This is a genomic window from Halorientalis sp. IM1011, from assembly GCF_001989615.1.
Classification (GTDB): domain Archaea; phylum Halobacteriota; class Halobacteria; order Halobacteriales; family Haloarculaceae; genus Halorientalis.
In genome coordinates this window covers 1,277,461-1,335,008 of record NZ_CP019067.1, presented here as the reverse complement: position 1 = coordinate 1,335,008, position 57,548 = coordinate 1,277,461, and the positions used below count along the sequence as shown (strand labels likewise).

Annotated in this window: 53 protein-coding genes and 1 tRNA gene (2 of these 54 only partly in view); 35 read left to right on the top strand and 19 right to left on the bottom strand. The window is 64.1% G+C overall.

The genetic code is table 11. From position 1 onward, the window contains the following. The 3 genes in view from BV210_RS06675 to BV210_RS06665 are tightly spaced (at most 6 nt apart) and all read left to right on the top strand, a layout consistent with a single transcriptional unit that may run on beyond the window. Positions 1-689, top strand: the 3' end of a protein-coding gene (locus tag BV210_RS06675; protein WP_077205882.1) for a DNA-directed RNA polymerase subunit A'. 2,230 nt of this gene lie to the left of the window's left edge; the window shows 689 of its 2,919 coding nt (coding positions 2,231-2,919); its start codon lies off the left edge, out of view; it ends in the stop codon at positions 687-689. A 3-nt stretch (positions 690-692) separates the two neighbouring features. Beyond that, positions 693-1,937 (top strand): DNA-directed RNA polymerase subunit A'', encoded by a 1,245-nt coding sequence (gene rpoA2 / locus BV210_RS06670; protein WP_077205881.1) that lies wholly within the window; start codon positions 693-695, stop codon positions 1,935-1,937. Positions 1,938-1,943: 6 nt separating this feature from the next. Beyond that, a complete protein-coding gene (locus BV210_RS06665) occupies positions 1,944-2,369 on the top strand; it encodes a NusA-like transcription termination signal-binding factor (RefSeq protein WP_077205880.1) in 426 nt (141 codons plus the stop codon). Positions 2,370-2,386: 17 nt separating this feature from the next. Here BV210_RS06665 and BV210_RS06660 read toward each other — a convergent pair whose 3' ends face one another. Continuing rightward, complete coding sequence (locus tag BV210_RS06660; protein ID WP_077205879.1) at positions 2,387-4,240, bottom strand: bacterio-opsin activator domain-containing protein; 1,854 nt, start codon at positions 4,238-4,240, stop codon at positions 2,387-2,389. A 289-nt stretch (positions 4,241-4,529) separates the two neighbouring features. On the opposite strand from BV210_RS06660, the gene BV210_RS06655 reads away from it, so the two are divergent. The 12 genes from BV210_RS06655 (at position 4,530) to BV210_RS06600 (ending at position 19,375) form a co-directional block, all read left to right on the top strand. Further along, positions 4,530-5,573 carry a 4Fe-4S dicluster domain-containing protein gene (locus BV210_RS06655; RefSeq protein ID WP_371340833.1) on the top strand — a complete coding sequence of 348 codons (1,044 nt, stop codon included), beginning with the start codon at positions 4,530-4,532 and terminating at the stop codon, positions 5,571-5,573. 5 nt (positions 5,574-5,578) lie between these two features. Continuing rightward, the gene (gene nrfD / locus BV210_RS06650; RefSeq protein WP_077205878.1) at positions 5,579-6,841 is read left to right on the top strand and encodes an NrfD/PsrC family molybdoenzyme membrane anchor subunit; all 1,263 of its coding nucleotides are present in this window, start codon (positions 5,579-5,581) and stop codon (positions 6,839-6,841) included. Next, positions 6,841-10,113 carry a molybdopterin-dependent oxidoreductase gene (locus tag BV210_RS06645; RefSeq protein WP_077205877.1) on the top strand — a complete coding sequence of 1,091 codons (3,273 nt, stop codon included), beginning with the start codon at positions 6,841-6,843 and terminating at the stop codon, positions 10,111-10,113. The genes nrfD and BV210_RS06645 overlap by 1 nt, the downstream gene beginning before the upstream one ends. Positions 10,114-10,118: 5 nt before the next feature. Beyond that, positions 10,119-10,850, top strand: a complete 732-nt coding sequence (locus BV210_RS06640; protein ID WP_077205876.1) for a molecular chaperone — start codon at positions 10,119-10,121, stop codon at positions 10,848-10,850. Between the two features lie 165 nt (positions 10,851-11,015). Beyond that, positions 11,016-11,444: a 30S ribosomal protein S12 gene (locus tag BV210_RS06635; RefSeq protein WP_077205875.1), complete on the top strand. Its 429-nt coding sequence runs from the start codon at positions 11,016-11,018 to the stop codon at positions 11,442-11,444. A gap of 2 nt (positions 11,445-11,446) precedes the next feature. Continuing rightward, positions 11,447-12,061 (top strand): 30S ribosomal protein S7, encoded by a 615-nt coding sequence (locus BV210_RS06630; RefSeq protein ID WP_371340826.1) that lies wholly within the window; start codon positions 11,447-11,449, stop codon positions 12,059-12,061. Between the two features lie 337 nt (positions 12,062-12,398). Beyond that, on the top strand, positions 12,399-14,312 hold the full coding sequence (locus BV210_RS06625; protein ID WP_077205873.1) for a carboxypeptidase regulatory-like domain-containing protein: 1,914 nt from the start codon (positions 12,399-12,401) through the stop codon (positions 14,310-14,312). A gap of 464 nt (positions 14,313-14,776) precedes the next feature. Further along, the gene (locus BV210_RS06620) at positions 14,777-15,502 is read left to right on the top strand and encodes a DUF6230 family protein (RefSeq protein ID WP_157525910.1); all 726 of its coding nucleotides are present in this window, start codon (positions 14,777-14,779) and stop codon (positions 15,500-15,502) included. A gap of 83 nt (positions 15,503-15,585) precedes the next feature. Continuing rightward, on the top strand, positions 15,586-16,077 hold the full coding sequence (locus BV210_RS06615) for a DUF6114 domain-containing protein (RefSeq protein WP_077205871.1): 492 nt from the start codon (positions 15,586-15,588) through the stop codon (positions 16,075-16,077). A 246-nt stretch (positions 16,078-16,323) separates the two neighbouring features. Next, positions 16,324-18,234: a PKD domain-containing protein gene (locus tag BV210_RS20585; protein WP_077205870.1), complete on the top strand. Its 1,911-nt coding sequence runs from the start codon at positions 16,324-16,326 to the stop codon at positions 18,232-18,234. Between the two features lie 70 nt (positions 18,235-18,304). Next, complete coding sequence (locus tag BV210_RS06605) at positions 18,305-18,964, top strand: DUF6114 domain-containing protein (RefSeq protein WP_157525908.1); 660 nt, start codon at positions 18,305-18,307, stop codon at positions 18,962-18,964. Positions 18,965-18,967: 3 nt separating this feature from the next. After that, positions 18,968-19,375: a DUF6114 domain-containing protein gene (locus BV210_RS06600; protein WP_084802585.1), complete on the top strand. Its 408-nt coding sequence runs from the start codon at positions 18,968-18,970 to the stop codon at positions 19,373-19,375. Between the two features lie 6 nt (positions 19,376-19,381). Here BV210_RS06600 and BV210_RS06595 read toward each other — a convergent pair whose 3' ends face one another. Beyond that, a complete protein-coding gene (locus BV210_RS06595) occupies positions 19,382-20,134 on the bottom strand; it encodes a DUF5781 family protein (protein ID WP_077205868.1) in 753 nt (250 codons plus the stop codon). 133 nt (positions 20,135-20,267) lie between these two features. Between BV210_RS06595 and BV210_RS06590 the strand changes: the two genes are divergently transcribed. The 9 genes from BV210_RS06590 (at position 20,268) to BV210_RS06550 (ending at position 29,700) form a co-directional block, all read left to right on the top strand. Beyond that, positions 20,268-22,454 carry an elongation factor EF-2 gene (locus tag BV210_RS06590; RefSeq protein WP_077205867.1) on the top strand — a complete coding sequence of 729 codons (2,187 nt, stop codon included), beginning with the start codon at positions 20,268-20,270 and terminating at the stop codon, positions 22,452-22,454. A gap of 193 nt (positions 22,455-22,647) precedes the next feature. Then, positions 22,648-22,875, top strand: coding sequence for a hypothetical protein (locus BV210_RS06585; RefSeq protein ID WP_077205866.1), 228 nt, complete (start codon positions 22,648-22,650; stop codon positions 22,873-22,875). A 141-nt stretch (positions 22,876-23,016) separates the two neighbouring features. Then, the gene (locus tag BV210_RS06580; protein ID WP_077205865.1) at positions 23,017-23,496 is read left to right on the top strand and encodes a hypothetical protein; all 480 of its coding nucleotides are present in this window, start codon (positions 23,017-23,019) and stop codon (positions 23,494-23,496) included. A gap of 422 nt (positions 23,497-23,918) precedes the next feature. Beyond that, on the top strand, positions 23,919-24,455 hold the full coding sequence (locus BV210_RS06575; protein WP_077205864.1) for an amino acid-binding protein: 537 nt from the start codon (positions 23,919-23,921) through the stop codon (positions 24,453-24,455). Beyond that, positions 24,452-25,405, top strand: a complete 954-nt coding sequence (locus BV210_RS06570; protein WP_077205863.1) for a homoserine dehydrogenase — start codon at positions 24,452-24,454, stop codon at positions 25,403-25,405. Before BV210_RS06575 ends, BV210_RS06570 begins: the two co-directional genes overlap by 4 nt. Positions 25,406-25,566: 161 nt before the next feature. Next, on the top strand, positions 25,567-26,835 hold the full coding sequence (gene tuf, locus BV210_RS06565) for a translation elongation factor EF-1 subunit alpha (RefSeq protein ID WP_077205862.1): 1,269 nt from the start codon (positions 25,567-25,569) through the stop codon (positions 26,833-26,835). A 3-nt stretch (positions 26,836-26,838) separates the two neighbouring features. Beyond that, complete coding sequence (gene rpsJ / locus BV210_RS06560; RefSeq protein ID WP_077205861.1) at positions 26,839-27,147, top strand: 30S ribosomal protein S10; 309 nt, start codon at positions 26,839-26,841, stop codon at positions 27,145-27,147. Positions 27,148-27,258: 111 nt separating this feature from the next. Continuing rightward, positions 27,259-27,330 (top strand) — tRNA-Ala (locus BV210_RS06555). Between the two features lie 714 nt (positions 27,331-28,044). Next, complete coding sequence (locus tag BV210_RS06550) at positions 28,045-29,700, top strand: DUF2254 family protein (RefSeq protein WP_077205860.1); 1,656 nt, start codon at positions 28,045-28,047, stop codon at positions 29,698-29,700. Between the two features lie 5 nt (positions 29,701-29,705). On the opposite strand, the gene BV210_RS19790 is transcribed toward BV210_RS06550, so the two are convergent. The 4 genes from BV210_RS19790 to BV210_RS20220 all read right to left on the bottom strand — a co-directional run bounded on the left by BV210_RS19790 (position 29,706) and on the right by BV210_RS20220 (position 33,041). After that, complete coding sequence (locus BV210_RS19790; protein ID WP_157525904.1) at positions 29,706-30,485, bottom strand: hypothetical protein; 780 nt, start codon at positions 30,483-30,485, stop codon at positions 29,706-29,708. Beyond that, the gene (locus tag BV210_RS19785) at positions 30,482-31,423 is read right to left on the bottom strand and encodes a hypothetical protein (protein ID WP_157525892.1); all 942 of its coding nucleotides are present in this window, start codon (positions 31,421-31,423) and stop codon (positions 30,482-30,484) included. The genes BV210_RS19790 and BV210_RS19785 overlap by 4 nt, the downstream gene beginning before the upstream one ends. Continuing rightward, a complete protein-coding gene (locus BV210_RS06540) occupies positions 31,423-32,646 on the bottom strand; it encodes a hypothetical protein (protein ID WP_157525890.1) in 1,224 nt (407 codons plus the stop codon). The genes BV210_RS19785 and BV210_RS06540 overlap by 1 nt, the downstream gene beginning before the upstream one ends. 98 nt (positions 32,647-32,744) lie before the next feature. After that, a complete protein-coding gene (locus BV210_RS20220; protein ID WP_077205857.1) occupies positions 32,745-33,041 on the bottom strand; it encodes a winged helix-turn-helix domain-containing protein in 297 nt (98 codons plus the stop codon). 189 nt (positions 33,042-33,230) lie between these two features. Between BV210_RS20220 and BV210_RS06530 the strand changes: the two genes are divergently transcribed. After that, the gene (locus tag BV210_RS06530; protein ID WP_084802584.1) at positions 33,231-34,649 is read left to right on the top strand and encodes a cytochrome P450; all 1,419 of its coding nucleotides are present in this window, start codon (positions 33,231-33,233) and stop codon (positions 34,647-34,649) included. Here the strand turns inward: BV210_RS06530 and BV210_RS06525 are convergent, their stop codons facing one another. Genes BV210_RS06525 through BV210_RS06515 form a run of 3 tightly spaced genes read right to left on the bottom strand, consistent with a single transcriptional unit; the run spans position 34,650 to position 36,811 of the window. Further along, positions 34,650-34,961: a hypothetical protein gene (locus BV210_RS06525; protein WP_077205856.1), complete on the bottom strand. Its 312-nt coding sequence runs from the start codon at positions 34,959-34,961 to the stop codon at positions 34,650-34,652. A gap of 54 nt (positions 34,962-35,015) precedes the next feature. Further along, positions 35,016-35,882 carry an ABC transporter permease gene (locus BV210_RS06520; RefSeq protein ID WP_084802583.1) on the bottom strand — a complete coding sequence of 289 codons (867 nt, stop codon included), beginning with the start codon at positions 35,880-35,882 and terminating at the stop codon, positions 35,016-35,018. Further along, positions 35,879-36,811, bottom strand: coding sequence for an ABC transporter ATP-binding protein (locus BV210_RS06515; RefSeq protein WP_077205855.1), 933 nt, complete (start codon positions 36,809-36,811; stop codon positions 35,879-35,881). Before BV210_RS06515 ends, BV210_RS06520 begins: the two co-directional genes overlap by 4 nt. A gap of 330 nt (positions 36,812-37,141) precedes the next feature. On the opposite strand from BV210_RS06515, the gene BV210_RS06510 reads away from it, so the two are divergent. From BV210_RS06510 to BV210_RS06500, 3 genes are read left to right on the top strand one after another with little or no spacing between them, the layout of a single operon-like run. After that, the gene (locus BV210_RS06510; RefSeq protein WP_157525888.1) at positions 37,142-37,804 is read left to right on the top strand and encodes a hypothetical protein; all 663 of its coding nucleotides are present in this window, start codon (positions 37,142-37,144) and stop codon (positions 37,802-37,804) included. Then, complete coding sequence (locus tag BV210_RS06505) at positions 37,794-39,038, top strand: DUF3488 domain-containing protein (RefSeq protein WP_077205853.1); 1,245 nt, start codon at positions 37,794-37,796, stop codon at positions 39,036-39,038. Before BV210_RS06510 ends, BV210_RS06505 begins: the two co-directional genes overlap by 11 nt. Next, on the top strand, positions 39,038-39,496 hold the full coding sequence (locus tag BV210_RS06500) for a DUF6114 domain-containing protein (RefSeq protein WP_077205852.1): 459 nt from the start codon (positions 39,038-39,040) through the stop codon (positions 39,494-39,496). The genes BV210_RS06505 and BV210_RS06500 overlap by 1 nt, the downstream gene beginning before the upstream one ends. A 1-nt stretch (position 39,497) precedes the next feature. Here the strand turns inward: BV210_RS06500 and sepF are convergent, their stop codons facing one another. After that, positions 39,498-39,851, bottom strand: a complete 354-nt coding sequence (sepF, locus tag BV210_RS06495) for a cell division protein SepF (RefSeq protein WP_077205851.1) — start codon at positions 39,849-39,851, stop codon at positions 39,498-39,500. Positions 39,852-39,995: 144 nt separating this feature from the next. Next, a complete protein-coding gene (locus tag BV210_RS06490; RefSeq protein WP_077205850.1) occupies positions 39,996-40,490 on the bottom strand; it encodes an RNA-binding protein in 495 nt (164 codons plus the stop codon). A gap of 208 nt (positions 40,491-40,698) precedes the next feature. Between BV210_RS06490 and BV210_RS06485 the strand changes: the two genes are divergently transcribed. The 3 genes from BV210_RS06485 to BV210_RS06475 all read left to right on the top strand — a co-directional run bounded on the left by BV210_RS06485 (position 40,699) and on the right by BV210_RS06475 (position 42,618). Further along, on the top strand, positions 40,699-40,899 hold the full coding sequence (locus tag BV210_RS06485; protein WP_077205849.1) for a hypothetical protein: 201 nt from the start codon (positions 40,699-40,701) through the stop codon (positions 40,897-40,899). A gap of 66 nt (positions 40,900-40,965) precedes the next feature. Next, positions 40,966-41,268, top strand: a complete 303-nt coding sequence (locus BV210_RS06480) for a hypothetical protein (RefSeq protein ID WP_077205848.1) — start codon at positions 40,966-40,968, stop codon at positions 41,266-41,268. Positions 41,269-41,313: 45 nt separating this feature from the next. After that, positions 41,314-42,618 carry a ribonuclease R family protein gene (locus BV210_RS06475; RefSeq protein WP_077205847.1) on the top strand — a complete coding sequence of 435 codons (1,305 nt, stop codon included), beginning with the start codon at positions 41,314-41,316 and terminating at the stop codon, positions 42,616-42,618. Here BV210_RS06475 and BV210_RS06470 read toward each other — a convergent pair. Beyond that, the gene (locus BV210_RS06470) at positions 42,615-43,484 is read right to left on the bottom strand and encodes a UbiA family prenyltransferase (RefSeq protein ID WP_077205846.1); all 870 of its coding nucleotides are present in this window, start codon (positions 43,482-43,484) and stop codon (positions 42,615-42,617) included. The genes BV210_RS06475 and BV210_RS06470 overlap by 4 nt on opposite strands. Before the next feature lie 175 nt (positions 43,485-43,659). Between BV210_RS06470 and BV210_RS06465 the strand changes: the two genes are divergently transcribed. Continuing rightward, positions 43,660-44,514: a methyltransferase domain-containing protein gene (locus BV210_RS06465; protein ID WP_077205845.1), complete on the top strand. Its 855-nt coding sequence runs from the start codon at positions 43,660-43,662 to the stop codon at positions 44,512-44,514. Positions 44,515-44,520: 6 nt separating this feature from the next. Here the strand turns inward: BV210_RS06465 and BV210_RS06460 are convergent, their stop codons facing one another. Further along, on the bottom strand, positions 44,521-44,913 hold the full coding sequence (locus BV210_RS06460; RefSeq protein WP_077205844.1) for a DUF5611 family protein: 393 nt from the start codon (positions 44,911-44,913) through the stop codon (positions 44,521-44,523). A gap of 26 nt (positions 44,914-44,939) precedes the next feature. Continuing rightward, entirely contained in the window at positions 44,940-45,893 is a 954-nt protein-coding gene (locus BV210_RS06455; RefSeq protein ID WP_077205843.1) for a hypothetical protein, read from the bottom strand. A 174-nt stretch (positions 45,894-46,067) separates the two neighbouring features. Here BV210_RS06455 and BV210_RS06450 point away from each other — a divergent pair, with 174 nt between their 5' ends. Continuing rightward, complete coding sequence (locus BV210_RS06450) at positions 46,068-46,361, top strand: DUF6432 family protein (protein ID WP_077205842.1); 294 nt, start codon at positions 46,068-46,070, stop codon at positions 46,359-46,361. Between the two features lie 42 nt (positions 46,362-46,403). Continuing rightward, positions 46,404-47,492 carry an aminomethyltransferase family protein gene (locus tag BV210_RS06445; protein ID WP_077205841.1) on the top strand — a complete coding sequence of 363 codons (1,089 nt, stop codon included), beginning with the start codon at positions 46,404-46,406 and terminating at the stop codon, positions 47,490-47,492. On the opposite strand, the gene BV210_RS06440 is transcribed toward BV210_RS06445, so the two are convergent. After that, positions 47,493-48,572: a geranylgeranyl reductase family protein gene (locus BV210_RS06440; protein ID WP_077205840.1), complete on the bottom strand. Its 1,080-nt coding sequence runs from the start codon at positions 48,570-48,572 to the stop codon at positions 47,493-47,495. Positions 48,573-49,161: 589 nt separating this feature from the next. After that, the gene (gene uvrA, locus BV210_RS06435; protein ID WP_077205839.1) at positions 49,162-52,161 is read right to left on the bottom strand and encodes an excinuclease ABC subunit UvrA; all 3,000 of its coding nucleotides are present in this window, start codon (positions 52,159-52,161) and stop codon (positions 49,162-49,164) included. A gap of 239 nt (positions 52,162-52,400) precedes the next feature. On the opposite strand from uvrA, the gene BV210_RS06430 reads away from it, so the two are divergent. Further along, on the top strand, positions 52,401-53,342 hold the full coding sequence (locus BV210_RS06430; protein ID WP_077205838.1) for a MinD/ParA family protein: 942 nt from the start codon (positions 52,401-52,403) through the stop codon (positions 53,340-53,342). On the opposite strand, the gene BV210_RS06425 is transcribed toward BV210_RS06430, so the two are convergent. The 3 genes in view from BV210_RS06425 to BV210_RS06415 are tightly spaced (at most 53 nt apart) and all read right to left on the bottom strand, a layout consistent with a single transcriptional unit that may run on beyond the window. Continuing rightward, positions 53,329-53,994, bottom strand: coding sequence for a hypothetical protein (locus BV210_RS06425; RefSeq protein WP_077205837.1), 666 nt, complete (start codon positions 53,992-53,994; stop codon positions 53,329-53,331). The genes BV210_RS06430 and BV210_RS06425 overlap by 14 nt on opposite strands. Before the next feature lie 41 nt (positions 53,995-54,035). Continuing rightward, positions 54,036-54,773, bottom strand: a complete 738-nt coding sequence (locus BV210_RS06420; RefSeq protein WP_077205836.1) for an SDR family NAD(P)-dependent oxidoreductase — start codon at positions 54,771-54,773, stop codon at positions 54,036-54,038. A gap of 53 nt (positions 54,774-54,826) precedes the next feature. After that, positions 54,827-57,548 carry the 3' portion of an MMPL family transporter gene (locus BV210_RS06415; RefSeq protein ID WP_077205835.1) on the bottom strand. Its footprint extends 32 nt past the window's final position, so only the last 2,722 of its 2,754 coding nucleotides appear in the window; the start codon falls outside the window, past its right edge; its stop codon occupies positions 54,827-54,829.

The window sequence follows — 57,548 nt, the reverse complement described above, 5'->3', positions numbered from 1 at the left end:
TGCCCGGCCGCACCGTCGACGAGACCCTGGAGATGAAGATCATGCAGACGCTGGGGAAGGCCCGTGACAGTGCGGGTGACATCGCCGAAGAGCACTTCGACGACGACAACCCCGCCGTGGTCATGGCCGAGTCCGGTGCGCGTGGGTCGATGCTGAACCTGACCCAGATGGCCGGCTGTGTCGGCCAGCAGGCGGTCCGTGGCGAGCGGATCAACCGTGGCTACGAGGACCGCACCCTCAGCCACTACAAGCCCGACGACCTCTCGGCGGAGGCCCACGGCTTCGTGGAACACTCTTACCGGGGCGGCCTGAACCCGCGGGAGTTCTTCTTCCACGCGATGGGTGGCCGCGAGGGGCTGGTCGACACGGCCGTTCGTACCTCGAAGTCCGGTTACCTCCAGCGTCGGCTCATCAACGCCCTCTCCGAGCTAGAGACCCAGTACGACGGCACCGTCCGGGACACCTCGGATACCATCGTCCAGTTCGAGTTCGGCGAGGACGGCACGAGTCCGGTGAAGGTGTCCTCCTCCGAGGACAACGACATCGACGTCGACCGGATCGCAGACCGCGTGCTCGACACCGAATTCGACAGCGACGAGGCCAAACAGGAGTTCCTCGGCAAGGAGCGCTCGCCGACGAACCTCTCGGAACACGCCGACGACTGGTGGATGGCCCAGAGTGACGACTAAACCATGAGTGAAAACTACGACCCACAGCAGAAGTTCGACGGCGTCGACGACGACATCGAGGCCGTCGTCGAGGACACGGAACTGCCCCGACGGCTGAAGACGAAGGTCTACGAGACGGTCGACGAACGCGGTGACGTCACCGTCGAGGCGGCCGACCAGATCGCCAAGGCCGTCGAGAGCCGCTACATGGACACGCGCGTCGACCCGCTCGATCCCGTCGGGACCGTCTCGGCCCAGTCCATCGGTGAGCCCGGGACGCAGATGACGATGAACACGTTCCACTACGCGGGCGTCGCGGAGATCGACGTGACACAGGGCCTGCCCCGGCTCATCGAGCTGGTGGACGCCCGGAAGGAACCGGACACGCCGATGATGACGGTCCACCTCGAAGACGAGTTCGCGGAGAACCGCGAGCGCGCCCACGAGGTCGTCTGGAAGATCGAGGCCACGCGCATCCTCGCGCTGGGTGACATCTCGACGGACGTGGCCGACATGCTCGTCCGCGTCGACCTCAACCCGGACACGCTCCAGGAGCGCTGGCCGACGGTGGACAACCTCGCGGAGATCGTCGGCGAGATCTCCGAGACCATCGAGTCCAAACTGGGCGTCGACGTGGTCCAGCTCGACGAGACGGTCATCGAGTTCGGTCCCGACGAGCCCAGCTATCGGGAGCTCCTCCAGCTGGTGGAGGACCTGCGGGAAATCGTCTTCAAGGGGATCGAGGACATCGACCGCGTCGTCATCCGCCGTGAAGAGACCGAGGAGAGCGAGGACGGCGAGTTCGTCCTCTACACGGAGGGCTCGGAACTGGGCAACGTCCTCGGGATCGAGGGCGTCGACGCCAGCCGGACGACCTGTAACAACATCCACGAGATCCACCGGAACCTCGGGATCGAGGCCGCCCGGGAGTCGATCATCGAGGAGACGATGAACACGCTCGAAGAGCAGGGGCTCGACGACGTGAACATCCGCCACCTCATGCTGGTCGCGGACATCATGACCAACGACGGCACGATCGAGTCCATCGGCCGCCACGGCATCTCCGGCTCGAAGGACTCCGTGCTCGCGCGGGCGGCGTTCGAGGTGACGGTCAACCACCTGCTCGACGCGGCGATCCACGGCGAGGTCGACGACCTCAACGGCGTCACGGAGAACGTCATCGTCGGCAAGCCGATCAAGCTCGGGACGGGCGACGTGAACCTCCGGATGGGGTCGGAACCGGCCCGCGACGGCGAAGGAGCCGACTGACCCCCGATGACCATCTCGCTCTCGGACCGTGAACGCCAGTTTCTCGCCCGTTTCGAGGACGAGATCGGCGTCACCGTCCGGGACTGCGTGGTCGACGAGGACTACGACCGCGTCCTCTTCGTCGTCGAAGCCGGGGAGATGGCCGAGGCCATCGGTCCGGGTGGGCACAACGTCGAGCGCATCGAGGAGGATCTGGGCTGGAGCGTCGAGTTGATCGAGGACGCCGACACCGCCGAGACGTTCGTGGCCAACGCGCTCGCGCCGGCGGCGGTGTACAACGTCACGATCAGCGAGAACGACGATACCGTGGCCTACGCCGAAGTCGACCACGACGACACCGGCGTCGCCATCGGCAGGGACGGGAAAAACATCGAGGCCGCCCGGCGGCTGGCGAAACGCCACTTCGACGTGGACGACATCCAGCTGACCTAGTCGTCCGGCCACCGGTGTCAGGCGGGTGTCCGTATCTCCGTCCGGTCGAACAGTTCGTCGAACACTTTTCGTTCTGCTGCCCGGAGATGCTGGTGGAACGTCGACTGGTTGATATCCATCGTCGCGGCTACGTCCTCGCCGCTGCTGTCACGCGGCCACGCGAAGAAGCCGCTGTCGTAAGCCGTCCGGAGCGCCTCTTGCTGGCGGTCCGTGAGTGACGCAGTGATCGACTCGCGGAGTGTCTCCCCGGGGTCCTGTGGCTGCTCGCGTTCCCGGCGTGCGGTCAGGTCGATCCCCGGGTGGTGGCGCTGGAGTGCGTCGACGAGGGCGCGTGGGTCCGCGTGGCTGGGCAGTTCGACACGGAGTCGGCAGTCGTCGGCCGAGAGCGAGAACGAGCGGATGGCGGCACCGCCGTGATCGGTGAGCGTCGAGACGATGGCGGTCTCGTCGACGACGAAGCGGACGACACAGCCGTCGTCGTGGGCTCGCAGCACCTCACCGTCGGTGATCCGGTCGGTCGACGCGACGTGGGCCGTCACGTCGTCGGCGGTCGCACCGGTGATGCTGAAGTACTCGACGAGTTCGTCCCCGTCGGGCGAGACACGCTGGAGTTCCAGATCACAGGCCAGCGACCGCGCCAGTTCGACCAGCGGATCGTCGGTGTCGCTGACCCGGAACTCGAGTTCGGTCACGTCGTCGCTCACCAGTGCCTGCCTGCTCGCGGTCGCGTTGAGTGCGTAGCCGATCGTCCTGCCGAGTTCCGCCAGCACGTCCGTGTCGACGGCTTCCAGGGTATCCGCGTCCGTGGCGTGGACGACGAGGACGCCGTACGAGACGCCCCGGTGGACGAGCGGGATGGCGGCCAGTGCCGTTCGCTCGCAGTCGGGACACCAGTCGGCGTCGCTCCCTGCCGTCGTGACGGCGGTCCCCTCGTGGTGTGCCCGGTCGATCGGGGTCGCGTCCGGGGTTTCGGTGAACGCGTCGGCGAGGGCTCTGACGCGGGTGGCGTCGGCGCCCTCCCAGTCCCGGACTTCGAGGCTGTCGTTGACCATGTTCACCGAGCCGATCCAGGCGAACGAGAACGGCGGTGAGGCGAACGTCTCACAGACTGCGCGTTCGATCTCCTCGCGGGTGGTCGCCTCCACGAGGCGGCGGGTAACGTCGCGTAACACCTCGTTCGTGTTGTTCAGGAGGACCAACTCGGCGTTTTGCTCACAGATCTGGAGTTCGCGACGCTTGCGGTCGGTCACGTCGGTGTCGACGGCGACGTAGCGCTCGATGTCGCCCTCGTCGTCGCTGATCGGCGCGATGGTCATGTCGACCCAGCACTGTTCGCCGTCCTTTCGCTCGTTGACGATCTCGCCGTCCCAGACGTTGCCCGCGGTGATCTCGCCCCACATCTCCGCGTAGAAGTCCGCGTCGTGTTCGCCGGACTTCCAGAGCCGCGGGTTCTCGCCGACGACCTCCGCGGGAGTGTACCCGGTCACGTCCTCGATGGCCGGGTTGGCGTAGGTGATCGTCCCGTCGGGGTCGGTCAGGAAGATCGCGTGCCCGGCGTGTTCGACGGCCTTCCGGAAACTGCGCAATCGCTCGTTGGCCCGCTGGAGGGAGGTCGTGACCCGGTCTTCCTCTTCGACGTACTGCGAGAGGTAAAACACCGTCAGCACGGCGAGGCCGCTCACGACCAGGCCCGGCAGCTCTTCGAGTCCGGTCCGGGTCGTCTGGGCCGTCCAGAGCTGTCGGGTCGTCATCAACGCGAGCATCGCCGTCAGGAAGGCGAAGCGACGGTCCCGGCTCCGGTAGAGCAAGACCAGCGAGTAAGAGGTCCCGAACAGCCGCAGGAGGATCGAGACCGCGAGAACGGCGTTCACCGCGACTCACCCCCATCAGTGGGATCGGCGCGTGTCGTCGCGACGTGGAACATATTCGGGGATAGGTCGATCCGACACAAAAACCACGCTCGTATTCCGAGTGCGTGGGATTCGGCCGGTTCGGGGGCCCAGACCCGGGACCAAACTATATTGGTGTCCCCGTTACCCGGGGAATCGCGTCCGCGGACACCACCAAACAGTATGGGTTGCATCCTCTCCCGGCTACCCCGTGTAGGTCACACTGTATGACGCCGAACCAGCCCAGCCACGACGCGTGGCCGCGACGGAGGTGGTGTCGATGAGTTCCAACGACGCGATGCCGGGCGTCCCGGACACGCCCGACCGGGCCCAGCTCGACGCCATGGTCGACGACGAGCAGGCCGACCCCCGCGCAGAACTCGAGGAGGTCGACTTCTCGACGGAGCTGGGCGTGGCGATGGCCGAAGACGCCAAGGCGGTCTCGCGCGGCGAGATATCGAGCGAGGAGTACTGGCAGCGCTACGACGACCTCGCGGCCGAGGAGTTCGGTGAAGTCTACCGCGAGACGCCGAATCCCGCCGTCGATCATGGTGCCGACCAGACCATCGAGGACGACGTGGCCGAGTCGCTCTCCTGTACCGTCGGCTCGATGGCCTCGATCGCCGAGAGCCTCGAGGAACCGACCGACGGAGACGACGAGGGCGACGGTGACGACGAGGACGATCACCGCTGGGGCATGGTGATCGACCTCCAGAAGTGCGTCGGCTGTGACTCCTGTTCGGTCGCGTGCAAGGCCGAGAACCGCACGCCACCGGGCGTCTCCTACAACGTCGTCATGGAGGAAGAACACGGGGAGTTCCCGAACGTCCAGCGGACGAACGTGCCCCGGCCCTGCATGCAGTGTGAGAACCCGCCCTGCGTGCAGGTCTGTCCGGTGAGCGCGACCTACAAGATGGACAACGGGGTCGTCAACATCGACTACGATCGCTGTATCGGCTGCCGGTACTGCATGATCGCGTGTCCCTACGGCGCACGCTACTTCGACTTCGGCGAGAACTACGACGACGAGGTCGATGAAGCCGGCGAGATTACCAGCCCCGAGTACGGCGTCGACCGCGGCGAGCGCGAACCGAAGAAGTCGCCGGTCGGCAACGTCCGGAAGTGTCACTTCTGTCATCACCGGCTGAACCGCGGCGAGGAACCGGCCTGCGTCGAGACCTGCGTGGGCGACGCCCGCAACATGGGCGATCTGGACGACCCCGACAGCGAGGTCGCTCAGATGGCCGAGTCCACGCGTGCGATGCAGTTGAAAGAAGACGAGGGCACCGACCCGAACGTCTACTACCTGGAGTGATCACCATGGCAACTGATAGCAAACAATTCGACTTCGGATTCCGGAACGGCCGGCTCCGCGTGGCCTGGTACGCCCTGCTCGCCGTCTTGCTGCTGATCGGCGGGTACGCGATGTGGCTGCGCCTCCAGGGCGGTATGCGGAGTACCAACCTCACGAGCATCACGCCGTGGGGCGCGTGGGTCGCCTTCTACATCTACTTCGTCGGCCTCTCGGCGGGGGCCTTCCTCGTGAGCACGCTGGCGAACGTCTTCGGCATCGAGCGACTGCACCGCGTCGACCGCGACGCGCTGTTCGCGGCGATCATCAGCATGGCCGTCGCCCTGCTGTTCGTCTGGACCGACCTCGGCCGGATGGACCGGATGTGGCACCCCTTCGCCTGGCGACAGGTCACGTCCGCGCTCTCCTGGGAGGTCCACGCCTACGTGGCCTACATCTTCGTATTGATGACCGAACTGTACTTCTCGATGCGGTACGACCTCGCCCGCGTCGCCGAGCGCGGGTCGGGCCTGCGGGCGCGACTCGCCGGACTGCTCACGCTGGGCCGCCGACAGCTCACCGAGGAGTCCAGAACGAGAGACCGCACGTGGCTGAAGCGGGCCGGCATCCTCGGCATCCCGCTGGCCATCTTCATGGTCCACGGCGGGACCGGCGTCCTCTTCGCCGTCTCGAAGGCCCGCCCGTACTGGAACAGCGGACTCTTCCCGGTGATCTTCATCGTCTCGGCGGTCCTCTCGGGGACGGCGCTGGTGATGCTGCTGTACGTCCTGCGGACGCGACTGTTCGACGGCGAGCGGGTCGACCGGGACATCCTCGAACGCCTCGCGACCCTACTGGCCGCGTTCGTCATCGTCGACGTGGCGCTGACTGCCATCGAGGCGTTGATCGCGATCGTCAGCCTCCATCCCCACGAGGTCGAGACCTGGCGTCTCATCCTCTTCGGGGAGATGTCGTGGTCGTTCTGGTGGTTCATGGTCGGCATGGGCTGGGTGTTCCCGCTGGTCATGCTCTCGAAACGCGACTGGCGGCGCACCCCGTGGCTGATGGCGGTGGCCGGCCTCAGCGTCGTGATCGGGATCATCGCCGTCCGGTTCAACATCGTCGTCCCACCCCAGATCCGTCCCGTCATGGAGGGACTGCCCCACGGCTCGTACTTCCCCTCGGCCGTGGAGTGGGGGACCAGCATCGGGATGATCGCGGTCGGCCTGCTGCTGTACACGATCGGCGCGGAACTGCTGCCACTGACGCCACTCGACGGAGGTGATCACTGATGTCCACCGAACCTGACGACGACGAGCGTACCGACTCCGGCGGCGCATCGCTCACCAGACGCGACCTCGTGAAAGCGGTCGGGAGCGTCGGCCTCGTGGCCGGCGCGAGCGCCGCGACCGTGAACGTCGACCTCGACGACCTCTGGAGTGACGACCCCCACTACGTGGGCGAGGACTACGGCGAGTACGGCGCGAGCGACGTGATCCACACCACCTGCGGGCAGTGTAATACCTTCTGCCCGATCAAGGTCCGTATCGCCGACGACGGGGCCGACAGCGGCCAGTACAGTTCGCTCGTCCGCAAACTCGCCGGCAACCCGTACTCCTTTCTCAACACCCAGCCGTTCTCGCAGGTCCCCTACGGGAGCGACCCCGCGGACGTGGCGACGGGCGACCTCGAGGGCACCGGCGACGTCGACACCGACCGCTGGTCGCTGTCGGGCGGGCGGATCTGCCTGAAGGGCCAGGCCGGCATCCAGACGGCCTTCGACAGCTACCGGGTCCGCAAGCCGATGAAACGGGTCGGCCCCCGGGGCTCCGGCGAGTGGAAGACCGTCTCCTGGGAGCAGGCCATCACGGACATCGTCGAAGGCGACGAGGAACTCGGCCACCCCGGACTTCGCGACCTGTGGGGGTACGCTCCCCAGGAGGCGGTGATGGCCGACTGGGAGGCGGTCCAGAACGACGAGATGGACAAGGCGACTTTCGACGAGAAGTGGGGCGACGACCTGATCGACACCGACCACCCCGATCTGGGACCGAAGGCCAACCAGATCGTCGACGTGGGCGGATTCCGCCGCAACTTCATCCGGACCCGGCTCTGGCACCAGGGGCTGGGCTCGATCAACAGCGTCCACCACGCCGGGACCTGCGGGTTCTCCAGCGTCCTCGGGAACGTCCGCTCCCACGACGCCCCGAAGAAACGCCAGTACCCCGACATCGAGAACTGCGAGTACCTCCTCGTGTGGGGGACCAACCCGATGGTCGCCAACAAGGGGCCGACCTGGCTCGCCCCGAAACTGACCAACGCCATCGCGGACGGGATGCGGATGGACGTGGTCGACCCGCGGCTCTCGAAGACCGCCGAGAAGGCGGACACGTGGGTCCCGGTCGAACCCGGCGCGGACGGCGCGCTCGCGCTCGGGATGGCCCGCTGGATCATCGACCACGACCGCCACGACCGCGAGTACCTCCGCAATCCCTCGGAGAGTGCCGCCGAGACCGACGGCGAACCGACCTGGAGCGACGCGACCCACCTCGTCCTCGTCGACGAGGACGCCGGTCCGAAAGCCCGCGCGTCGGAGCTTGGGCTGGTCGCCGAGGACCACGATTTGGCCGAGGACTTCGTCGCTGTCGACGCCGACACCGGCGAGTTGGGGCCGGTCAGCGAGATCGAGACCGCCGTCCTCGACGTGTCGATGACCGTCGACGGGGCCGCCGTCGAGAGCGTCTGGAGCCAGTACCGCGACCGCGTCTTCGAGCACACCGTCGCCGAGTACGCCGAGATGGCTGGCGTCTCGGTCGACCGACTCACCGAGATCGCCGACGAGTTCACCAGTCACGGCAAGCAGGCGGCGATCATGGCCTACCGCGGCCCGGCCAAACACACCAACGGGTTCTACAACACCCGCGCCATCGCCACCCTCCAGCACCTCATCGGGAACTACGACTGGAAAGGGGGCCAGATCACGCCCTACGCCGGCTACGACACGATGTCGGGCCGCTACCAGCTCGGGCAGGTCCCCGACGGCCACTCGCCGTGGGGCATCCCGCTCCTGCGTGGCGGTGTCAACTACGAGGACACCTCACTCTTCGAGCGCGACGACGGCTACCCGGCGAAGCGGCCGTGGTTCCCCGTCGCGCCGCCACAGGCCACCCAGGAACTGTACGGGAGCGCCGCCGACGAGTACCCCTACGGCATCGAGGCGCTGTTCATCCGGCCGTACTCGAACAACCACGTGATGGCGATCGCTGGCGGCGACCAGATCCCGGACATTCTGGGCGACCCCGACACCATCCCGCTGGTCGTCGCCTCGGACACGGTGATCGGGGAGACCAGCAAGTACGCCGACTACATCCTGCCGGAGCCGACCTACCTCGAACGCTGGGAGAACTTCGGCACCTACCCGAACAAGCGACTGGCCGACGAGAAGATCAGCCAGCCCGCGGTCAGCGTCGTCCCGGACGCGCGTCCGTTCGAGGAGGTGTTGATCGACCTCTGGAAGGAACTCGACCTCCCCGGCGTCGGCGAGGGTGCGATCCCCGACAGCGACGGGGAGCTGTGGCCGCTCCACCAGGCGGAGGACTTCTACCTGAAACTCGCCGCGAACATCGCCTACTCCCGGGAGCCGGTTCCCGACGCCGGCGAAGACGAGTTGCGGGTCTTCCGCGAGAGCCACGAGAAGGGACTTGGCGACGCCTTCGACCTCGACCGCTGGAAACAGGCCGTCACGGCCGCGGAGTGGCCGAAGGTCGTCACCGTGCTCAACCGCGGCGGGCGCTTCGAGGAACCGGTCGAGGACTACGGCGACCGCTTCGCCGAGTACGGCCACGAGTACGACTACGCCGAGCGCTTCCCGGATTCGAACGCCTACGACGGCGAGAAGATGCGCTACAAACTCGGCTCGCGTGTGGACTTCTACAGCGAGGTCGTCCCGAACGGCAAACACGCCTACACCGGCGAGCGCTTCGACCCGCTCCCGCGCGTCGACGACGTGGAACACTACAGCGGCGAGGTGCAGGCGTCGGTCACGGGCGACGGCGACCCCGACCGGCCCCTGCGGCTCATCAACTGGAAGCCTCGGACCCAGGGGATGCACCGGACCACCAACAGCCCGTGGCTGCGGGAGACCCGCCCGGAGAACCCGGTGTGGATCAATCCCCGCGACGCCGAGGAACGCGGGATCGAGAACGGCGACGAGATCAGTATCGACGCCGGCCGCCGCGAGGTCGAAGGGATCGCGATGGTCACTGGCGGTATCCGTCCGGGCGTGGTCGGCGCGATGTGGGGCTGGGGCCGGAGCGGCGACGGCGCGACCGCGGAGACGATCGACGGTGCCACCCGCGGCCCGGTCGAGGCCGACGGGCACACCCCCTACCGGTTCGACGAACCGATGACCGAGGAGGCGGGGCTGGCGAAGGGCCGGGACGCCGGGTTCGCCATCAACCACCTCCAACCCCTCGACGCGGAACTGGGTGACACCGGCCTGTCGGATCTCGTCGGCGGGAGCAACGCACAGTACGACGCCTTCGTCGAGATCGAACGGCGGTGATTCCGATGGGAGGACACACCCAGGGCCGGGACGAACGGCCCGACGACACCGCGCCCCCGACGCCCGCCGCGGACGGCTCGGTCGCCCGGGCGAGAGCGAGCGTCTACGGACTGTTGGCGGCGGCCTTCGACGGCGAGGCCGAGACGCTGGCGACCGCACTCGAAGACGGGACGTTCGCCCGACTCGGGGCCGAACTCCCGGCCGAGATACCGACCGATGCGCTCACCCGCGCCGACCTCGACGCCGAGGCGCTCCGGGTCGGCTACGACAACCTGTTCGTCGTTCCGGGGCCCCACTACGTCCCGCCGTTCGCGTCGGCTCACGCCGACGACCCCAGCGAGTCCTTCGAATCGGACTCGCCGTACCACGACGAGGGTGCCGCCGGCGAGTTGCTCGGCGACCCCGCGGCGACGATGGCTCGGCTGTACGCCCAGGTCGGCTTCGAACCCGACCGAGGTGACGGGATCCCGGACCACGTCGCCGCCGAACTGGAGTTCATGTCTGCCCTCTGTTCCCGAGAGGCGACGCTTCGAGAGCGCGACGGCGACGGAAGCGAGATCGAGACACTCCGTGACCTCCAGCGGACGGTGGTGACCGAACTCGGCTGGCTCGACGCGTTCGACGATGCCGTCGCCGAGGAAGACACCGTCGAGGGGACCTTCGCCGCGCTGACTCGCCTCGCACGCACGTTCGTCGCCTGGGACGCCCGCGACGGCATCCCCTGCGACGGTGACTGACTCGTCGGCGACACCACATTCTCCGGGGTCTGTCGCACGACTGTCGCCTGTTGGGGCCAGCGTCGCGAACGGTTGGTACGGCGTCCCATCCCGTGAGACGCGGCGGGGTCGTCGCTGGTTCGAAAGAGGACGCTTAAGTAGCTCGGTTGGGTACGGACGGGTACTATGGCGAACGGCAAATACGCCGCGCGCAAGCTCCGGAAGGACCGCCAGAAGCATCGGTGGTCCGACTCGAAGTACGCGCGCCGAGAGCGGGGACTTCGGGAGAAGTCCGACCCCCTCGAGGGTGCACCTCAGGGTCGCGGTATCGTGCTCGAAAAGACAGCTGTCGAGGCCAAACAGCCCAACTCCGCGGTCCGGAAGTGTGTCCGCGTCCAGCTGATCAAGAACGGCAAACAGGTGACTGCCTTCTGTCCGGGTGACGGTGCTATCTCCTTTATCGACGAACACGACGAGGTCACCATCGCCGGGATCGGCGGCGCGAAGGGTCGCGCGATGGGCGACCTCTCCGGTGTCAACTACAAGGTCGAGAAGGTCAACGGCGTCTCGCTGATCGAACTCGTCCGCGGGAACGCCGAGAAGCCGGTCCGCTAATCATGAGCAGCGACGCACCCGAGCCGGAGTCCCCTGCCGGCACCGACGAGGAGGAGAGCGCGCCCGCGAAGCTGTTCGGGCAGTGGGAGGTCACGGACATCGAGTACTACGACCCCTCCACCGAACGTTACATCACGGTCACACCCATCGCGCACACGATGGGTCGCCACGCCGGCAAGCAGTTCAAGAAAAGCGAGATCTCCATCGTGGAGCGGCTGATCAACCGGCTGATGCAGACCGAGGAGAACACGGGCAAGAAACAGCAGGCGACCCGGATCGCCCGGGAAGCCTTCGAGATCGTCAACGAGCGGACCGACGAGAACCCGGTCCAGGTCCTCGTCCAGGCCGTCGAGAACAGCGCCCCCCGGGAGGAGACCGTCCGCCTGAAGTACGGTGGCATCTCGGTCCCGAAGGCCGTCGACGTCGCGCCCCAGCGCCGGGTCGACCAGGCGCTGAAGTTCCTCGCCGAGGGCGTCTACCAGGACTCGTTCAAGACGCCGACGGACGTCGAGGAAGCGCTGGCCAGCCAGCTCGTCGGCGCGGCTAACGACGACGTGAGCACCTACGCCGTCAACCAGAAAGAAGAGAAAGAACGCGTCGCGGCAGCCGCTCGCTAATTCTCACGCTGCGTTTTCGATTTATCTCGCATCCACTTCGATAGCCAAGGCTGTGTGTTCCCGCACGCAAATTCTATCACCTCGAACCTGTTGGTAATAAATAACCGTCCATATCCGGGGCAATCCTAAGCATGATGTCCCTGTCCAGTATCCCCGTAGTGGCAACGACGCCAGGACGACATGTGGTGTGTCACGCGCACGCGTTCGAGCGTGCAACGAGGGAACGAGAGACGACCCGCAGGTAGTGGGGCCTGCGGACGGGACGCCTCCAGTCCCGGTGTTGGGGGGTCGTGCCACGGCGCTGACAGCGGTCAGCGTGTATCAGATGGAGCAAACTATGGGATTCGACAAGGGAACGATAACTAACGGAACGGTCGTAACGATCTCCCTGCTCGCCATCGTCGGGTTACTGCTAGTGGGTGCCACACCGGCAGCCGCACTGGCTAACGAGACCACCGACGACGGGCCACCCGAGTTCGACTTCAACATCGACGACGGAGCGAACTTCGGGTTCGACGGGGACAACAGTTCAGCGGACGAACCGACCTTCGACTTCGGCGACGTCAGTGACGAATCGTCGTTCGACTTCGGCGGCATCGGCGACAACGGCGATGCGCCGGACTTCAGCGGTATCGGTGACAACGGCGATGCGCCGGACTTCGGCGGTATCGGTGACAACGGAGAAGCACCGGACTTCAGCGGTATCGGCGACAACGGCGATGCACCGGACTTCGGCGGCATCGGTGACAACGGAGAAGCACCGGACTTCGGCGGCATCGGTGGCGATGACGGCGACGACGGTGACGACGGACAGAACGGCGGTGACGGTAACGAAACCGCCCCGGCCAATTTCCAGGTCTCGGTTGACAGCACCAACTCGCCGGTGACGGAAGGCGAGACGCTGACCGTCGACGCGACGGTCGAGAACACCGGTGACGAGTCCGGGACCCAGACTGTCCAGCTCCTCATCGACGGCAGTGAAGCAGACAGTCAGGATGTCAACCTGAACGCCGGCGAGACCGGATCGGTCTCCCTCTCCTGGGCGACCACGTCCGGTGACGCCGGCGACCACACCGCCACCGTCAGTACGGAAGACGGCGACGCGTCTACCTCGGTGACGGTGAACGCACCGGACACGACGGGGACGGTCGAAGGGACCGTCTCCGACGCCAGTGGCAGTGCGATCGACGGCGCGACGGTCTCTGCTGGCAGCCAGTCTACGACCACGTCGGCCGACGGGAGTTACACCCTGACGCTCGACGCGGGCGACTACACGGTCGAGGCCAGCGCCCAGGGCTACAACACGTCCTCGCAGGATGTCACTGTGACCGCCGGCGAGACGACGACCGCCGACTTCACGCTGAGTGAGAGCGTCACGACGGGGACGGTCGAAGGGACCGTCGTCAACGTTAGCAGCGGAAACGGAATCGACGGGGCGACTGTCTCGGCTGGCAGTCAGTCCACGACCACGTCGGCCGACGGGAGCTACACCCTGACGCTCGACGCGGGCGACTACACGGTCGAGGCCACTGCCGAGGGCTACAACACGTCCTCGCAGGATGTCACTGTGACCGCCGGCGAGACGACGACGGCCAACTTCAATTTGGAATCGACCGACTCGGGAACGCCGCAGTACCAGTCGTTCACGGCCTACACCGAGAGCGGCTACCTGCAGGTCGGGACGAACGACCTGCGTTCGGAACTGCCCGACTGTCCGAACGGTGAGCCCGAGAACGAGTCCAAGGGCTGTGTGAAGTTCACGGCAGACCTGGACCCCGATACGGGCGACTACACGGTCCAACCGGAGAACTTCCACTTCCCGCCGATTCCGTTCGACGATACCACGCTGGGGACCGTCATGGCGAACAACACTGCAGCGGACACTATCACCGGGAACATCGACATCGAAAGCGGTACTGGGTCGTTCAGCGCGCCGATCAAGTCGTACCTCGAAGACCCATTGTTCGCTGACACTTGCGCTCTCGACGTCAACGTCCAGGGGACGACCGGGACGAGCGGCGACCTCACCGGTGATCCGGGTGCGCTTCAGCCGAATGGCACGGCCCGCGCGACGGTGGTCGACGGGACCTTCAGTATCCCCAAGACGACCTCGGAGGTCTGTGGCTCGTGGAACAGCACCATTAACAGCGACGTCGGCCTGCCTGCCGGATCCGGCGAGAACGAGATCGTCCAGAACCTCTACATCGTGTTCCACGAGGAACCGGTTAGCGAGGTCACGAGCGGCAACTGATCGAACCGACGGGGTTCGATCGACCAGCGATTCGTGTTCTTTTTTCGCAACTGGGCGAGCGATAGCTGTGCTCGACCGGGCGGAACGAACTGTGAACGGTACCACTCGGTAACAGAACCGATTCGTTCCGCCGACGATCGGTCCGAATACCCACGGAGTCGTGCAGTTTCAGATACGGTATCTCGGAGCGAAAGCCGCCATTTAGTATATTGGTTATAAATGACCGTCTATGTCCGGGGTAACACTCAGGGATGAGTCAGTATGTGTGTTTCAATGACGTGGTAAGCGGACGAGACGATTGGAACTCTCCCGTAACGGCGACCGTGCTCTCGTGGGGAGAATCACGGTCACCGTACTCCCGTGGTGTTGGGGCCTGACACCGGTCTGGTGTCGGGCGAGAGGGGGAGATCGACGGAACGTCGCATGCCACGCGTGCATAGCGCACGAACGAGAGTGAGAAATCAATGTACGACAAAAGCATACTCGCAAAAAGTACGGGTGCATCGCTTGGGGTGGTCGCGATCGTCGGCCTGCTCTTCGTGAGCACGGGCACGGCGTTCGCGATGCCTGTCGCAGGTATCGGTGGCTTCACGATTTCGGCTGATACGATCGAGGGCGAGGGCATGATCCTCTACCCCGGTTCGTCTGATGCCGAGAATTCCACGGACGTTTCCAGTGGAAGTAACGCCGACGTCAACAACCAGTACCCGGTTGGTGTCGTCGAGCTCGATAGCACCGAGATCGAAGGCATGCAACTGAAGAAGGTGTTCGACCTTCAGAATTACAGTGGCGGTGTCATGCCTGGGAAGGCTCGGATCGTGATCGCGGCTAGCGGCAACGTGTCGTCTGGCACGCTCATGATGAAGACGCCGCAGCTGTCCGCCGACGAAGCGGTGTTCTCCGGCATGGAGATCGACGAGAACCGGGTCGACAGTGCCCGCGACATCTCCAGCTGGCTCGAACTCCGCACCAACCAGGATCCGGAGAACCCGATCGGTGGTGTTCCGGATACCATCGCTGGTGAGCGGAACAAGAACTACACCGGTGGCGCTAACCAGACTGGCATGGTCATGAAGGACCCGTACATCCGTGCGACCTACCTGGCCACCGACACCATCACGATCCCCGGCATGCAGCTCGAGGTGCAGTACGACAACGACAACGACGGCACCTACGAGTGGGCCAGCTAACGACAGCCAGCTAACCGACCAACCGTTTTTTATACAGGGTAGCCGCGAGATTTTAGTGCGACAACGCGAAAAAGAGAGAAACAATGTCCGTTCGAGCAAAACTCTGGCATACTGTTCCGGGGCCGATCCGCCGACGCGTCGACGACCGGCGTAGCCGGTTCGATGAGTGGAAACAGGGGCGTCCGTTCCTCGGTGCACTCCTGTTGATGATCGGCGGTGCTGTGATCGGCTGGGTGCCGATCCAGTTCGCGACCGAACTCGCCATCATCGGTGGCTCGTTCACCGTCATCGGACTGGTGTTCGCCGCGATGGTCTTTCTGACCGGCGCGTTCGTCATGGCCAGACCGGAGCTATCGACGATCTTCGGCGTCATCGGGATCGCGCTCTCGATCCTCTCGCTCATCGGTGCACTCGGGGGGCTCTTCGTCGGAATGTTGATCGGTATCATCGGCGGGAACCTCTGTGTTGCCTGGCGACACCCCGATCCGGACCCGAGTACCAGTGCCGGTACCACTGGCAGTCCGGACACCGGTGCCAACGAAGACGTACAGTTCAGCTGGCAGGGCGACCAGTAAATCGAACGCGCCGACCAGACTCCGGATCCACCACTGGGGTTATTATTAATGACCGTCCATATCCGGGGTAAGGTTCAGCATGGAATCTCGTATTGATTGCATCAACACGTTGAGCGGGCGAGGGGGATGGGGACTGCCCGTGGGACGGCACACAACGAGCGATTGTTAACTATGTACAACCGGACACGCATTGCGCGGGGGGCTGGAACCGCCGTTGCGATATGGGCACTGATCGGGCTGTTAGTAATGTCGACCGGCGTCGCGTACGCGCTACCGCTGGCCGGCGTCGGCGGGTTCAACATAACGGCGTCGGAGATCACCGCGGACGATATGGTGTTGTATCCGGGCGTCGGGAACACGGACTCCGAGGAGAACTTCCCGCAGACGGTCGTGCAGCTCTCGAACACCGACATTCAGCAGTTCGGGCTGACCAAGGACCTCGATTTGGGGTCGTTTTCGGCGTTCCCGATGTCGGGGACGGTACGGGTCAAGTTCATGTCACCGGCCGGGACCGACGGCGGGGACGTGCTGGTGCGTTCCTCCGCGCTCGGTGCCGATCAGGCGGAGTTCAACGAGTTTCTGACCAACGACACGAACGCCTCGGACGCTCGCGGCCGCTGGCGGATCCGGTCGGACGGACCGGTCACGCTCCAGGGATCCGACCGTGACGGCGTCCGGATCCGGGCACATTACCTCTATGCCGACAGCATCTCCATCACGGACCTCAGATTCTTCGCCTGTTACGACAGTGATAACGACGATACGTTCGAGTGGGGGCCGTGTAGTGCCGATACGAGTTCCGGCGGGAGCGCCAATACTGCACCGACGGCCGACGCCGATGCCAGTTCGACGACGGTCAGTGCCGGCGATACGGTCACCTTCAACGGGTCGGGATCGATCGATCCGGACGGGTCGATCGAATCTTACGAGTGGGACTTCGGTGACGGCTCGACCGCCACGGGCCAGCAGGTCACCCACACGTACGACGACTCGGGAGCCTACACGGCGCGGCTGACGGTGACTGACAACAACGGCACGTCGACGATCGATTCGGTGACGATCGTCGTCGAGGGCAACGATCCACCGATGTCGAGTCCGACTGCGTCCTCGACGACGGTCGAGCCGGGGCAGTCGGTCACGTTCGACGGATCGGGTTCGAGCGACCCGGACGGGACGATCGAATCCTACGAGTGGGACTTCGGGGACGGCTCGACCGCCACGGGCCAGCAGGTCACCCACACCTACAGTGAGGACGGAAATTACGCGGCGACGCTTTCGGTGACCGACGACGACGGCGCGACGTCCTCGAACTCGGTCACCGTCACCGTCCAGGGCAGCGACTCGCTGATCGCCAGTGCGTCGGGGAGTCCGAGCGAGGTGATGGCCGGTGATACCGTCACGTTCGACGGCTCGAACTCGGTCGCCAGTAACGGTACGATCACGTCCTACGAGTGGGACTTCGGTGACGGGACGAACGCCACGGGCCAGCAGGTCTCTCACACGTACGACACGGCCGGCGAGTACACGGCGACGCTAACGGTGACCGCCGACGACGGCGACACCGCGACCGACACCGTGACGACGACGGTCGTCGACAACGAGCCGCCGACTGCCGACGCCGCAGTCGAGTCGACACTCGTCGAGGTCGGCGAGTCGATCTCGTTCGACGGATCGGGCTCGACCGATCCGGACGGGTCGATCGAGTCGATCGAGTGGGAGTTCGGGGACGGCGCGACCGCAACCGGGGCGTTCACCACGCACGCGTACAGTTCGCCCGGCGAGTATACGGTGACGCTGACGGTGACCGACGACGACGGCGTGACCGACTCGACGAACGTCACGATCTCGGTCGATACGAACGACGCACCGACCGCGAGCGCGTCGGTCAGTAACACGTCACCCGAGCCCGGCGAGTCCGTCACCTTCGACGGGTCTGGATCGAGCGATCCGGACGGGTCGATCGCGTCCTACGAGTGGGACTTCGACGGTGACGGGTCGGTGGAAGCGACCGGTCAGCAGGTCGATCACGCCTTCGATTCGGAGGGCGAGTACACGGTGACGCTGACGGTGACTGACGACGACGGTGCGACCGCGACCGACACCGTCACCGTCTCCGCCTCCTGTCCGTGGTACAACCCGCTCTGTAACACGCTCTGATAGCTGTCTTCGTTTTCGTGTGTGAACTTGCCGAAAGACAAAAGCGGGTCCAGGGTACAGTTCCGCTGGAATGGTAACGTCGACGGGGGGCGGATCGTCGGTTCGGGACTGGCTGGCTGATCCTCGAGGGGAGTTTCGCCGCTGGCGACAGCCACGGCCCATACTCGGGAGCTCCCTGCTGTTACTGGGGGGCGCGATCATCGGCTGGGTGCCGATCCAGATCGCCCCTCATCTTCTGTTCATCGGGGGGACGTTCACCGTCATCGGGCTGTTCTTCGCGTCGCTCGTGGCCTTCTGTGGGCTCGCGGCGCTGGCCAGGCCAGAATTCACCTCGGTGTTCGGCGTGTTCGGCATCGCCTTCGCCACACTGTCGCTGATCGGCGCGCTCGGTGGCTTCTTCCTCGGCATGATCGTCGCCACTGCCGGTGGCGTCCTCTGTTACGCCTGGGAACCGCCGGCCGAGTCCGATGTCGACGTCAAGACGGTCGCCGAGGCGTCGGAGTTCATCTGGGGCGGGACCTCCGATTTCATCTGGGGCGGCTCTTCGGGCTTCATCTGGGGCAAAACCTCGGAGTTCATCTGGCAGCGAGACGACGAGGACGGTGACGAGGAAGAGAGTGAGGACGGCGTCGACGACCTCGGTCTCGGACTGCAGGACCTGAACGAGGATGCAGACGCGGGCGACGACGACATCGAGACCGGCGATCTGGACGAGGAATTCAAATTCTGACCGATGGACGACGCGGACCGCGGCCGACGCACGACGGCCCGAAAGCGGTGGGCGACCTTCGACGACTGGCGTCGCCAGCGACCGTTCTGGGGTGGGACGCTGTTGCTCGTCGCCGGCCTCCTGACGGCGTACCTGCCGGCGGCGTACGACGAGTTCGTCCTCTTCGCTGCTGGCTCCTTTACCGGCCCGGCGCTTCTGTTCGGCGGCTCGCTCGTCGTCTGTGGCCTGCTCGTGTTCGCCGTGCCGTCGCTGTCGTCGGTGTTCGGCGGGCTGGGCATCCTCGTGGCGACGGTCTCGCTGTTCGGCGCGCTCGGCGGGTTCGTCGTCGGGTCGGTACTCGGTGGACTCGGCGGGATCCTCGCGTTCGCCTGGACGGGCCCCGACGCGGATGCGGCCGGTGACGGCCGGTAGCGCCGGTCAGTCGGCCGCTCGTGGCTCGTCGATGGCGTACTCCCGGGTCACGTCGACGAGGGCTTTCCGGTACTCGCTCTCGCCGGGGTCGTCGGCGAGCGAGCGGAACCGTTCTTTGAACCGCTCGAAGCGGATGCCCGGGGCGTCGTTCGCCGCGGCGTCTGCCAGGTCGTACAGTCGATGGTCGGGGGAGACGAGACCGTGGCGCTCGACCAGTGCCAGGGCGAAGGCGGCGTTGACGGCCGTGATCTCCGGGTCGGCCGCCGGGGTCAGCCGGGTCCAGTTCGCACTCGTCGGGCCGGGGTGGTCGGCCAGTGCCGTCGCCAGACTCGACTCGAGGAAGGCGATCAGCTTGTCCGCCGGGGCGACCGATAGCGTCAGGTCGTCGGCGTAGATATCTTTCATGTGGTTGGCGATCTGATAGCAGTGGGTGAGTTTCCGACGTTCCACGCTCCGGCCCGAGAGGGCGAGATAGAGCGCTTCCTCGGTCGACTGGGTGTGTGAGGGGTGGGCCTGCTCGTTGCGGTGCATGTGGGCGAACTCGTGGAGGGCGAGTTCGCGGGCCATGGCGCTGTTTGCCGCCTGTCGGGAGATCGAGAGGGTGTGGCCGTCGGGGTCGTGGCTCGTCCAGGTGCGCTCGTCGGGATCCTCGCGGATGTAGACCGAGACCGGACGGTCGAGGTCGTACTCCGTCTCGAAGAGGTCACGTGCGCCAAGAAACGGCTCCGTCGACCCAGTACCCTGCACGCGAACGTCCATGTCTGCATCAGATACGGGAGCGAAGCGTATCACTTTTGCGGGCCGACGGGCGTTCACGGGCGATTTCCGGATCATGCGGCCGCTGGGGCAAACCACTTCACTTTTGACCCTGCTTCCGATATGCCTGAGTATAATGGGCCGACGCAAAAAGATCGTACAGGAGTGCGAACGGCTGATGGACGAGCCGGAGAACATCCGGAACATCGCCATCGCCGCCCACGTCGATCACGGCAAGACGACACTGACGGACAACCTGCTGGCCGGTGCGGGGATGATCTCCGACGAGACCGCCGGTGAACAGCTCGCGATGGACACCGAGGAGGACGAGCAGGAACGCGGGATCACCATCGACGCGGCGAACGTCTCGATGACCCACGAGTACGAGGACACCAACCACCTCATCAACCTCATCGACACGCCCGGCCACGTCGACTTCGGGGGCGACGTGACCCGTGCGATGCGCGCCGTCGACGGGGCCTTGGTGGTCGTCGACGCCGTCGAGGGTGCCATGCCCCAGACCGAGACGGTCCTCCGGCAGGCACTGCGCGAAGGCGTCAAGCCCGCCCTCTTCATCAACAAGGTCGACCGCCTCATCTCCGAACTCGAAGAAGGTCCCCAGGAGATGCAGGAACGGCTGACCGCGGTCATCCGCGACGTGAACGACCTCATCCGCGGCATGACCGAGGAGATGGACGACATCGAGGACTGGACCGTCTCCGTCGAGGACGGCACTGTTGGCTTCGGTTCTGCGCTCTACAAGTGGGGGGTCTCCATGCCGTCGATGCAGCGTACCGGCATGGACTTCGGCGACATCATCGACCTCGAACGGGCCGACAAGCGCCAGGAACTCCACGAGCGGACGCCCCTGGCCGACGTTGTGCTCGACATGGTCTGTGAGCACTTCCCCAACCCCATCGACGCCCAGCCGATGCGGATCCCGCGCATCTGGCGCGGCGACGCAGACTCCGAACTGGCCGAACAGATGGAACTCGTCGACGAGAACGGCGATGTCGTCCTGATGGTCACCGACATCGGCGTCGACCCCCACGCGGGCGAGATCGCCGCCGGTCGTGTCTTCTCCGGCACGCTTGAGAAGGGTCAGGAACTCTACGTCTCCGGCACCGCCGGCAAGAACCGCATCCAGAGCGTCGGCATCTACATGGGCGGCGAGCGCGAGGAGGTCGACCGCGTTCCCGCCGGGAACATCGCCGCCGTCACCGGCCTCAAGGACGCCATCGCCGGCTCCACGGTCTCCTCGGCCGAGATGACGCCGTTCGAGTCCATCGAACACATCTCCGAGCCGGTGATCACGAAGTCCGTCGAGGCACAGAACATGGACGACCTGCCCAAGCTCATCGAGACGCTCCAGCAGGTCTCCAAGGAGGACCCGACGATCCAGATCGAGATCAACGAGGACACCGGCGAACACCTGATCTCCGGGCAGGGTGAACTCCACCTCGAAGTCATCACCCAGCGCATCGAGCGCAACCAGGGGATCCCGGTCCACACCGGTGAACCGATCGTCGTCTTCCGCGAAGCGCCCCAGCAGGAGTCCCGGGAGGTCGAGGGCATCTCCCCGAACCGCCACAACCGGTTCTACATCTCCATCGAACCCCTCGAGGAGGATGTCGTCGAGACGATCAAGATGGGCGAGGCCTCGATGGACATGCCCGAACTCGAACGGCGTGAGGCCCTGATGGAGGCCGGTCTCGACAAGGACGCCGCCCAGGAAGTCGAGACGATCCACAACACCAACATCCTCATCGACGACACGAAGGGGATCCAGCACCTCAACGAGACGATGGAACTCGTCATCGAGGGCCTCGAAGAGGCACTCGACGACGGGCCGCTGGCCGCCGAACCCGTGCAGGGCGCACTCATCCGCCTGCACGACGCTCGCCTCCACGAGGACGCCATCCACCGCGGTCCGGCACAGGTCATCCCGGCCGTTCGCCAGGCCGTCCACAACGCCCTGATCGACGCCGAGATCCGCCTGCTGGAGCCGATCCAGGAAGTCCGGATCGACGTGCCAAACGACCACATGGGTGCCGCCTCCGGCGAGATCCAGGGCCGCCGTGGCCGCGTCGACGACATGTACCAGGAAGGCGACCTGATGGTCGTCGAGGGCGTCGCGCCCGTCGAGGAGATGATCGGCTTCTCCTCCGACATCCGCTCGGCTACCGAGGGCCGTGCCTCCTGGAACACCGAGAACGCCGGCTTCCAGGTCATGGCCGACAACCTCCAGCCCGACCAGATCACCGAAATTCGGGAGCGGAAGGGCATGAAGACTGAGCTTCCGGAAGCGATCAACTACTTCTAACCCACTTTTTACAAGAGGGGGTGCGCGAGGCGCACCCCCTCTTCCAAAAACTTGGGGAAAACTGCCGCGAGCGCGGCACTGCCGCGCTCGCGGGTGCTGCGCTCGTCGCTTTACCGCGCCGCGACCATACCGCTCCGCCCCGCGACCGCTCCGTTTGACCAACTTTACCCCGTAGCGGTCCCTACACCGTCGTATGTCGTTCCTTCACCAGGTGCTCGACATCCTCATCGGCGGACTGATCGCCGGCCTCTCACACTTCATGCTGAGTTTCGCCATCGCCGACCCGAACCTCCCAGTGACGATCGGCGTCATCCTCGCGAGCATGTACTACTTCTCTCGGAACCCGTGGGGTGGGAGCCGCGAGCAGGGACGGCGGTGGAACCGGCGCATCGACAAGATGTACGACAAAGTGTTGCCGTGAGCCGAGTGGCTTCGATGAATCCCGCCGTAGTGCTTTCAGCGAACTGTCTTCGGACTATCTGGTAAGCAGGGAGTGCGTGCTGAACGAAGGGGTACCCGATAGACCAAACACTCTTTTGGAACTCAGGTTGATGTTGGTGTAATGGCACAATCCATTGAACAATCCCAAGAAGCTAGCCCTGCCTCCGAAGGGAAGCCCTCTTTTGGCCATTTACTTCTGGTTTGGTTTCTTGTCGGATCGTCGTTCTGGACTCTCGGATTGGCATTGTTCGATGCAGTTCCGGCTGTTATCCCCCTCTCAAGACTGGGTGCTGGACTGTTGTTTGGTACGGCTGTGATTGTCCTGCTCTGGTCACTCGGGTGGCACCCTTCACTTCCAGCCAGTGCGGGGTACTTCGTCTCTGAAGCAGCCTTCAGTGTGCTACTACTCTCCGGGATCACCCTCGTGTTCAGTCTTGAGCTGACGCCTTGGGGAGAAGTGGGCCTCCATACCACAGCCATTGTTTTGGCTGCAGCTCTCATATTCACGGATTGCGGACGACAGATACGCAACTGGATCCGCCAACACATCTGGACGCTACTCAAACTGCCATCTGAAGACTCCACCCACAGCCATGAGTAGGGGAACCTACATCGGAAATCAGTCAGCAGGCAGTAGGTAAATCTCCTGTACTGAGCGCGCCAGCATCCGCGTTCGCTCCGCGAGCGCGGTTCACCGAGTCCGAACGAAGTGAGGCTTCAGCCTCTTTCGCCCACGTTCGCGAGAGCAAGGCTCTCGCGAGCCCGCCAGAAATCTCTGATTTCTGGAGACGTTTTTCAAGGCGTGGTTGCGCGCCGCTTGGCGCGCAACCCGACGTCGCCCGAAAGAGCACAGCGCGCTCTTTCGCGATCTCGGAAGAGTTTCGCTCTCTCGAACGACAGTAAAAAGGTGGTTCTTATGTCGGTCCGTGTGTCAGATGGTGGTATGACCAGTGACGGGACCGGAGACCGGTCGCGGCGGTATCTGCCAGACGACGGCCGTTGCGGAGCGGGGGTGACTCGGGAATGAACGACGGACACACCGAGGAGGTCCACGCCTACACCATCCGGCTGGAACTCGTCGACGAACCGGGCGAACTGCTGCGGGCGCTCGGTCCGATCGCCAACAACGGCGGGAACCTCCTCTCGATCTTCCACGAGCGGGGGAACCTGACGCCGCGGGGGCACATCCCGGTCGAGGTCGATCTGGAGGCGAGGCCCGAACGGTTCGACGACATCGTCGAGGCGCTGCGGGATGCCGGCGTCAACGTCATTCAGGCCGGTGCGGAACAGTACAGCGAGGAACTCACGGTGATAATCGTCGGTCCGCTCGTCCAGACGGATCTCTCGGACACGCTCTCGGCGATTCAGGATGGGACGGACGCCTCGGTAACCGACGTGTCCCTGTCCGCGCCAGAGGGAACGGAGAACGGCGCGAGCGCGCGGCTCCGGCTGGCGACACAGAGCGGCGAGACCGAGACCGTCCTCTCGTCGGTCCGGTCGGTGGCGAGCGAGAAGGACCTCCGCGTCATCGAGCCGCTCACGGGAGGTGATGCAGCGTGAGACTCGCCATCGTCGGCGCGGGTGCCGTGGGGCGCTCGGTCGCGGAACTCGCGGGTGGGTACGGCCACACCGTCAGCGCGCTGGCGGACTCCTCGAGTGCCGCCGTCGACGCTGACGGGATCGACGTGGCGGCCGCGCTGGAGCGCAAACGCGACGAGGGGACCGTCGGGACCGCCGATCCCGAGGACGCCCTGGAGGGCGAGTACGACGCGCTGGTGGAAGCGACGCCGACGACGCTGGGCGACGCCCAGCCCGGGTTCGGCCACGTGCGGACGGCGCTCGAACGCGATCGCCACGTCGTGCTGGCCAACAAGGGGCCGCTCGCCGAGCGGTACGACGAGCTTCGCGACCTCGAAGCCGACAGTGCGGGTTCGATCCGGTTCGAGGCGGCCGTCGGCGGTGCGATTCCCGTGCTCTCGACGGTCGAGGACTTCGGGCCGGACAACATCGTCGCCGCGCGCGGGGTCCTCAACGGGACCGCCAACTTCGTCCTCACCCGGATGGCCGCCGAGGGGCTGGACTACGAACACGTCCTCGCGGAGGCTCAGGACATGGGTGTCGCCGAGGCCGACCCCTCCTTCGACGTGGAGGGGACCGACGCGGCGCTGAAGTGCGTGATCCTCGCGAACGTGCTCGCACAGGGCGAGCGGACCTACCGGCTGGAAGACGCCGAGGTCGAGGGAATCACGGACGTGCCCGGGAGCGCGCTGGAACTGGCTCACGAGGACGGCCGGACCGTCCGGCTCGTCGGCGAGGTCAGCGACGAGGGCGTGCGCGTCGGCCCGCGACTCGTCCCCGAACACGGCGATCTCGCGGTCGGCGGGACGACCAACATCGTCCAGCTGGAGACCGACCACGCGGGCCGGCTCAACCTCAGCGGCCGGGGCGCGGGCGGACCGGAGACCGCGACCGCCGTCCTCTCGGACGTGGGCCGACTGCCGGACCTGTGAGCGCTCGGCGGGCGTCCCAGGGGGCACGATTCCCCTCCAGTCGTGTGACAGTCTCCCAAAACGCAAGACGGCGACGGGACGGCGCCCGTCACCTATCGAAATCGTTTTAACTGCCACCACCAAAAGAGTCCGATATAGCGCCTCTGCGCGTGAGATAATCAATGAGCGAAGAACGCCACCAGAACCTGGCCATCATCGGCCACGTTGACCACGGAAAGAGTACGCTGGTCGGACGCCTCCTCTACGAGACGGGGAGCGTACCCGAGCACGTCATCGAACAGCACAAGGAAGAAGCAGAAGAGAAGGGCAAGGGCGGCTTCGAGTTCGCCTACGTCATGGACAACCTCGCCGAGGAGCGTGAGCGCGGGGTCACCATCGACATCGCCCACCAGGAGTTCAGCACGGACGAGTACGAGTTCACCATCGTCGACTGTCCGGGCCACCGTGACTTCGTGAAGAACATGATCACGGGCGCGAGCCAGGCCGACAACGCTGTGCTCGTCGTCGCGGCGGACGACGGCGTCCAGCCCCAGACACGCGAGCACGTCTTCCTGGCGCGCACCCTGGGTATCGACGAGCTCATCATCGGCGTCAACAAGATGGACCTCGTCGACTACGAGGAGAGTCGCTACCGAGAGGCCGTCGACGAAGTCACGGAACTGCTCAAGCAGGTCCAGTTCAACCCCGACGACGCCAAGTTCATCCCGATCTCGGCGTTCGAGGGCGACAACGTCGCCGACGACTCGGACAACACGCCGTGGTACGACGGCCCGAACCTGCTCGAGGCACTCAACGACCTGCCCGAGCCGTCGCCGCCGACGGACGCCGACCTCCGGCTCCCGATTCAGGACGTCTACACGATCTCCGGGATCGGTACCGTGCCGGTCGGCCGCGTCGAGACGGGGATGCTCAACACGGGCGACAACGTCAGCTTCCAGCCCTCCGACGTGAGCGGCGAGGTCAAGACCATCGAGATGCACCACGAAGAGGTGCCCCAGGCTGGCCCCGGTGACAACGTCGGGTTCAACGTCCGCGGCATCGGCAAGGACGACATCCGCCGTGGCGACGTCTGTGGCCCGGCCTCGGACCCGCCGAGCGTCGCCGAGACGTTCCAGGCACAGATCGTCGTGATGCAGCACCCGAGCGTGATCACCGCGGGCTACACCCCGGTCTTCCACGCTCACACGGCACAGGTCGCCTGTACCATCGAGTCCATCGACAAGAAGATCGACCCCTCGACCGGCGAGACGGCCGAGGAAGAGCCGGACTTCATCCAGTCGGGCGACGCGGCGGTCGTCACCGTCCGACCCCAGAAGCCCCTCAGCATCGAGCCCTCCTCGGAGATCGAGGAGCTCGGTTCCTTCGCCATCCGCGACATGGGCCAGACCATCGCGGCAGGCAAGGTCCTGAGTGTCGAAGAACCGAACTAACGCATGCAACAGGCACGCGTTAGGCTCGCAGGCACGAGTCCCGAGGATCTGGACGACATCTGCGACGACGTTCGCGAGATCGCGGACAAGACCGGCGTCAAGCTCAGCGGTCCGGTGCCGCTGCCGACCAAGACGCTGGAAGTGCCCTCGCGGAAGTCCCCCGACGGTGAGGGGACCGCCACGTGGGAACACTGGGAGATGCGCGTCCACAAGCGGCTGATCGACATCGACGCCGACGAACGCGCGCTGCGGCAGCTGATGCGGATTCAGGTGCCCAACGACGTGTCCATCGAGATCGTCCTCGAGGACTGAACCGGCTCGCCCGGTTTTGTTCCGGTGGATCGCCCACCCTCTCACGCGCGAGGCACTCGCGCTTTCGAGGATCGGAAGGTATTACGGCGTCGATACACAACCCACGACTGCGGGCTCGTAGATCAGCGGTAGATCGCTTCCTTCGCAAGGAAGAGGCCCTGGGTTCAAATCCCAGCGAGTCCATCCCACTTTTTACTTCGTCGGGTTCCCTCGCGAGCCTTCGGCTCGCTTCGGGAACCACTCCTCGCAAAAACGTGGGGAAAAACTACCTCCGCGCTCACTCCGTTCGCGCGGAGTGAACCGCGGCGCTTCGCGCCGCGGATGCTGGTGCGACCGCACCGCCCGATGTGGTATCGAACCGTCCCGGTTCGAGAGTCGAACGTCGGGTTTTGAGCGAGCGTGCCACTGCCCGTTCTCGACGCCGCGGAGGTGTGGATTCCTGCCCAGGTTCAGAGGGGCTCCCGCAACGACGACACTCCGAGCGTGGTGACCGTCGAGCTGGACGAGAGCGGTGACCTTCGGACGCTCCGGGCGTCCCTCTCGGCTCGCAACGACGGCAGTTCTGCGTTGGTTCTCTCGGGGAAGGCCGACCGGATGACTGGGAAGGGCATCAACGACGTGGGCAAGCGGCTGACAGAGCGCGCGGGCGTCGAACCCTACGCCTACGGGGCGTGGCGTGCCCAACGACGTAAGCGCCCACACGCTCCGGCACTCGGTCGCGTGGCGGATGCTTCGAGCCGAAGAGGGAAACAGTCTCTACGACGTACGGAATCGGCTACGGCACGCGACGATTCTCACGACAGAACGGAAGTACGACCACTTTGAGATGATATGAAGAAATAAATCCCAAAAGCATATTTATACTGATTATACATAGTGTGATAGGTATATTGATAAATGGTTGACAGCGTTGGGGAAACTTATAAGGAATTAGCAAATTCGCACTGGGTATGGATACTAATATCTCTATTCATACTGGGTGCCACTACTGTATTTAGTATTTCTGTCGGCCCAGAACTATCGAATAATATAATAATTCAATTACTAACTACACTCACTACCGCTGTCGCTTCCGTCCTTGCAATTGTATTCTCTGTATTATTCATTTCTACCCAGATTGCAAGTGAACGGTATTCTCCCAAGTTCACCAGTACATTCGTTAATGATCCTGTGGTGCAGTTGAGTTTTGGTCTCGGAATTTTCTGTGTTATATCGAATATCGCAATCCTATCTGCGGCCACTCAAATTTACGCGGCACTCAATATCTCTTCCGGAACTCTTGGACATATGATTTTCTGGACAATCGGTGGTATTTTAGCTGGACTCAGTATTGTATTCTTCAGTCTTCTTTATCCCTTTATCCGCCTGATATTGATACAAACTTCGCCGGAAAATATGCTATCTCAATACCGACGTCAATATAATGTGAATCAGTATCTGAGTGAATCGAGGCAGGCTGAGAAGATATCGGATCACCCAATGCAACCCGTCTATGACTTTGCTCGAAATTCTATTCGAAGAGAGGATTTTGGAGCAGCAGTTGCTGCAACGAATGCTCTATTTGGAATTCCGAAAGATTTGATTTCAGAATTAGACGCTGGACAAGATCTAGATCTGGAAAAGACCTACCAGCCCGTTTTTTATGATTTTGGCCAGGCAATCATTAATCGAGCTGATAGCAAAGGATTCGATGATGCTGTGGTCTCTGTTTGTGATGGAATTACGGGAATAGGGACTGAGTCATTAAAATCCGATAACAGAGAGTTGTATCAAGAGGCATACTTAACGGCGTTCTCATTCTTTGAGGAAGCAGATGGATACTCCGACAAAACTCAACAATCAATAATCCAGTGTTGTAGCGATTTGTTCTCAAAATCAACACAAGATAAAGATCTGTTCGTGAATATCGCACCAATGTTCTCTAATATGGTTTTAGACATCTCTGGTAACAATCTCTCTGAGAAGTATAAGATATGTCTTCAGGGTATGGTAGATACACATAATGACTTGGTTTTAGAGGAAGAAAAATGTGAAAAAGAAGAGGACAAAGAGAGAGCGATTATTGGCCAAAAAGAAAAAGAGCCGTCTTGGAAGTCTACTGATGATGGAGTTTTCATGCTATTGGATTGTACCTATTTATTAATGCAGATTACGGGGGAAATCATGAATTCTCTAGAGGTTGAAGAAAGTCCTCCGGGTCACATCTATGAGTGTTGGGAATCGGCTATCGGGAGTACAGATTCAAACGAATTAGAAGCACACCGGTACCACCTTTTGAGGAGGTACATGGAATTGGTCGTGTATACCGAGATAAATCACGACATCGGATTATCCGCTTCAAGCCGAATCTCAGGCATAGTAGAGGAACACGGGTTGGATGGACTGGCAATGGAGGTTTGTGATCTGATCGTCGAGGATGATAGGGATATTTCGGAATTTGATGATTTCAGATTCTTGGAGGACAGGATTGTTGATATCTGGAAACCATTACCCGTAGGTGACTATTCCGACGACTTCGTTGAAAAGGTCGAGGAAATAAAAGAGAGCCTATAAGAAGATTATATATCTAAATAAGTGTCAAACATATCTCCGGCTTTCTTGCCCAAGTGAAGCTCTGCAGTCCAATTATCGACAGAAGCTCTGAGGCAAATATTGTTATTGTCACTAACTAGCATCTCAACCTCAGAAGCGTCAGTCATTGTACTGACAAACTCTTTCAGCGGACCAACCATATAGAGCTGTGACATCTTGGAAATGTCTGTCGTACACCCCTCTTTTTTCAATTCTGCATTTCCTGTGACCTTATTATCCATAGATATGGAAAAGTTGCCATCCTCCGTCACTGAGATATTTACAAATTCTCCGATCACATCCATCGTTCCCAGTGCGCTTTTCAATTCAGTTCGAGACACAGTCTCAATTGAATATAACTCTCCCAAGTCTGTAGGCTGTTCCTTAAATGAAGTGTCTGTGTGGCGAGGGAGTTCAAAATTCACTGGAGAAAGTGAATCACCTCCCGGTGTCTGAATAAGATATTGTTCATCAGTAAACACTATCTCTAAACTGCCCTCTTCTGAGTTCTTTACAATATCATACAGTGTATCGGTATTAAATGCGATCTTCCCTTCTGATTCCACATCTACCGAAATTTCAGTCCCATCTTTCACTTTGTGAGAAATGAATACTGGGTTCAGAAAGGAGTAGAGTTTGATATATTCGTCATTGACTATTAGATTGACGTCTGAATGAGTGTCTTCATCGGGAACTCCTATTACCCTATCAATGCATCTTAGAAGTTGTAATAAATGCGAACGACTGATTTTTAACGTCGCCTTCATGCTTCCTCTCCAAGATCCAGTCCGGACCTGATCTCCTCGATCAAACTTGATCGAGCTGAGTTATCATAGAGGAAGCGTTGCTTCTCCCACTCGAAAACGTTGACACCTTCTTGGCTCTGTTTGATTTCATTGAGAGTATTTCGAAGTGTGAGCATACATTGCTGCCAATATTTATCTCTCTCATCTTCTGAAAGGTGGCCCAATATTGGACGTTCCGCATTTAGCATGATATCGTCAATATCCTCATACGGAATGAGGGTAGTTTGTTCCCCATGAGCATACGTGATTAGCCTACACGCAAAACGGAACTTGATTAGGCTCATATCACTGTTGCGTACAACGGGAGACAAACTACTATCAATATCACATAGTTGAATGCCATCCTGGGTCCCCCTACCTGATATCAGTTCATCAACCTCTGGCAAGTTGTGCTTTCCCGCGATCTTTTTCACCTTGTTTCTACCGTTTAACTCGACTTTCCATGCTTGTATGTCGTTCTCTTCACAGAAATTGTCGACTTTTGACTTATATTCTTCATATGCAGTAGAAGGTAGTAGTGCCACGACTTCCTGGACATCTGGGCTCACAGAAGTGCCTTTTTTCTTCAGGAAATTATTAACCATGTCTGAAGATATATCTTTTAAATCAAGTATATCCTCAAGATCTGATTCGATTTCGCTTATATTGGATACAATATTATCTATTCTTCCGGCGTTAGATGTCGCACCTACAGTCTTGAAGTGTTGCACATCTTTCCTTCCTACACTGAGAAAGTCCGCTTCAATAGAACTAGATTCAGTCTCATATTTAGGGTCGATGTACCAGTCATATCCCTTGTCGTGGAGGCTTAATCCCTTACACGCCTTCGGAACATATGCACCCACCAACCTGTTTACGCAGGCAGTGTGCATATCCGTAAGTTTGCTTTCAGCCGACATTATTCCTCCTCAGAGAATGATTCCGGCATTTCATCAACTTTCTCGACCTCTATATTCGGATTGAATTTTTGCTGAAGTTTGTGATAGAAGTAAACAAGACCAGCCTTACTGCCCTCTGTTGGTCTAACATAAACTGCAGTCTTCTCCTCATCTTCAGCCCCGGTGATGGATATGTCATATTCGTCCTCATTGAACGGAATGTGGGTTTCGGCAGTGAACTCTTTCCCTGTTCTATTACCAATGACACCAAAGAGATCCACATCTTTCTGACCAACTGTGAGGAAGTTAGATAATTTTATACTAATCTCTCTGGAGAACGCAACAGGGATCTCGAATAAGATTATTTGGGGTGGCTTGTAACCAGTCAAAGACAAACTTCCATCATCATTGTCTTTGTATTCATACGAGGCCGCTACTTCATCAAACAATTCATAGACCCACTGGGAACGCTCAGCCGTCTCGTCGACTAACTTAAATGTTGCACCGATATCTCCGGACTGGTGGGTGACTGACCCACTTTCCTTTACCTTGACAGATGATTGGGTCGCAGAAACACTACCGCCATCGCTGCTAACACCCATTTCCGGAGTCGTCTGCATCGTAAACTCAGAACTCTCCGTTTCAGACTTATCTTCCAAGAATGGGGTCATAGCGTTATCTAACGTCTCTTCGAGCCGCCATTTTGGGGTCGTGATCTCGACCTCTACATTCTGTTGCGAGAACTCTCTCTGGTGCTCGGAGTAATATTTCTGATATTCTTCGGGGACCTTCGATTCTCTTTTATAAAGATAATATGGGTCCCAGCTCCTTGTCAGGTTCACATTCTCGCCATCCGGGGAATAGTCTTCATAGATCTCGTCCAGAGTGTCTCCAGGGATCCATGCTTCTACAAGCCATCCCTTGGTACTTGATAGATCACCAAGCTTTCTACGTGTAGAGTCATCCTCTATGCGACTTGAATGGACAACTATCCAGGCTTCGTCACGATGAGCAATGAACAGAACTGGCTCTTCGTTCACTTTAATCAGTTGTGCATCTTTCAGATCTATCTGAGCCTGTTCAATTGTCTCTTCCTTCAACTCTCCTTTAAATTCCTCTGCTAAGGATACCTCAGTAATGTTCCTACCCGTGTGATACTTATTGAAGTACAAGCGCTTTCTCTTCTCGCTCAAAGCCTGCTCAAATATGCGCGAGATATGGCGCTTGACGGTATTAGAGAGCATGCGTTGGATGTCCTTGGTATAAAGTCTTGTGTCCTTCTTTAAAGAATTATGCCATCCTCAGTGGAACTGAAACCGGTTATAAATTATCTCAGGAAGGACTACCAACGAGGAAGTGCTTTCTGGGGAGATGGAGTAGATAGATTCGTAGCGTCAAGATCACCTTCTAAGTACCGCTGTCCTTTTCCCGTGATCTCGTAGTGCTCTTTCTCTTCCGTCAGTGGTTCAACTAGCTCCACGTCTGCGAGCATCTGACAGCGCTCACGGACCCGTCCAATGGAGGCGAACAGGGAGACTTTCTGGGCGATATAGCCAGGTGCGGACCAGCCTTCAGACCGGAGGATTTCGAGGATTCGTTCATCGAGCGGGACCATCCACTTCGCAGGGCTGCGTGTCATCTATCAATCGACCTGTTAACCGTTGATTCCGACTACCTCAGGGGTATCAGCGAACTCGCCATTGTCGGCAGAATTCCCTTTGTTGATGTCCCGCGCTCTTTCGGCGTCGTATTTGCTGTCAAGGGGCTTATATGAACCGCGGACCAGCGAACCCCGAACTTAACTCCCCAGCCGTTCACAGTTGGGGGCATGGCATCCGATGCCGATCAGGGGGAGCGGCCGGCCGGTGGAACCGACGGCGCGACGACACCGGAGCAGGGGGCCGACGGGTCCCTGCCGCCGTATCCGCCCAACTGCGGGCCGCCGAAGTTGCACTTCGTCCACCAGATGCGGAGTCCGCTGGCGTTCGCCGAGCAGGCGCTGGCGACCCGAGACGTGGTTCGACTCAACGAACTGGGTGGCGGTGACATCTTCGGGCTCGGACACCCGGACCACGCCAAGCGAGTTCTGCTCACCGAGCGCGAGAAGTTTCGCAAGACCGAGGACTTCCGGATCGCCTTCGGCGAGGGCCTCCTGACCGTCGAGGGCGAGGAGTGGGGTCGCCAGCGGGACGTGTTACAGCCGCTGTTCACGCGCGATAGCGTGATGGGTTACGCCGACGGGATGGTCGAGACGATCCGGCGGCGGATCGACCGCTGGGCAGACGGCGACCGACTGGAGCTGCAGGCGGAGTTCACGGACCTGGCGCTGGACGTGCTGTTCGCGACGGTGCTGGGTCGGGAACTCGCCCTCGACGGGGACGAGGTGATCCGCCGGAGCGCCGAGGACCTCCACGGCTGGTTCGAGCCGACCTCCTACTTCTTGCCGGAGTGGGTACCCACACCCGCCCGGCGACGGTTCCGGGCGGCCAAGGAGACCATTCGTGCGGAAGCGGACCGGTTGCTCGACGCGAAGCGAGGGAACGCACCGACCGACCCCGCCGAGGCCGAGGACCTGCTCTCGCTGCTGGTGGGGTTGCGCGAGGCGGGGGTCGCCGATTCGGCGATGCTGACCGACGAACGGCTGCGCGACCAGATGGTGACGATGATCTTCGCCGGCCACGACACGACGACCACGACGCTCACCTTCAGTTTCTGGGCGCTGGCGAACAACCCCGAGATCCGCGAGCGGTTCCACGCGGAGGTCGACGCGCTCGACGGCCCGCCCACACTCGACGACCTGGACGCCCTCGAGGTGACCGAGCGCGTCGTCACGGAGACGCTCCGGCTCTATCCGCCGGTCCACTCGTTGCCCCGCGAGACGACGACCGACGTGACGTTCGATGGGTACCGGATCCCGGCCGACGAGATGGTGTTGCTCGCCCTGCGGCACATCCATCGGGACTCGCGCTTTTTCGACGACCCGGAGACGTTCCGCCCCTCGCGGTGGGACGGCGACCTCCGGTCGGAGCTCCACGACTTCGCGTACGCGCCGTTCGGCGGCGGGCCGCGCATCTGCATCGGCCGGCAGTTCGCCCTGCTGGAGGCGCAACTGGCGCTGGCGACTATCGGCAGGCAGTACGACCTCCACTGGCTCGGCGAGAACGACGCCCACGGTGAACCCCCGGTCTCGCCGGAGATGACCCTCCGGATGGAACCGGGACAGGAGTTCCTCGTGACCGAGCGCTGATTACTGCCGCTCGAATCGGTGCATGACGATCGCCGAGTCGTCGTCCCATTCGAAGTCGTCGTGGACGCGTTCGAGAATCTGTTTGTACTGCTCGAGATCGCGTGCTCCTTCGGCCTGTGCGTCCGCGTCGGTCATGTCGCCGAGCGTCCGGTCCTCGACGGCGACGACCTCGAAGGTCGTGCCCTCGATCTCGAAGGTGTCGCCCGTTTCGGCGTACTGTTGGCCGCGGTGGATCTGGGTGACCTCGCCGTCGAGGGCCTGGCTCTGCATCCGGTCGCTGGGGAGCAGCGTGTCGGGTTCGAGTTCGGACACACAGGAGAGAGGGGCCGGTGAGTCAAAACGGTTCAGCTTCCGGGACCGGGCCGTTCAGTCGACCAGGCCGTAGCCACGCCGGAACAGTTCCACGTCGAGGGCGACGACCGCGAGGGTCAGCGCCGAGAGGACGGCAAGCGACTCGTTGGGCGGGAGTTCGGCCGCCCCGAAGAAGCCGTAGCGCACGCCGTTGACCATGTACACCATCGGGTTGAACAGCGAGACGGTGTAGGCGATCCCCTCCAGCGCGTCCAGCGAGTAGAAGACGCCGCCGAAGAAGACCAGCGGGCGGAGGATGAACTGGTTCAGTACCGTGAGGTAGTCGAAGTCCCGCGCCCACAGCCCGCCGACGACGCCGAAACTCGCGAACAGCAAACAGATCACGAGCATGAACGCCACCAGATACAGCGGGCGCGCGACCGGCACGCTGGTAAAGAGCAGGCCGATCAGTCCGATGATGATTCCGACGACGAGCCCGCGGAGCGCCGACGAGAGGATGTAGGCGAGCACCATCGAGTGGTAGGGCAGCGGCGAAGTCAGCACCTCGTGGATGTACTCGTTCCAGCGGCCGTGGAAGATGGAAAAGGAGGAGTTCTCGAAGGCGTTCGAGATGGCTCCCAGCACGATCAGGCCGGGGAGGATGAAGGCGATGTACTCGATCTCCCGGCCATCGAGGACGAACGAGTCGATCCGGCCCCCGAGGATGACGCCGAACACCGAGAAGTAGAGCACGTTCGTGATCGCCGGCGGGAGGAAGGTGTTCCGCGGGCGGCGGACGAACCGCAACACCTCGCGGTGGAACAGCGTCCGGAAGCCGGTGGGGAGCAGGCGGTCGAGCACGCTCCCGCCGCCCGTCTCAGCGGACTGATCTCCCGCGTAGCCGCCGTCGCTCGCCACGCCGACGCCGTCGTCCCCGTTCATGCTTCGACCTCGCTCTCCGTGCGGGTCACGTCGACGAACACCTCTTCCAGCGAGGCCCGCTCGATGTCGACCTCGGTGACGGTGTACCCCGCCGCCTCCAGCCGGCGGAGCAGGTCGGGGACGACAGAACTCCCACGGGCGGCCGTGACCACGAGGTCGCCGTCCTCGATCCGGGCGTCGTGCACGTCAGGCACGTCGAGTTCGGGTGCGGTCGCCGGGACCGAACGGAGCCCGATCTCGATGCGGTCGGTCCCCCGGTCCATCAGTTCGCCCGGTGTGGCCTCCTCGACTTTCCGCCCCTCGTCCATGATAGCCACGCGGTCACAGAGGCGCTCGGCCTCCTCGATGTAATGGGTGGTCAGCAGGATGGTGGTCCCGCTGTCGTTCATGCGGTTGATGACCTCCCAGAGGTCACGACGCAACTGCACGTCGACCCCGGCGGTCGGTTCGTCGAGGATGAGGAGATCGGGATCGGAGACCAGCGCTCGCGCGAGCATGAACCGGCGCTTCATCCCGCCCGACAGCCAGTCGAAGCGCGTGTCGCGTTTCTCGTAGATGCCGACGGTCTTGAGTGCCTCCTCGGCCCGGCGGGTGGCCTCGCCCGGCGGGACGCCGTGGTAGCCGGCCTTGTGCTCCAGCACTTCCTGTATGGGGAAGAACCGATCCACGTTGTACTCCTGGGGGGCCAGTCCGATGGCGTCGCGGGCCTGCTGGTACTCCTCGGCCACGTCGTGGCCGAACACGGCCGCCTCGCCGTCGGTCCGGTTGGCCAGGCCGACGAGGATGTTGATGAACGTGGTCTTGCCCGCGCCGTTGGGGCCGAGCAGACCGAAAAACTCCCCGGACTCGACCGAGAGGTCGAGGCCGTCCAGTGCCCGAACGTTCTCGTACTCCTTTCGGAGATTTCGGGCGCGAATAGCGAGCGTCATTGTCCACTGTCAGCGGGGCTGGCCGGGTAAGCCCCACGTTTTCCGGTCGTCGTCCGGACCGTCCGCTCGCTGGCGATCGGCAACCACTTCGCAGGGAAATTCACCTGTGCGGCCGGAACATTGATATGACTCGGTAGACATTGGGTGACCAAGAGACCGAACCGAGTCAGCACCGGCCACACTGCTGGGCCGTCGCGTTGCTGGCCACCAGGGGGGACGGCACCAGATCGGCAGCGCGCACAGCCTGTGTGCTGGCGGACGCGACGACGGATGATCCCGTCGACGACCAGGGGATGGTCGGGGGGCTCGTTCGGTCCGGACGGTTGAACAATGTACGATACCAAACGGCTAGCCAGCGGCGTTGGCGTGTTGCTTACGTTGTGGGCCTTGGTCGGGCTGTTGATATTCAGTACGGGGGTGGGCGTCTCGGTGCCGCTGAGTAGCTCCGGGGGGTTCAACGTATCGGCCGACTACCTGACGGCATCCGAGGCGACCGTCGTTCCCGCGAAGACGAGCATCGTCACGCCGTCGGTCCTGTTCGAGGTAGAGCGTAGCTACATCCGCGATATGAACTTACAGAAGACGTTGAACGTAAGCGACGTCCCGGGACTCTCGGGACGGTTACAGGTCCAGATCCGGAGCGAGGAGGCGACGGCACGCGGCGTCGCGTTCAAGACCGACCGGATCACCGCCCAGACTGCGACCTGGCGCGGGTTCGTCCTCGACGAACGGACGGGACCGGAGATCTACGACCGCTTCTACGCCTACGCCGGTCCCAACCCGAACCAGGCACCGAACACGGACGATACGCTCCAGATCGAGGGCAGCGACGCAGGTGCGACCAGACCGGGCGACGGCGACCAGGCCTTCGAGTTGCGCGGGGCGAAGATAACGACCTCGACGCTCTCGGCGGATCAGATCCAGCTCTCGGATATGTCCCTGCGAGTGCGGTACGACTACAACAACGACGGTGAGTTCGAATATGGTGCGTGAGGATACGACCGGCGGTCAGGGAGAAGCGACCGACAGTGACCCGCCGTCCGGAGACTCGGGCGGGCTTCGGGCCCGGTTCGATCGGTGGACTGCGGGCAGACCGACGCTCGGTGCGACGTTGCTGGCGCTCGGGAGCGCCGTCCTCGCATGGCGCGTCCTGGCCCAGTTGTCGTCGGTGCCGCTCGGCCGCATCACGCCGGTGGGATTCGCCGGCGGGACCGCGCCCTTCGTCGCCGTCGTCATCGGGTTGTTCGCCCTCGCCCGACCGGATAGAGCCCGGACCGCCGCCGGTCTCGGGTTCGGGCTGGTCGCGTTCACGTTCGCCGGCCTCCTGCTCTCGGGCGTCCCCTTCAGCCACCCGGAACTGGTGTTTCTGGGGTTCGTGATCGGTGGCGTCGGCGCGGTGATCTGTCTCGCCTGGGACCGCGACAGCACCGTTCGCATCGAGCGCGGTCCGGTGTTCCGTACCGGCCGTGCCGCGCTGGTCTGTGGGCTCGTCCTGGCGCTCGCCTTCACGGCCGCGCCGGCCGTCTCGGGTGACACGTTCCCGGAGCAGTCCGACGAGATCGACGGGTTCATCGTCAGTCAGGCGACGCTCGACGCCGGCATGTACAGCTACCAGACCGACTGTGACACCGATCCCAGCTTCGCCATCGGCGGCGAGGACTGTCTCAACATCACCGTCGACAGCACGAGTCAGGAACACATCGACCGGGCCGCGCGACAGCAACTCGACAGCACGAGCGTCGCCGACGTCGAGATCAACGACTTCCTGATCTACGAGAACCTCTACACCGACCTGCGTGGCGGCAAGAACGTCTACTTCGAGCTGACTGCCTCACAGGCCGTCGCGTCGAGTGAGACCGACAACGGCCGCGCAATCGACGTGTACATCTCGGAGTTCCGTTCGGAACACCTGGAGGCCCGACTGGACCTGATCGAGTTCCCCGGGACGCCAGGAATCAAGGCCGACACCATCGACTACTGGAGCTGTACGCCGCACAACGACAGCGGATTCGGGACGATCAACGACATCCGCCTCGGGCTGGACACCAACCCGCGACTGACCAACGGTCGGGACGTGTCGCTGCTGGCCCACCAGCTCGGCAGCTCCGAGACGGTACTGACCGACTTCAAGCTCAAGATCGGGGCCGAACTGGGTAACAACAGCGGCGTCCGCGAGCCGATCCCGGCCGACGCGGACCCGACCACCGCGCCCGACAACTGCCTGTGATGCCCGACGGCTCGGAACTCGATGGCTCCGACGGCGTTTTCACCGCCGCGGACGAGGACACCGACGTGGAGACGATCACGTTCGCCGAGTGGCGTCGTGCCCGGCCGTTCGGTGGCGCGCTCTTGCTCGTCGTCGGCGGGTTGCTCGTCGCCTGGCCGTCGCTCCAGGTCGTGTTGAGTACGCGACCGTTCGATTCGTATCCGACGGCCAGCCTCGGGACCGTCGTCGGCGCAGGCATCGTCTTCGTCGGCGTGGCGGTGCTGTTGCGACCCGAGCGAGCACGGATACTCGGCGTCGCGGGACTCGTCCTCGCGTCGCTGTCCTTCCTGATCGCCTTCGGCGGCTACCTGATCGGGATGCTCGTCGCGAGCGCCGGCGGCATTCTCTGTTTCGCCTGGCGACCGACGCCGGAGTACGAACGCCTGATTCTGGACGACGAGAGCGAAGAAGAGACGTAGCTCAGCGACCGAGTTTCTCGCGGCTGATCTTCACGCCGCGGGGCGTGATGATGATCTGATCCTCGTCTTTCTGGACGATGTCGCCGCCGACGCCGCGGGCGACCTGCTGGAGTTCGTCGGTGATCTGCTCCATCGTGCGGTCCTGGGTCGTGTGCCGCGTGATGTCGGCGACGACGATATCCCCGGCGTACACCGCGTCCTTGATGTCGATGACGTCCTGCTTCTCGCTGATCTTGGCGATGTGCATCTGCGTGTCGGCCTGTGCCTCCGGCGCCTGGACGCCGTCGAGTTCGACGTAGTCGTCGGTACGACGCGTCGACCCCGACTCACCCAGGAGTTTGTTCATGAAGCCCATACCCTCGAAAGTGACTCCCAAAAGTATAGGGTTTTCGTCAGACACATCTACGCGAGCTTGCATTTCCGGCCGTCTGGGCCGTTAAACCGTGGAAACAGTGGTTCCGTGCGTCGGTCGCGTGTCAGACGGAGCGGGGCCCGCAACTCAGACTGAGAACTCGTACAGGTCGTCCCCGACGTGGTGGATGCTGTCGACAACTTTGCCCTCGTCGCCGGCCATGTCGTCGCCGTCGGTTCGGGCGCGGCCGACCGCCAGCACCTTCCCGTGGTTCTCCTCGGCGATGGCGATCAGGTCGCCGGCCTCGATACTGGAATCGGCCTCGGTGATCCCCGGGCGCATCACGTCCGCGCCGTCGCTGACGAACGAGATGGCGCCCGCGTCGACGGTGACGACGTTGCGTTCGGGCGGATACTCGTTCGCGCCCCGCACAGTCAGGAACGGTTCCTGCTCGCCGCTCTCGTCCTCGATGTAGACGACTGCGGGTTCGTCGTCGACCAGTACGAGGTCGTAGTCGGTCCCCTCGAGTTCGACCTTCTCGTGGGTGTCGGCGTCCATCGTGACGCCGAGTTTCGCCGCCAGCGCCGACTCCAGATCGTCCACCGCGTCGGCGCGGAGGTGGTGCCGTGATTTCACCTGCATACCCGACACGTCGCCCGCTCACGGCATAAATCGCCCGCTCTCCACCCCACTGTTATCACGTGTGATATTGGATCACAAAGCCTTTTATTTGTATTCGAATTAGATGAAACTGGATGGCACGCTGGTCGCAACCGAGTGATGTCGAGCGAGGGCGGATCGAGCGGGGCGGAGCGTCGGCCAGTTGCCGTATCATCGAGGTGAGCCAGGAATGAGCGTCGTAGACAGAGCCGCCGAGACCGAGGAGGGCCAGTTCGACCAGCTACCGGAGTTCGAGTTGGAGTGTATGTACGACGACTGGGACGACCCGACGGAAGTGACGATCTTCTCGACCGCCGACGGGGACAGCCTCTATTCGGCCTGGCTCACAGCGGATCGGGACCTCGCCGTATCGCTCGCCGACCTCCGGTGACGGCGATCCGGGATCTATCTCGCCGTCTCGAAAAGGGCTAAGTACGCACCGACCGAACCCAAGTTCATGTGGGGTTCCCGGCGGAACCGGGACGGCGCACAGGTCACCTGCATCGCCTGTGGGGAGTCGGTCGCCCGTAGCGACGCGCGCGAGTACGACAAACACGGCGACCGCTGGAACCGCGAGGACAAGGAATTCGAGTACCTCTGTAAACACTGTTATCGGGACCTCTGTCACCAGCCCCGGGACGGGCTGGAGTCGCTGCTCGTCGAGAGTCGGGCCGGCCACACCGACCGCGAGGAGTTCGTCGCGACGTTCTACGACCTGCTGGCCGAGGGCGGGGACTCCCCGGAGGGACGGGAGTCGTAGCCGGGTGGCGACACGACTAACTACCGGGTCCACTTACCGGACGCCATGAGCGACCAGGCAGAGGCCGGGACCGCGGAAGGCCAGGGCCCCGTCGAGATCGACGAGGAGATGGCCCGCCACCTCGCCAACAAGCGCGAGGAACTGTTCGAGAAGTTCGACATCCGCGACGACTTCCCGCCTGCCGTCCGCCAGGAGGCGGACGAACTGACCGACGACGTACAGAGCGAGGTCGAGTCGGAACTCGACGACCGCGAGGACCTCCGGGAGCTAACCACCTGGACGACCGACCCCGTCGACGCACAGGACTTCGACGACGCCATCTCCATCGACGTGCGCGAGGACGAGATCGTCCTCTGGGTCCACATCGCCGACGTGACCCACTACGTCAACCCCGAGACCGAGATGTGGTCGGAGGCTCTCAAACGAGCCAACACCGTCTACCTGCCTGCCTACACGGTCCACATGCTCCCGCCGATCCTCGCCGAGACCGTCTGCTCGCTGGTCCCCCACGAGGACCGCCTGGCCCACACCGTCGAGATGCATCTGGATCCCGAGACGCTCTCCTACGAGACCATCGACATCTACAAGTCCGTCATCCGCAGCGACGCCCGGCTCACCTACGCCCAGGCCGAGTCACTGCTGGACGACCCCGAGAGCGCAGACGACCTGCTGGAAGACCCCGAGGTCGACCTCGCGACCAAGTGCGAACAGGTCTGGGACCTCGCCGACCGCCTCCACGAACAGCGCAAGGAAGACGGATCGCTGGTGCTCAACCCCCGCCGGGACCGGGCCCACACCATCATCGAGGAGTGCATGCTGAAGGCCAACAAGGCCGTCACGCACACCCTCCAGTGGGACCGGGGTCTGGAAGCGATGTACCGCGTCCACCCACAGCCCACGCCCGACCAGTGGAACGAGGCCCTCCAGGAGATTCAGGATCTGGACGGCGTCTCCGTGTCGGCCAGCCACGAGGACCCCCGCAAAGCCGTCAACGAGACGCTGGAGGAAGCGCCCGAGCGCCAGCTCAACCAGATTCAACGGGCCGTGATGAAGGTCATGCCCCGCGCGAAGTACATGAGCGACCCCTTCGGCGGCCACCACGCCCTGAACTTCGAGATCTACGGCCACTTCACCAGCCCCATCCGGCGGCTCTCGGACCTCGTCAACCACTGGATCGTCTACACCGACGAGGTGCCCGCCGACCTCGGCGACCTCTGTTCGCACGCCTCCGACAAGCAGAAAGACGGCGAGCAGGCCGAACGCGAGTACCGCAAGTTCCTCGAAGAAGTGGGACTGGACCCCGCCGCGGTCAACAATCGTGGGGTCGAAGTGGTCGACGAAGACGACTAACCGAGCCACCCGACGGCGTCCAGTACGACCACGAGTGCGGCGAGGAAGACGTGCTCGCCGTCGATCACGAATCCGTAGAACAGCGGCCCGCGGTCGGGCGTCGCCAGCGGCACGTAACAGCCGACGTAGGCGTTGAACGCGAGGAGGACGAGGAACCGGGCCGGGAGCAGACCGGACCAGACCAGGGCGACGACCGCCCCCGCGGCCCCGAGGTTCGTCAGCTGGGCGACCCGTCGGGTCGTCGCCGGGCCGAACAGGACTGGAACGGTCCGAATCCCCTCGCGCCGGTCGCCCGCGACGTCCTTGACGTCGAAGACGACCGCGGCGGTCGTCAGCATGACCGCCACGTAGCCCGCGAAGGCGACGAGCGGGGGCCGTATCGTCCCGAAGTAGACGCCGACGCCCAGCGGGACGATCCCCCACGAGACGCCGACGAGCAGGTTCTTCACGAGGAAGATCCGCTTCAGCCGGCCCAGCGAGTACAGCCCCGCGACCGCTGCCGGGAGCCAGAGGAAGGACGCGCCCGGCAGGTCGCGGGCGAACGCCAGCCCGACGGTCCCGAGATACAGGACTGTGCCGACGGCGGCCAGCGGGCGACCGTACCGGCGGGTGAACGCCGCCCGGCCCGGGAGGTTTCGCTCGTCCTCCGCGAGGTCGGTGAGCCGGTTGCAGCCGTAGACGAACAGCGTCGCCGCGAAGACGATGCCGACCGGCAGGGGTGCGATGGGGTAGTCACAGAGCAGGCTGGCGGTCACGGCGACGCTCGCGGCCGCGACCGCGATGAGGACGTTGCTGTGGACCGCGACGGTAATGGCGCGGCTGACCGCCATCCGCACCCGACCGGTGGTGAGGGTGTCGTGCGTCATCGTCGCCGAGCGAACGGCGTCGCCTGCACTCGCGGACGTAGGTCCGTCGCGCCCAAACCCTTGCAGCCGAACTCGTTCGGCACGCTTTCGGAGCGACCGTCTGGTTGACGACCGGTAATTTACTGAATTGTCGGGTCGAAAATTAGTTATCCGGGGACCAGAGTGGACAGTTTGCATGGGGACGAGCCACAGGGGGGTGACGCGGATCGAGGAGTACTACACGGAGAGCCGGTTCGACTACAGGTTGCTCTGGGCGCTGGAGGACAGCCACGGGCTCCACGCGGGGTATCACGACGGGAGCGACCGGTCACACGCCGAGGCGGTCGAGCACATGAATCGGGAACTGGCCGAGCGGGCGGGGATCGGGCCGGACGATCACGTCCTCGACTGCGGCTGTGGCGTCGGCGGGAGCAGCGTCTGGCTGGCGGCCGAGCGGGGCGCGACGGTCACGGGCGTCGACCTCGTCCCCCTCCAGCTCCGGGCGGCCCGGAACCTGGCCGCCGAGCAGGGGGTCGAAGACCGCGCCACGTTCGCGCGGGCCGACTTCACGGACATGCCAGTGCCCGACGACTCGGTCGACGTGGTCTGGGGGATCGAGGCGATCTGTCACGCCGAGGACAAAGCCGAGTTCGTCGCGGAGGCCGCGCGCGTCCTCCGTCCGGGCGGGCGGCTGATCGTCGCCGACGGGTTCCGCGCGGTCGAGTCGATGACGCCCGACGAGCGCGAGTCGATGCGCGCCTGGCTCGACGGCTGGGCGGTACCGAATCTGGCGACTCTCGACGGGTTCGGTGCGGAACTCGCCGATGCCGGATTCACGGCCGTCGAGACCGCCGACGAGACCGAGCAGGTGTTACCGTCCTCGCGGCGACTCTACTGGGCCAGCCGCCTCCTCCGGCCGTTCGGCCGCGTCGCGCGGGCGGTCGGCCTGCGCAGCGAGACCCAGGCGGACAATCGCCGTGCTGCGCGCTACCAGCACGAGACGCTCACGGACGGACTGTGGCGGTACGGTATCGTCTCTGCGAAACGATAGAACCAGTCAGACGTTGTCGGGGGTTTCGGCGTCGTCTTCGACCGAGCGTTTCATCGAGTCACGGCGGCTCTTGGCGTCTCGACCCGTACACTCCTCGAGGAAGTCGTTTTTCGCGTCGACGGCGTCGGCCGCGGCGTCGGCCTTGCCCTCCGCGATGACGTCCTCGGCGGGGCGTTCCACGAAGTCGACGCCCAGTTTGTCCTTCTTCCCGTCGTACTCGACGGTGCCGGCGGTGATACGGTCGAAGACCGGGTTGTCCGGGTCCTCGACGACGTATAGGTCACTGCCCTTGTACTCCTCGGTGCCGGACACGTCGCCGAAGAAGTCCTCGATCTTGGCCTTCATATCCGGTACTCGCTCTTCGAGGTGTTCGCCCCGACGCATCTTGTACTCCCGCATGGGGCAACGTTTGGACAGGGGTTGGTTTACTCTTTTCGCGTCGCGTCTTCCGCCCGATGTTCGAGAGTCCCCCGGCGACAGGACGGACAGAAGTCACCGGCCCGCAGTGAGGACTCCTCGACCAGCGTCGTGAACTCACACTCCGTGCAGTGGAACTCGCCCTCCGGCACGGTGACCGTCGCGCTCCCGGCCGGCTCGGCGTTGTCGTCGATCCGCTGGGTCAGGCTCTCGCCCGGCTCCCACTCCTCGCCGTCGCCCGCGTCTTCCTCGGGCCAGTCCACTTCCGGGGCTTTCGCCGACTCCTCCTCGTAGCCGTACTCGTCGGGCCACTCCTCGGTCGTTCCCGTCGCACTCTCCTCGATGACCTCCGCGCCCGTGTCGTCGCTCGGGTCGGCACCGTCGTCGACGGGCTCCGCGCCCGACGGTTCGACCGCCGGTTCGGGTTCGTCGTCGGGTGCGGGCCCACCCTCGTCGGCCTCGTCGGGCCACTCGCCGGGTTCCCGGTCGGGTTCCTCGTCGTCGTCGAGGATGACCGCGCCGTCGTCTTCGGCGGCCGGCTCGTCCTCCACCGCCGTCTCGCCCGCGGTCGCGATATCGGGCACGGGTTCGGGATCCGGGTCGGCGGCCGGCTCGTCCTCGGAGCCGCCGGCGTCGAGCAACTCCGCGTCGTCCTCGGCCGCGCTCATGTCCGGCCCGGGGGACGGCTCGCTACCGGCGCCGGCGGGCGCGTCCGCGACGTCCGGGCCGGGCTCGGACGCCGCGTCTGCGTCCGCTGCCGATTCGGTGTCGGACTCGGCGTCGCCCGAGGCCGCCAGCGAGGTGACCTCTTTGTTCTCCGAGACGACACGGCGCGTTCCACACCGGTCACAGATCTCGACCTCCTCGATCGTGATGACGACTTCGCTACCCTGTTCCTCGCGCTCCTCCTCGACCTCCGTCCCGCTGAACTTGTGCCCGAGTAGCGAACACTTGATAGCCATTGACACGATACTGGTCGCCCGCCAATCTTAAGCCTACTGCCTGGGCGTCCGACTCATGTCACTGCTGGCGAATCCTCGGTCGGGGGCGGGATGGGCGAGCACGACCGGCGGCCGTCGCTGACGGGCGCCGTGGCGTCTCGAAGCCTTAAGACCCACCCGGCCGAACGGTCCCATATGAGAGCCAAGCGGGAGTACCGCGACCGTGACGAGACCCAAGTCGCGGTGCTCGACGCTCTCGCGGATCGCCGCGACGACGGGATGACGGTGTTCGAACTTCGGTCGCGGGTGGACGCGGACATCGACGAACTGGAGAGCGCCCTCGCCGACCTCAAAGCAGACGGGCTGATCGAGGCCACCGAGGAGGACGAACGCACCGTCATCCTCCCCGAGGACCACGTCATCGGGCAGTACGACCCGGACGAGGAGCGCTCCCTGCTCGACCGGATCCGCTCCTGGCTCGGCCGCTGACGAATCCGGCAGTTTAACGCCGCCGAACGCCCACGACCGGGTATGACCGTTCTCGAAGCCGTCCACGAGGCCCACGGTGCGACTTTCAGAGAGCAGGGCGGCCGCCGCGTCGTCGATCACTACGGCCGGCCCGAGCGAACCCACGCCGCCGTCCGGCGCGTCGTCGGCGTCTGTGAGTTCGGCTACGGCGTCGTCACCGTCACCGGCGACGACCGGATCGAGTTCGTCGACAACGCCGTCTCCAACCGCGTCCCGACCGCCGACGGCGAGGGCGTCTACGCCCTCCTGCTCGACCCCCAGGGGAAGGTGACGACCGACATGTACGTCTACAACGCCGGCGAGCGCCTGCTCGTGTTCACGCCGCCGGCCCGCGCCGAACCCATCGCCGAGGACTGGGCCGGGAAGACCTTCGTGCAGGACGTCGAGATCGACCTCGCCACCGACGAGTTCGCCACCTTCGGCGTCCACGGCCCGAAAGCCACCGAGAAGATCGCCAGCGTCCTCAACGGCGCGGCCTCGCCCGACCAGCCCCTCGCATTCGTCCGCGGGTCGATGGGCGACTACGGCGTCACCGTCGTCCGTGACGACGGCCTCGCCGGCGAGGAAGGCTACACCGTCGTCTGCACCGCCGACGCCGCCCGCGACGTGTTCGATACCCTCGAAAACCGCGGGATGAACGCCGCCCCCTTCGGCTACCGTACCTGGGAGTCGTTGACGCTGGAGGCAGGGACACCCCTTTTCGACACCGAACTCGAAGGCGAAATTCCAAACGTCGTCGGCGTGCGCAACGCGCTCGACTTCGAGAAGGGCTGTTACGTCGGCCAGGAAGTCGTCTCCCGCGTCGAGAACCGCGGCCAGCCCAGCCGCCGCCTCGTCGGCCTCACCGTCGAGGCCGTCCCCGAGGCCGGCGCGGCGGTCTTCGCCGGCGACAGCGCGGTCGGCGAGGTCACTCGCGCCGTCGACAGCCCCACCCGCGAGGAACCCCTCGCGCTGGCGCTGGTCGACTACGACACGAGCGGTCCCCTCACCGTTAGAGTCGACGGGGAGGAGCGAGACGCAACGGTGGCCGACCTCCCGTTCGTCGAGGGATCCGACCTCTCGGCACGGCTGCCGACCTACCCCGACGCGTGACTAACTGAACAGCTTCCTGAGTTGCTCGGTCGAAAACAGCGTCGTCGGCCGGTCCATGTGGACGCCGATCTCGCCCGAGAACGCCCAGAGCCCGGCGCGCTGGATCGGTTCGGGCACCGAGTAGCCCGCACGAATCAGCTTCCCGAGCCGAATCTCCGTCCGCAGGTCGGCCCGCCAGGCGTCCTCGTAGTCCCCCAGCGTCCCCGGATCGACGGGGTCGATTTCCCGGGCGGCGTGGTCTGCGGCCGTCATCCCGTAGAGGATGCCGCCACCGGTGAACGGTTTGGTCTGAGCGGCCGCGTCACCGAGCAGGAAACTCCGCCGGCCAGTCACTCTGGGCGGCGGTCCGACGGGGATCAGTCCGGAACACCGCCGATCGGTCTCGACGCCGTACGCGTCGGTGAACTCCTCGAAGCGCGCCCGCACGTCGTCGCCCGGCGGCACGGCCAGTCCGTACTCGACGCCGGCCTCGCCGCGGGGGATGCGCCACGCGAAGAACTCGGGAACCGTGAGGTGCACGTCGACGAAGTCGTCGTGATCCGGTTCGTCGGTGAACCCGAGGACGCCGTGGAGCATCTCCGTGGGGTCGGGGAGGTCCAGTTCCGAGCGCACGCGGGACTTCGGGCCGTCCGCGCCGGCCACCATGCGCGCCTCGTAGGTGTCGGTCCCGTTCGGCCCGCGCGCCCGGACCCGCACCGCGTCCCGTCCCTCGGTCACGTCGACGACCGTGTGTTCCTCCCGGAGGTCCGCGCCGGCGTCACGCGCGGCCGCGGCCAGCGTCCGATCCAGCCCCACTCGGTCGATGACGTTCGAGATGACTTCCTCCTTGTAGAAGGGATACGCCTCGCTGTCCGGGCCGCCCGTGTGAAAGCGCGCGCCGGACACCTCGTTCTGGAGGAGGTCCTCGCGGGCACCGGGTGGGGTGTACTCCCAGACGTCCGTGCTGACGTGGCCGGAACAGGCCAGCGGCTCGCCGACCTGCCCCTGCTCGAAGACGAGCACGTCGAACCCGTCGTCGGCGGCCCGGCGCGCGAACCGCGAGCCCGCCGGCCCGGCCCCCACCACCACGAAGTCGTACATACCCGTTTGATCCCCGCCGACACCCATATACCTTCTCGGTCGCGTCCAAGCGTTCAAATACCGGACCGGGACCAGCCCCGTCCGTGCACTGACAGCCACCGTGGCACGGTCCGCCGTCGCGCGACCACCCGTGTCACGCCACGCCGCCGGTCGCCTGTTCGCTATTCCGCCGAAGTCACGTCGTGACTGACCTGAATCTCCACCGGAAAACGGGGTACGTGGCCCCGGCGTCCGACGTGCGTCTGACGTGCGGCCGACGCGCGTCGTGTCCATCCGAAACCGGGGGGTTGGGAACAGCTCACAAGGTCGGCGTTACGGCCAGTCTGCGCACTCCCGATGGTCGTCTGGCCGCTACTCACGGCTCACGCCGTTCGCCGTTCGTAATCGGAGATTCTCCCAACTCGCGGTTCCACCGCTCGACTGTTCGAGGACTCCCTCCGGTCGTCCTCGCCCCGCTCGAATCTCCCTGCTCGCGGCTTCTATCGTCGCTCGCTATATCGGAGACGCTCGCTTCACTCGCGTCTCCCCGCTCACGGCTCACTCCGTTCGCCGTTCGCGATCGGAGATTCTCCCTGGCGGTCGAATCTCCCTAGTCGTCCCCAGTACCCGTCGCTTGATCCCCCTCACCCTCGGTGGCGGCCGGCTCACGGTCGCTCCGTGGGCCCTCCAGTTCCACCGCGGGCAACAGGTCACGCAGGTACCGTCCGGTGTAGGACGCCTCGGTCCGAGCGACCTCTTCCGGTGTGCCCGCTGCCACGACCTCGCCGCCGTTCTCGCCGCCCTCGGGCCCGAGGTCGACGATGTGGTCGGCGTTCTTCACGAGATCGAGTTCGTGTTCGATCACGACCACGGTGTTGCCGTCGTCGGTCAGCCGGTGAAGCACGTCGATCAGCTTGCGCTCGTCCTCTGGGTGGAGCCCGGTCGTCGGCTCGTCCAGCAGGTACAGCGTCTCGCCACTGTCTTTCTTCCCCAGTTCCTCGGCGAGTTTCACCCGCTGGGCCTCGCCACCCGAGAGCGTCGTCGAGGGCTGGCCGAGCTTCATGTAGCCCAGCCCCACGTCCTGCAGGAGCTTCAGCCGCCGGCGGATCTGCGGGTGGCTCTCGAAGAACTCGTAGGCCTCGGACACCGTCATCTCCAGTACGTCCGCGATGGTCTCGCCCTTGTAGGTCACGTCCAGCGTCTCGTCGTTGTAGCGCGCGCCGCCACACTCCTCGCAGGGCACCTGCACGTCGCTGAGGAAGTTCATGTCGATCTTGACGGTGCCCTGCCCGCCACACTCCTCACACCGGCCGCCCTTGACGTTGAACGAGAAGCGCCCCTTCTCGTAGCCGCGCTGTTTGGCCAGCTTGGTGTCGGCGAACAGCTCCCGGATGTGGTCGAAGACGTTGGTGTAGGTAGCGGGGTTCGACCGCGGGGTGCGGCCGATGGGCGACTGGTCGATCAGCCGGACGGTCTCGACCTGGTCCAGTCCCGAGATGTCGTCGTGCTCGCCGGGATCCACAGATGTATTGTCGTTCATCCGGCGGGCCAGCCCCTTGTAGAGCACGTCGTGCATGAGCGTGGACTTCCCGGAGCCGGAGACGCCCGTGATCGCGGTGAACGAGCCCAGCGGCAGGCCCACGTCCAGATCCTTGAGGTTGTGCTGGCGTGCGCCCTCGATGGTAACCTGCCCCTCCGGCTCGCGGCGTTCCGTCGGCACGTCGATGAACCGATCGCCGGCGAGATAGTCGCCGGTAATGGATTGCTCGCAGTCCTTGACTTCCTCGACGGAGCCGTTGACGACGATCTCGCCGCCCCGCTTGCCCGGACCGGGCCCCATGTCGATGATGTTGTCGGCCCGCCGCATGGTCTCCGTGTCGTGCTCGACGACGAGCAGGGTGTTCCCGAGGTCTCGGAGCTCTTCCAGCGTGTTCAGCAGGCGGTCGTTGTCCCGCTGGTGGAGCCCGATGGAGGGTTCGTCGAGGACGTAGAGGACGCCGACCAGCCCGGACCCGATCTGGGTGGCCAGCCGGATGCGCTGGCTCTCCCCGCCCGAGAGGGTCGAGGCTTCCCGGTCCAGCGTCAGGTACTCCAGCCCGACCTCGGTCATGAACCCGAGCCGTGCCCGGATCTCCTTGAGGATCTCCTCTGCGATCTTGGTGTCGCGCTCGTCCAACCCCGCTTCCATCCCCTCGAAGTGTGCGAGCGCGTCGCCGATGGACATCTCGTTGACCTCGGTGATCGACGTGTCGTCCACCAGCACCGCCCGGGACTCGGCTTTCAGCCGGGTCCCCTCACAGGCCGGACAGGTGGTGACGGCCATGTACTCCTCGATGTGCTCGCGGGCGCGGTCACTGTCGGTCTCGACGTGGCGACGCTCCAGATTGGGAATGACGCCCTCGAACCGCTCGGTCTTCTCGCGGGTACCGTTCTTGGTGGTCCACTCGAAGTGGACCACGTCGTCGGTGCCGTAGAGGAACTGCCGCTGGATCTCGGGGTCGACCGCCTCCCAGGGCGTGTTCAGGTCGACGCCGAAGTGCTCGGCCACGTTGTCCAGCTGCCGGGAGTAGTAGGTCCGGTTGTAACTCCAGGGTTCGAAGACGTTCTTGAGCGGCTTCGAGGGATCCTGAATCACCAGGTCCTCGCTGACCTCCTTGGTCGAGCCGATCCCCTCACACTCGGGACAGGCCCCGTGCGGGGAGTTGAACGAGAACGAGCGGGTCTCGATCTCGGAGATGTCGATGCCACAGTGCGTACAGGCCAGATCCTCCGAGAACTCGACGACGAGTCGGTCGTCGGCCGCCTCCTCGCCGTCTTCGTCCTCGGCGTCGGCGAGGTCACCCGTCGACCGGGCGCTCGCCCCGCCGAGTTCGGCGTTCTCGGGCGGGTCGGGGAGGATCACCTTGAGGATGCCCTCGCCTTTCTCCAGAGCGGTCTCGACGGAGTCGGTGATCCGCGAGCGAGCCTCCTCGTTGACCTTCACGCGGTCGACGACCACGTCGATCGTGTGGTCGTAGTTCTCGTCCAGGTCGGGTCTGTCCATCGTCAGATCGAAGGACTCGCCGTCGACCTCGACGCGGGCGTACCCCTCGCTCACGAGGTCGTCGAACAGGTCCTCGAAGGCGCCCTTCTGGTCCCGGACGACGGGTGCGGCGACCTTCGCGCGGGTGTCTTCCGGAAGTTCGAGGATCCGGGAGACCATGTTCTGGGCGCTCTGCTCGCCGACCTCTCGGCCACACTCGGGACAGTGCGGGGTGCCGACGCGGGCGTAGAGAAGTCGCAGATAGTCGTGGAGTTCGGTGACGGTGCCGACCGTCGAGCGCGGGTTGTTGGCGGCGTTTTTCTGGTCGATGCTGATCGCGGGCGAGAGCCCCTCGACGTTCTCGACCTGGGGCTTGTCCATCTGGCCCAGGAAGTTGCGGGCGTAGGCGCTGAGCGATTCGATGTAGCGCCGCTGGCCCTCGGCGTAGACCGTGTCGAACGCCAGCGAGGACTTCCCCGACCCCGACAGCCCCGTCACGACTGTCAACTCCTCGCGCGGAATGGTCACGTCGACGTCCTCGAGGTTGTGTTCCTCGGCCCCACGGACCTCGATGTGCTCTCTGGTCATCTACGCACGAACAGGGGCGCGGACAGTGAAACGCTGTCGGTTCCGGACGATCCTCGACCCCCGATCCCACTCGTTTCTGCGTTTCATCTTCGAAAATCGAGAACGCGACTGAGGGCCGCTCCTTCCATCGATATCATCGCTGAAATCTCGATATCGGACGTTATCATCGGGTTCTCCGCGCGTGGTCGCCCGCGAACGGTAGCCGCACTTTATTGCCTCCGAGTCTGTTCTCAGTGATAATGCCAGCGACAGTCTATGCAGTTGCCGGCGGCAAGGGCGGTGTCGGCAAGACGACGACGGCGGCGAACCTCGCGGCGACGCTGCGGGCGACGGGTCGTGCGGTCGCCCTCGTGGACGCCGATCTGGCGATGTCGAACCTGCAGGGGATCATCGGCATCGACCACGATCCGACGATCCACGACGTACTCGCCGGGGACGCCGACCTCGAGGACGCCATCGTCGGCGAGTCGGCCGACGCCCTCGATGCGGCCGGTCGCCTCGACGTGTTGCCCGGGACCAGCGAACTCGCCGCCTTCGCCGACGCCGACCCCAGCGGGATCACGGAGGTCGTCGACGTGCTCGCCGGGCGCTACGACGCCATCGTCCTCGATACGGCTTCCGGCGTCTCCCGGGAGAGCGCCATCCCGATCGAGGCCGCCGACGAGACCGTCGTGATGACGACGCCCGACCGCGCCGCCGTGCTGGACGCGAAAAAGACCGCGGAGTTCGTCCGCGGCCTCGACGGCTCCGTCGCCGGTCTCGTCGTCTCCCGGACCTGTCAGGGACTGACCGACGACGAGATCGTCGAGACCGTCGGCGTCGACCACCTCGCGACGATCCCCGATCTGGACGTGCCCGGCGTCGATCCGCTGGTGCCCTACCGCACGCTGGTCGTCCGCCTCCTCATCGGCCAGGACGTGGCGACCGACCCCGCGGCGGTCCTGGACATCGAACCCGGCCAGACCCCCCGGATCACCAGCACGCTCGAACCCACCCCGGAGCAATCCGCCACGAGCGTCGAAGTGAGTACGCCGGCCGCGACGTCCGGGGGAGCCGACGTAGCGGAAGAACCGGCGGTAACCGACGGCGACGAGTCGGCTGCCGGGGAATCGGCAGACGAGACCGAAGAGGTGGAGAGCGACGGCCGCCTGGGCCGGTTCGTCGACGCTATCGGCCGGTAACCGTTCTTCCGTCGCTCCAGTCGACTACCGCCTGCCCGCACAGGCTTCCACCGACGCCACACATCAGCCCGTAGCCGAGGACGTACAGCAACGTCCCCACGCGGGAGGGCTGGTAGAGGACGTTGCTGACCTGGAGCGAGAACGCGAACGTCCCGACCAGCGCGAGCAGCACGTACCCCGTCCCGACACCCGCGCCGGTCGCGAGCGCGGTCCCGAGATGCTTCCGCTCGGGGAACCGAACGGCGGTGAACAGGGCGCTCGCGGCCGAGACGACGACGGCCGGATAGAGTCTGTAGAGCAGCGGTATTTCGGCCAGCGGGAGGTAGTTCGTCGTCGGCGTGATGGCGTCGGGCAGCGCCGTCGACAACCCGGTCACGACGACGTTGTGTGCGTTGTAGAACAGGAACCCCACCCGGACCGGCAGGTTCCCGTCGGGCAGTGCCAGCGGTGCCACGAACACCACCGCGAACAGCCCGACGTACCCGACCAGGAACGCCCCCATGCCGACGCCGATGGCCGATGCCCACGGGAACCGTTCGAGCCAGAGCTCCGCGCGAACGTCGGCCGGGAGCTCCTCCCGTTCGACGGCAGTCCCCCGGATCGGGTCCCCGATCCGCTCCTCGTCGCCCGCCCTCGGTTCTTTGACCGTCACATTCTCTCACATACTCACAATCCGAAAAAAGCGTTCCGGCGTCAGACCCGTTCTGGCAACCACCCGCCCGACACCTCGACGTTCGCGCCACTGAGGTAGTCGCTGTCCGGGGCGAGGAAAAAGAGGGTGGGCTGGATCAGGTCCTCGAACGCGGCGGGGCGGTCCCGCGGGAGGTCCTCGGGGAACTCGTCGGAGTTCTCGACGACGTACGGCGAGACGGCGTTGACCGTGATCCCGTCGTCGGCCGTGTCGGCCGCCAGCATCCGCGTGAACATCAACACGCCCGTCTTCGCGACGAAGTAGGGGAAGTTCTTCGGGCTGACCAGCGCCCGCTCGGCGCTCGCGTACCCGATGTTGACGATCCGACCGTCCCCCGCCGCACGCATCCCGGGTAGCGCCCGCTTCGAACAGAGGTAGGTCCCGTTGAGGTTGGTCTCTAGCACCGTCTGCCAGGTGTCGAAATCCATCTCCTCCCAGTGGACGGGCGCGAACGCGCCCACGTTGTTGACGAGCACGTCCACGGTGTCGAGGTCGGCTTCGACCGTCGAGAAGAGCGCGTCCACGTCGTCTGGATCGGTCACGTCCCCCTGCACCGTCGTCGTCTCGACGCCGTCCTCGCGAGCGCGTTCGGCCACCTCGGCCGCGGCCGCGTCGCTCGTCCGGTAGTGGACCGCCACGTCGGCCCCACAGGCTGCGATTCCGAGGAGGAGTTCCCGTCCCACGCCTCTGGCACTCCCCGTCACCAGCGCCGTCCGCTCCGAGAGGTCCGGTGTGAGCATACCCCCGATACGACCGCCGGGCGCTTAATCCGCCCGACCGTCTCGCCCTCGGATCAGTCCTCGGCGGTCGAGTCCGCGTCGGCGGTGGGTTCGGTTTCCTCGTCGTCGGTCGCCGGTTCGCCACCGCTGTCGGCTGTCGACTCTCCGTCGACTGGGGGACCAGCGTCGCCGCCTGCACCCGCCGTCGGGCCGCCGTTGGTCGTGCCGTCGGTCCCCGAGTCCGGGAGGCCCGGAACCGCCTCGGCGAGCGACGCGTTCTCGGCCGAGGGGGCCGTGTCGGGGTTGGGCGTCCCCGTCGCGGACCCCGGGCTGAGGTCGGGCGAGGGGCCGCCACCGCCGCCGGTCGTCACCGCACCGGGACCGTAGCCGACGAAGCGGTCCCACAGCACCAGCGCCGACGGGAGGACGAAGATCGAGGTGGTGAAGGCGTAGACGATGCTCAGGGCAGTGAGCGTCCCGAACTGGCCGATCGCGGGGAACAGCGCCAGCGCGAGCACGCCGATGCCGAAGACGGTCGTGAACATACTGCCCAGCAGCGCGCCGCCGGTCCCCCGGACGGTCCGGTCGAGCGCCGTCACGAGGTCGTATTCCCGGCGTTCGTCGGCGAAGCGGTGCGTGACGTGGACCGAGTAGTCGATCCCCAGCCCGATCGTAATCGCCAGGATCGTCGCCGTGATGGCGTTGAACGGGATATCGAGGAACCGCATCGACCCCGCGACCAGCGTCACCGTCACCACGATGGGGACGACGTTCGCGATGCCCAGCGTCGCGCTGTCCTCGAAGACCCGGTAGACGACGATCAGGAACAGCGTCGCCCCGATCAGCGCCACGACGAGGCTCTCCAGCGCGGACTCGAAGATCACGTCCGAGACCGCCTGGAAGACGACGGTCTGGCCGGTCGCGACCGCGTCGAGCCGGTAGTCGTCGGCCATCTCCCGGGCGTCGGCGGTGATCTCGCTTTGCTCCGCGTCGGCCTCGACCGTGTAGACGACGCGCGTGCTCCGGCGGTTCTCGGTCATGTAGCTGAGCGCCTGATCACGCGCCGGCGAGTCGAGCAGGGCGTCGTAGACAGTCCCGAGATTCTGGTCGGGGATGCCGTCGTCGTCCACGTCGTTCCGGGCGACGAGCGCGCCGAACTCCTCGTCGCGTTCTGCCTGATCCTGGATCACCGTGACGATGCTCGTCGACTCGGCCTGCCTGTCATCGCCGGTGATGATGGTGTCCGGCGGGTCGCGACCGGCACGGTGGATGCTATCCAGGGTCGTCGATTTCTCCAAGGGCCCCTGGACGTACATCGTCACCGAGTCGGACTGGGTGGAGTCGAACTTGTCCTCGAGGTAGTTGGTCGTCTCCGTGACGGTGTACTCGTGGGGCCGGAACGGCTCGGGCAGCTCCATCACCCAGTCGGGGTTCTCCTCCGGCGGGAGGAAGTCCTCCTGTGCGAAGGAGGTGTCGACGCCGGTCGCGTAGTAGCCCGCGCCGGCGGTCCCGAGCAGGATCAAGATCAGGAAGATCGCCGGCGCGCGGTCGGCGACGATGACGCCACCCCGGAGAACCTTCCCCAGGGCCGACCCCTCCGACCCCAGCGGCGTCTGGCTGAAGGTCGGGATCGGGTACCGTTCGCGCTTCCGGTCGATCCAGACCTTCGCCGCCGGGAGGAAGATCCCGAAGATGAGGAACGTGAAGGTGATCCCGATACCGGCGACCAGTCCGAAGTCCTTGATCGGGCCGAGGTCGCTGATGAGGTTCGCCGCGAACCCGATGACGGTCGTCCCCGTGACGATGAAGAAGGCGACGATCAGCTGATCGGTCGTGATCCGCATCGACTCACCGATGCCGCGGTCCAGGACCCGCTCCTCGCGGTAGCGGTTGATCGCGTGGATCCCGAAGTCGATCCCGACCGCGAGCAACAGCGGCGGCACCGCGATCAGCATCTGGCTGAACGGGATCCCAGCCAGCCCCATGAACCCGAACGTCCAGACGATGGTCAACAGCAAGGCGACCACGCCCAGCAGCAGGTCGACGAGATCGCGGTAGGCGATGGTCAGGAAGAGGGTGATGAAGATCACCGCGGCCGGCACGACGATCAGAAGCGAGTCGGTGATGACGTTCGCGAACTCGCCGGCGAGGATGCCCGCACCGAACACCTGGATGTTGCCGTCGACGCTCTCGACGGCGAACTCGACCTCTTCCTGGATGGGCGTCAGGGGACTCGTCCCGCCCTGTCCGGAGCCAGTGGACAGCCCCGCGGGAACCTCGTGGCTCACCGAACCGATCGTGGCCGTCGCCGTCGCGGAGCGCCGGTTGAAGTCGTTGCTCAACAGGCCAGCGAACTGCGGGCTCCGCTCGGCCGCCTGCTGGACCGCCTGATCGATCTGGGAGTCGGACGCGTCCTCGACGGCGTCGATCTGCTCTTCCAGCGTCGTCGCCTGGGGATCGAGCTGCCGGGCGACGATCTGGGCAGCGCCGCCGGTGGAACTCACGCGCATGGCGTCCCTGTCCTTGATTCGCTCCTGTGCGCGCAGCATCGCCAGCATCGACTGCTTCGAGAGGACGTTGCCTTCGCGCTGGATGAGCGACGTGCTGCCGGTGTCGGTCGCGAAGCTCGGCGAGAACTCCTCGTTGACCTGCGTGAACGCCTCCTCTGCCGGCAGGCCGGTGGTGAACTGGGACGTTCCCGCGGAGGTACTGATGTTCCCCAGTCCCACGGCGAAGACGGCCGTCACGAGCAGGAAGGCGAGTATGATCCGGCCGGGTCGTTCGACGATGGTCTCG

Bases quoted from the DNA above. Each gene is read 5' to 3' on its own strand.
- rpoA2 (WP_077205881.1), top strand. From the start codon at position 693: ATGAGTGAAAACTACGACCCACAGCAGAAGTTCGACGGCGTCGACGAC.
- BV210_RS06665 (WP_077205880.1), top strand. From the start codon at position 1,944: ATGACCATCTCGCTCTCGGACCGTGAACGCCAGTTTCTCGCCCGTTTC.
- nrfD (WP_077205878.1), top strand. From the start codon at position 5,579: ATGGCAACTGATAGCAAACAATTCGACTTCGGATTCCGGAACGGCCGG.
- BV210_RS06645 (WP_077205877.1), top strand. From the start codon at position 6,841: ATGTCCACCGAACCTGACGACGACGAGCGTACCGACTCCGGCGGCGCA.
- BV210_RS06640 (WP_077205876.1), top strand. From the start codon at position 10,119: ATGGGAGGACACACCCAGGGCCGGGACGAACGGCCCGACGACACCGCG.
- BV210_RS06635 (WP_077205875.1), top strand. From the start codon at position 11,016: ATGGCGAACGGCAAATACGCCGCGCGCAAGCTCCGGAAGGACCGCCAG.
- BV210_RS06630 (WP_371340826.1), top strand. From the start codon at position 11,447: ATGAGCAGCGACGCACCCGAGCCGGAGTCCCCTGCCGGCACCGACGAG.
- BV210_RS06625 (WP_077205873.1), top strand. From the start codon at position 12,399: ATGGGATTCGACAAGGGAACGATAACTAACGGAACGGTCGTAACGATC.
- BV210_RS06620 (WP_157525910.1), top strand. From the start codon at position 14,777: ATGTACGACAAAAGCATACTCGCAAAAAGTACGGGTGCATCGCTTGGG.
- BV210_RS06615 (WP_077205871.1), top strand. From the start codon at position 15,586: ATGTCCGTTCGAGCAAAACTCTGGCATACTGTTCCGGGGCCGATCCGC.
- BV210_RS20585 (WP_077205870.1), top strand. From the start codon at position 16,324: ATGTCGACCGGCGTCGCGTACGCGCTACCGCTGGCCGGCGTCGGCGGG.
- BV210_RS06605 (WP_157525908.1), top strand. From the start codon at position 18,305: ATGGTAACGTCGACGGGGGGCGGATCGTCGGTTCGGGACTGGCTGGCT.
- BV210_RS06600 (WP_084802585.1), top strand. From the start codon at position 18,968: ATGGACGACGCGGACCGCGGCCGACGCACGACGGCCCGAAAGCGGTGG.
- BV210_RS06595 (WP_077205868.1), bottom strand. From the start codon at position 20,134: ATGGACGTTCGCGTGCAGGGTACTGGGTCGACGGAGCCGTTTCTTGGC.
- BV210_RS06590 (WP_077205867.1), top strand. From the start codon at position 20,268: ATGGGCCGACGCAAAAAGATCGTACAGGAGTGCGAACGGCTGATGGAC.
- BV210_RS06585 (WP_077205866.1), top strand. From the start codon at position 22,648: ATGTCGTTCCTTCACCAGGTGCTCGACATCCTCATCGGCGGACTGATC.
- BV210_RS06580 (WP_077205865.1), top strand. From the start codon at position 23,017: ATGGCACAATCCATTGAACAATCCCAAGAAGCTAGCCCTGCCTCCGAA.
- BV210_RS06575 (WP_077205864.1), top strand. From the start codon at position 23,919: ATGAACGACGGACACACCGAGGAGGTCCACGCCTACACCATCCGGCTG.
- tuf (WP_077205862.1), top strand. From the start codon at position 25,567: ATGAGCGAAGAACGCCACCAGAACCTGGCCATCATCGGCCACGTTGAC.
- rpsJ (WP_077205861.1), top strand. From the start codon at position 26,839: ATGCAACAGGCACGCGTTAGGCTCGCAGGCACGAGTCCCGAGGATCTG.
- BV210_RS06550 (WP_077205860.1), top strand. From the start codon at position 28,045: ATGGTTGACAGCGTTGGGGAAACTTATAAGGAATTAGCAAATTCGCAC.
- BV210_RS19790 (WP_157525904.1), bottom strand. From the start codon at position 30,485: ATGAAGGCGACGTTAAAAATCAGTCGTTCGCATTTATTACAACTTCTA.
- BV210_RS19785 (WP_157525892.1), bottom strand. From the start codon at position 31,423: ATGTCGGCTGAAAGCAAACTTACGGATATGCACACTGCCTGCGTAAAC.
- BV210_RS06540 (WP_157525890.1), bottom strand. From the start codon at position 32,646: ATGCTCTCTAATACCGTCAAGCGCCATATCTCGCGCATATTTGAGCAG.
- BV210_RS20220 (WP_077205857.1), bottom strand. From the start codon at position 33,041: ATGACACGCAGCCCTGCGAAGTGGATGGTCCCGCTCGATGAACGAATC.
- BV210_RS06530 (WP_084802584.1), top strand. From the start codon at position 33,231: ATGGCATCCGATGCCGATCAGGGGGAGCGGCCGGCCGGTGGAACCGAC.
- BV210_RS06520 (WP_084802583.1), bottom strand. From the start codon at position 35,882: ATGAACGGGGACGACGGCGTCGGCGTGGCGAGCGACGGCGGCTACGCG.
- BV210_RS06515 (WP_077205855.1), bottom strand. From the start codon at position 36,811: ATGACGCTCGCTATTCGCGCCCGAAATCTCCGAAAGGAGTACGAGAAC.
- BV210_RS06510 (WP_157525888.1), top strand. From the start codon at position 37,142: ATGTACGATACCAAACGGCTAGCCAGCGGCGTTGGCGTGTTGCTTACG.
- BV210_RS06505 (WP_077205853.1), top strand. From the start codon at position 37,794: ATGGTGCGTGAGGATACGACCGGCGGTCAGGGAGAAGCGACCGACAGT.
- BV210_RS06500 (WP_077205852.1), top strand. From the start codon at position 39,038: ATGCCCGACGGCTCGGAACTCGATGGCTCCGACGGCGTTTTCACCGCC.
- sepF (WP_077205851.1), bottom strand. From the start codon at position 39,851: ATGGGCTTCATGAACAAACTCCTGGGTGAGTCGGGGTCGACGCGTCGT.
- BV210_RS06490 (WP_077205850.1), bottom strand. From the start codon at position 40,490: ATGCAGGTGAAATCACGGCACCACCTCCGCGCCGACGCGGTGGACGAT.
- BV210_RS06485 (WP_077205849.1), top strand. From the start codon at position 40,699: ATGAGCGTCGTAGACAGAGCCGCCGAGACCGAGGAGGGCCAGTTCGAC.
- BV210_RS06480 (WP_077205848.1), top strand. From the start codon at position 40,966: ATGTGGGGTTCCCGGCGGAACCGGGACGGCGCACAGGTCACCTGCATC.
- BV210_RS06475 (WP_077205847.1), top strand. From the start codon at position 41,314: ATGAGCGACCAGGCAGAGGCCGGGACCGCGGAAGGCCAGGGCCCCGTC.
- BV210_RS06470 (WP_077205846.1), bottom strand. From the start codon at position 43,484: ATGACGCACGACACCCTCACCACCGGTCGGGTGCGGATGGCGGTCAGC.
- BV210_RS06465 (WP_077205845.1), top strand. From the start codon at position 43,660: ATGGGGACGAGCCACAGGGGGGTGACGCGGATCGAGGAGTACTACACG.
- BV210_RS06460 (WP_077205844.1), bottom strand. From the start codon at position 44,913: ATGCGGGAGTACAAGATGCGTCGGGGCGAACACCTCGAAGAGCGAGTA.
- BV210_RS06455 (WP_077205843.1), bottom strand. From the start codon at position 45,893: ATGGCTATCAAGTGTTCGCTACTCGGGCACAAGTTCAGCGGGACGGAG.
- BV210_RS06450 (WP_077205842.1), top strand. From the start codon at position 46,068: ATGAGAGCCAAGCGGGAGTACCGCGACCGTGACGAGACCCAAGTCGCG.
- BV210_RS06445 (WP_077205841.1), top strand. From the start codon at position 46,404: ATGACCGTTCTCGAAGCCGTCCACGAGGCCCACGGTGCGACTTTCAGA.
- BV210_RS06440 (WP_077205840.1), bottom strand. From the start codon at position 48,572: ATGTACGACTTCGTGGTGGTGGGGGCCGGGCCGGCGGGCTCGCGGTTC.
- uvrA (WP_077205839.1), bottom strand. From the start codon at position 52,161: ATGACCAGAGAGCACATCGAGGTCCGTGGGGCCGAGGAACACAACCTC.
- BV210_RS06430 (WP_077205838.1), top strand. From the start codon at position 52,401: ATGCCAGCGACAGTCTATGCAGTTGCCGGCGGCAAGGGCGGTGTCGGC.
- BV210_RS06420 (WP_077205836.1), bottom strand. From the start codon at position 54,773: ATGCTCACACCGGACCTCTCGGAGCGGACGGCGCTGGTGACGGGGAGT.